Origin of the sequence: Vibrio frigidus (assembly GCF_042465995.1) — a bacterium.
GTDB lineage: Bacteria > Pseudomonadota > Gammaproteobacteria > Enterobacterales > Vibrionaceae > Vibrio.
This window is the reverse complement of the sequence record NZ_JBCDMC010000002.1, coordinates 288,357-346,027: the sequence shown is the minus strand read 5'-3', so window position 1 is coordinate 346,027 and position 57,671 is coordinate 288,357. Positions and strand designations below refer to the sequence as shown.

Annotated in this window: 56 protein-coding genes (2 of these 56 cut by a window edge); 50 read left to right on the top strand and 6 right to left on the bottom strand. The window is 43.2% G+C overall.

The annotated features are described in order from the left end of the window. From AACW90_RS05095 to AACW90_RS04880, 44 genes are all read left to right on the top strand, one after another. Positions 1-228: the final stretch of a flagellar protein FlaG gene (locus tag AACW90_RS05095; RefSeq protein WP_390231732.1), read on the top strand. 231 nt of this gene lie to the left of the window's left edge; only the last 228 of its 459 coding nucleotides appear in the window; the start codon falls outside the window, past its left edge; it ends in the stop codon at positions 226-228. Positions 229-248: 20 nt separating this feature from the next. Next, positions 249-2,270: a flagellar filament capping protein FliD gene (fliD, locus tag AACW90_RS05090; RefSeq protein ID WP_390231729.1), complete on the top strand. Its 2,022-nt coding sequence runs from the start codon at positions 249-251 to the stop codon at positions 2,268-2,270. Between the two features lie 4 nt (positions 2,271-2,274). Beyond that, on the top strand, positions 2,275-2,580 hold the full coding sequence (locus AACW90_RS05085; protein ID WP_390231726.1) for a flagellar protein FliT: 306 nt from the start codon (positions 2,275-2,277) through the stop codon (positions 2,578-2,580). 13 nt (positions 2,581-2,593) lie between these two features. Next, positions 2,594-3,004, top strand: coding sequence for a flagellar export chaperone FliS (gene fliS, locus AACW90_RS05080; RefSeq protein WP_390231723.1), 411 nt, complete (start codon positions 2,594-2,596; stop codon positions 3,002-3,004). Positions 3,005-3,233: 229 nt separating this feature from the next. Next, positions 3,234-4,694 carry a sigma-54 dependent transcriptional regulator gene (locus AACW90_RS05075; RefSeq protein ID WP_390231720.1) on the top strand — a complete coding sequence of 487 codons (1,461 nt, stop codon included), beginning with the start codon at positions 3,234-3,236 and terminating at the stop codon, positions 4,692-4,694. Positions 4,695-4,830: 136 nt separating this feature from the next. Next, complete coding sequence (locus AACW90_RS05070) at positions 4,831-5,868, top strand: sensor histidine kinase (RefSeq protein WP_390231717.1); 1,038 nt, start codon at positions 4,831-4,833, stop codon at positions 5,866-5,868. Then, positions 5,868-7,310, top strand: coding sequence for a sigma-54-dependent transcriptional regulator (locus AACW90_RS05065; protein ID WP_390231714.1), 1,443 nt, complete (start codon positions 5,868-5,870; stop codon positions 7,308-7,310). Before AACW90_RS05070 ends, AACW90_RS05065 begins: the two co-directional genes overlap by 1 nt. Positions 7,311-7,512: 202 nt before the next feature. Continuing rightward, complete coding sequence (gene fliE, locus AACW90_RS05060; protein WP_195703959.1) at positions 7,513-7,824, top strand: flagellar hook-basal body complex protein FliE; 312 nt, start codon at positions 7,513-7,515, stop codon at positions 7,822-7,824. 15 nt (positions 7,825-7,839) lie between these two features. Next, the gene (gene fliF / locus AACW90_RS05055; RefSeq protein WP_390231710.1) at positions 7,840-9,588 is read left to right on the top strand and encodes a flagellar basal-body MS-ring/collar protein FliF; all 1,749 of its coding nucleotides are present in this window, start codon (positions 7,840-7,842) and stop codon (positions 9,586-9,588) included. After that, the gene (gene fliG / locus AACW90_RS05050; protein WP_195703957.1) at positions 9,581-10,639 is read left to right on the top strand and encodes a flagellar motor switch protein FliG; all 1,059 of its coding nucleotides are present in this window, start codon (positions 9,581-9,583) and stop codon (positions 10,637-10,639) included. The genes fliF and fliG overlap by 8 nt, the downstream gene beginning before the upstream one ends. A gap of 26 nt (positions 10,640-10,665) precedes the next feature. Continuing rightward, positions 10,666-11,466: a flagellar assembly protein FliH gene (gene fliH, locus AACW90_RS05045; RefSeq protein ID WP_390231706.1), complete on the top strand. Its 801-nt coding sequence runs from the start codon at positions 10,666-10,668 to the stop codon at positions 11,464-11,466. After that, on the top strand, positions 11,466-12,797 hold the full coding sequence (fliI, locus tag AACW90_RS05040; protein WP_390231703.1) for a flagellar protein export ATPase FliI: 1,332 nt from the start codon (positions 11,466-11,468) through the stop codon (positions 12,795-12,797). The genes fliH and fliI overlap by 1 nt, the downstream gene beginning before the upstream one ends. Then, complete coding sequence (gene fliJ, locus AACW90_RS05035) at positions 12,797-13,240, top strand: flagellar export protein FliJ (protein ID WP_390231700.1); 444 nt, start codon at positions 12,797-12,799, stop codon at positions 13,238-13,240. The genes fliI and fliJ overlap by 1 nt, the downstream gene beginning before the upstream one ends. Positions 13,241-13,394: 154 nt before the next feature. After that, positions 13,395-15,416, top strand: coding sequence for a flagellar hook-length control protein FliK (locus AACW90_RS05030; RefSeq protein WP_390231697.1), 2,022 nt, complete (start codon positions 13,395-13,397; stop codon positions 15,414-15,416). Between the two features lie 67 nt (positions 15,417-15,483). After that, positions 15,484-15,987 (top strand): flagellar basal body-associated protein FliL, encoded by a 504-nt coding sequence (fliL, locus tag AACW90_RS05025; RefSeq protein WP_390231694.1) that lies wholly within the window; start codon positions 15,484-15,486, stop codon positions 15,985-15,987. A gap of 7 nt (positions 15,988-15,994) precedes the next feature. Then, positions 15,995-17,047 carry a flagellar motor switch protein FliM gene (gene fliM / locus AACW90_RS05020; protein WP_275134473.1) on the top strand — a complete coding sequence of 351 codons (1,053 nt, stop codon included), beginning with the start codon at positions 15,995-15,997 and terminating at the stop codon, positions 17,045-17,047. Between the two features lie 33 nt (positions 17,048-17,080). Then, positions 17,081-17,488 (top strand): flagellar motor switch protein FliN, encoded by a 408-nt coding sequence (fliN, locus tag AACW90_RS05015; protein ID WP_195703950.1) that lies wholly within the window; start codon positions 17,081-17,083, stop codon positions 17,486-17,488. Positions 17,489-17,509: 21 nt separating this feature from the next. Continuing rightward, positions 17,510-17,899 carry a flagellar biosynthetic protein FliO gene (gene fliO, locus AACW90_RS05010; protein WP_390231689.1) on the top strand — a complete coding sequence of 130 codons (390 nt, stop codon included), beginning with the start codon at positions 17,510-17,512 and terminating at the stop codon, positions 17,897-17,899. Next, positions 17,886-18,758, top strand: coding sequence for a flagellar type III secretion system pore protein FliP (gene fliP, locus AACW90_RS05005; RefSeq protein ID WP_390231686.1), 873 nt, complete (start codon positions 17,886-17,888; stop codon positions 18,756-18,758). The genes fliO and fliP overlap by 14 nt, the downstream gene beginning before the upstream one ends. A gap of 12 nt (positions 18,759-18,770) precedes the next feature. Further along, entirely contained in the window at positions 18,771-19,040 is a 270-nt protein-coding gene (gene fliQ, locus AACW90_RS05000) for a flagellar biosynthesis protein FliQ (RefSeq protein ID WP_275134470.1), read from the top strand. Positions 19,041-19,048: 8 nt separating this feature from the next. Further along, positions 19,049-19,831, top strand: coding sequence for a flagellar biosynthetic protein FliR (gene fliR, locus AACW90_RS04995; RefSeq protein ID WP_390231682.1), 783 nt, complete (start codon positions 19,049-19,051; stop codon positions 19,829-19,831). A 9-nt stretch (positions 19,832-19,840) separates the two neighbouring features. Then, a complete protein-coding gene (flhB, locus tag AACW90_RS04990) occupies positions 19,841-20,971 on the top strand; it encodes a flagellar biosynthesis protein FlhB (protein ID WP_390231679.1) in 1,131 nt (376 codons plus the stop codon). Between the two features lie 130 nt (positions 20,972-21,101). Beyond that, positions 21,102-23,195 (top strand): flagellar biosynthesis protein FlhA, encoded by a 2,094-nt coding sequence (gene flhA, locus AACW90_RS04985; protein WP_390231676.1) that lies wholly within the window; start codon positions 21,102-21,104, stop codon positions 23,193-23,195. Positions 23,196-23,254: 59 nt separating this feature from the next. After that, the gene (flhF, locus tag AACW90_RS04980; protein WP_390231673.1) at positions 23,255-24,745 is read left to right on the top strand and encodes a flagellar biosynthesis GTPase FlhF; all 1,491 of its coding nucleotides are present in this window, start codon (positions 23,255-23,257) and stop codon (positions 24,743-24,745) included. Positions 24,746-24,758: 13 nt separating this feature from the next. Further along, the gene (locus AACW90_RS04975; protein WP_390231670.1) at positions 24,759-25,646 is read left to right on the top strand and encodes a MinD/ParA family protein; all 888 of its coding nucleotides are present in this window, start codon (positions 24,759-24,761) and stop codon (positions 25,644-25,646) included. Then, complete coding sequence (locus tag AACW90_RS04970) at positions 25,639-26,373, top strand: RNA polymerase sigma factor FliA (protein ID WP_390231667.1); 735 nt, start codon at positions 25,639-25,641, stop codon at positions 26,371-26,373. Before AACW90_RS04975 ends, AACW90_RS04970 begins: the two co-directional genes overlap by 8 nt. Positions 26,374-26,416: 43 nt before the next feature. Beyond that, positions 26,417-26,785, top strand: coding sequence for a chemotaxis response regulator CheY (cheY, locus tag AACW90_RS04965; protein WP_195705097.1), 369 nt, complete (start codon positions 26,417-26,419; stop codon positions 26,783-26,785). Positions 26,786-26,836: 51 nt separating this feature from the next. Then, positions 26,837-27,556: a protein phosphatase CheZ gene (locus AACW90_RS04960; RefSeq protein ID WP_390231664.1), complete on the top strand. Its 720-nt coding sequence runs from the start codon at positions 26,837-26,839 to the stop codon at positions 27,554-27,556. 9 nt (positions 27,557-27,565) lie between these two features. Further along, a complete protein-coding gene (locus AACW90_RS04955) occupies positions 27,566-29,767 on the top strand; it encodes a chemotaxis protein CheA (RefSeq protein WP_390231661.1) in 2,202 nt (733 codons plus the stop codon). Positions 29,768-29,777: 10 nt separating this feature from the next. Further along, positions 29,778-30,917 carry a protein-glutamate methylesterase/protein-glutamine glutaminase gene (locus AACW90_RS04950; protein ID WP_390231658.1) on the top strand — a complete coding sequence of 380 codons (1,140 nt, stop codon included), beginning with the start codon at positions 29,778-29,780 and terminating at the stop codon, positions 30,915-30,917. A gap of 8 nt (positions 30,918-30,925) precedes the next feature. After that, positions 30,926-31,705, top strand: a complete 780-nt coding sequence (locus AACW90_RS04945) for a ParA family protein (RefSeq protein WP_390231655.1) — start codon at positions 30,926-30,928, stop codon at positions 31,703-31,705. Next, a complete protein-coding gene (locus AACW90_RS04940) occupies positions 31,695-32,714 on the top strand; it encodes a chemotaxis protein CheW (RefSeq protein WP_390231651.1) in 1,020 nt (339 codons plus the stop codon). Before AACW90_RS04945 ends, AACW90_RS04940 begins: the two co-directional genes overlap by 11 nt. 38 nt (positions 32,715-32,752) lie before the next feature. Then, positions 32,753-33,247 (top strand): chemotaxis protein CheW, encoded by a 495-nt coding sequence (locus tag AACW90_RS04935; protein ID WP_275134459.1) that lies wholly within the window; start codon positions 32,753-32,755, stop codon positions 33,245-33,247. After that, entirely contained in the window at positions 33,247-33,708 is a 462-nt protein-coding gene (locus tag AACW90_RS04930; protein WP_275134458.1) for a DUF2802 domain-containing protein, read from the top strand. Before AACW90_RS04935 ends, AACW90_RS04930 begins: the two co-directional genes overlap by 1 nt. Positions 33,709-33,957: 249 nt before the next feature. Continuing rightward, positions 33,958-34,575, top strand: coding sequence for a cytochrome c biogenesis heme-transporting ATPase CcmA (ccmA, locus tag AACW90_RS04925; protein WP_195703933.1), 618 nt, complete (start codon positions 33,958-33,960; stop codon positions 34,573-34,575). A 1-nt stretch (position 34,576) separates the two neighbouring features. After that, a complete protein-coding gene (gene ccmB, locus AACW90_RS04920) occupies positions 34,577-35,245 on the top strand; it encodes a heme exporter protein CcmB (protein ID WP_275134456.1) in 669 nt (222 codons plus the stop codon). A 131-nt stretch (positions 35,246-35,376) separates the two neighbouring features. Beyond that, the gene (locus tag AACW90_RS04915; protein WP_275134455.1) at positions 35,377-36,114 is read left to right on the top strand and encodes a heme ABC transporter permease; all 738 of its coding nucleotides are present in this window, start codon (positions 35,377-35,379) and stop codon (positions 36,112-36,114) included. A 5-nt stretch (positions 36,115-36,119) separates the two neighbouring features. Next, positions 36,120-36,326, top strand: a complete 207-nt coding sequence (gene ccmD / locus AACW90_RS04910; RefSeq protein WP_390231643.1) for a heme exporter protein CcmD — start codon at positions 36,120-36,122, stop codon at positions 36,324-36,326. Then, a complete protein-coding gene (gene ccmE, locus AACW90_RS04905; RefSeq protein WP_390231639.1) occupies positions 36,323-36,808 on the top strand; it encodes a cytochrome c maturation protein CcmE in 486 nt (161 codons plus the stop codon). The genes ccmD and ccmE overlap by 4 nt, the downstream gene beginning before the upstream one ends. Continuing rightward, positions 36,809-38,767, top strand: coding sequence for a heme lyase CcmF/NrfE family subunit (locus tag AACW90_RS04900; protein WP_390231636.1), 1,959 nt, complete (start codon positions 36,809-36,811; stop codon positions 38,765-38,767). Between the two features lie 3 nt (positions 38,768-38,770). After that, positions 38,771-39,322 (top strand): DsbE family thiol:disulfide interchange protein, encoded by a 552-nt coding sequence (locus AACW90_RS04895; protein WP_390231633.1) that lies wholly within the window; start codon positions 38,771-38,773, stop codon positions 39,320-39,322. Further along, positions 39,322-39,795 (top strand): cytochrome c-type biogenesis protein, encoded by a 474-nt coding sequence (locus AACW90_RS04890; protein WP_390231630.1) that lies wholly within the window; start codon positions 39,322-39,324, stop codon positions 39,793-39,795. Before AACW90_RS04895 ends, AACW90_RS04890 begins: the two co-directional genes overlap by 1 nt. After that, on the top strand, positions 39,795-41,009 hold the full coding sequence (ccmI, locus tag AACW90_RS04885; RefSeq protein ID WP_390231627.1) for a c-type cytochrome biogenesis protein CcmI: 1,215 nt from the start codon (positions 39,795-39,797) through the stop codon (positions 41,007-41,009). The genes AACW90_RS04890 and ccmI overlap by 1 nt, the downstream gene beginning before the upstream one ends. A 76-nt stretch (positions 41,010-41,085) precedes the next feature. After that, positions 41,086-41,871, top strand: a complete 786-nt coding sequence (locus AACW90_RS04880) for an MlaA family lipoprotein (protein ID WP_390231624.1) — start codon at positions 41,086-41,088, stop codon at positions 41,869-41,871. A gap of 54 nt (positions 41,872-41,925) precedes the next feature. Here the strand turns inward: AACW90_RS04880 and AACW90_RS04875 are convergent, their stop codons facing one another. The 4 genes from AACW90_RS04875 to AACW90_RS04860 all read right to left on the bottom strand — a co-directional run bounded on the left by AACW90_RS04875 (position 41,926) and on the right by AACW90_RS04860 (position 46,414). Continuing rightward, positions 41,926-43,209, bottom strand: a complete 1,284-nt coding sequence (locus AACW90_RS04875; protein ID WP_390231621.1) for an outer membrane protein transport protein — start codon at positions 43,207-43,209, stop codon at positions 41,926-41,928. 315 nt (positions 43,210-43,524) lie between these two features. Next, a complete protein-coding gene (locus tag AACW90_RS04870) occupies positions 43,525-44,814 on the bottom strand; it encodes an outer membrane protein transport protein (protein WP_390231617.1) in 1,290 nt (429 codons plus the stop codon). Between the two features lie 314 nt (positions 44,815-45,128). Then, positions 45,129-45,845, bottom strand: coding sequence for a DUF3379 family protein (locus AACW90_RS04865; protein ID WP_390231614.1), 717 nt, complete (start codon positions 45,843-45,845; stop codon positions 45,129-45,131). Continuing rightward, positions 45,845-46,414, bottom strand: a complete 570-nt coding sequence (locus tag AACW90_RS04860) for a sigma-70 family RNA polymerase sigma factor (RefSeq protein WP_390231611.1) — start codon at positions 46,412-46,414, stop codon at positions 45,845-45,847. The genes AACW90_RS04865 and AACW90_RS04860 overlap by 1 nt, the downstream gene beginning before the upstream one ends. A 646-nt stretch (positions 46,415-47,060) precedes the next feature. Between AACW90_RS04860 and fadI the strand changes: the two genes are divergently transcribed. Together fadI and fadJ are read left to right on the top strand one after the other, a co-directional pair. Further along, a complete protein-coding gene (gene fadI / locus AACW90_RS04855; RefSeq protein WP_390231608.1) occupies positions 47,061-48,368 on the top strand; it encodes an acetyl-CoA C-acyltransferase FadI in 1,308 nt (435 codons plus the stop codon). Further along, positions 48,368-50,476 carry a fatty acid oxidation complex subunit alpha FadJ gene (fadJ, locus tag AACW90_RS04850; RefSeq protein ID WP_390231605.1) on the top strand — a complete coding sequence of 703 codons (2,109 nt, stop codon included), beginning with the start codon at positions 48,368-48,370 and terminating at the stop codon, positions 50,474-50,476. Before fadI ends, fadJ begins: the two co-directional genes overlap by 1 nt. Before the next feature lie 85 nt (positions 50,477-50,561). On the opposite strand, the gene AACW90_RS04845 is transcribed toward fadJ, so the two are convergent. After that, positions 50,562-53,342, bottom strand: a complete 2,781-nt coding sequence (locus tag AACW90_RS04845) for an insulinase family protein (protein WP_390231602.1) — start codon at positions 53,340-53,342, stop codon at positions 50,562-50,564. 349 nt (positions 53,343-53,691) lie between these two features. Between AACW90_RS04845 and sixA the strand changes: the two genes are divergently transcribed. Further along, complete coding sequence (sixA, locus tag AACW90_RS04840; protein WP_390231599.1) at positions 53,692-54,156, top strand: phosphohistidine phosphatase SixA; 465 nt, start codon at positions 53,692-53,694, stop codon at positions 54,154-54,156. Between the two features lie 56 nt (positions 54,157-54,212). On the opposite strand, the gene smrB is transcribed toward sixA, so the two are convergent. Further along, positions 54,213-54,743, bottom strand: coding sequence for an endonuclease SmrB (smrB, locus tag AACW90_RS04835; protein ID WP_390231596.1), 531 nt, complete (start codon positions 54,741-54,743; stop codon positions 54,213-54,215). Between the two features lie 270 nt (positions 54,744-55,013). Here smrB and prmB point away from each other — a divergent pair, with 270 nt between their 5' ends. From prmB to AACW90_RS04820, 3 genes are all read left to right on the top strand, one after another. Further along, positions 55,014-55,949 (top strand): 50S ribosomal protein L3 N(5)-glutamine methyltransferase, encoded by a 936-nt coding sequence (gene prmB / locus AACW90_RS04830; RefSeq protein ID WP_390231593.1) that lies wholly within the window; start codon positions 55,014-55,016, stop codon positions 55,947-55,949. A gap of 179 nt (positions 55,950-56,128) precedes the next feature. Further along, positions 56,129-57,214, top strand: coding sequence for a chorismate synthase (gene aroC / locus AACW90_RS04825; RefSeq protein WP_390231590.1), 1,086 nt, complete (start codon positions 56,129-56,131; stop codon positions 57,212-57,214). A gap of 57 nt (positions 57,215-57,271) precedes the next feature. Next, on the top strand, positions 57,272-57,671 hold the 5' portion of the coding sequence (locus tag AACW90_RS04820) for an elongation factor P hydroxylase (protein ID WP_390231587.1). It continues 131 nt past the right edge of the window; only the first 400 of its 531 coding nucleotides appear in the window; the start codon lies at positions 57,272-57,274; its stop codon lies off the right edge, out of view.

The following is a 57,671-nucleotide window of genomic DNA, read 5'->3' as shown; positions in this document are numbered from 1 at the left end:
AAAGTACAACTTGAAATGATGGTAGAGAAAATGGATGAATTTGTTAACTCTATCAATAAAGGGCTTTCGTTTCGAGTCGATGAGGAGTTAGGAAGAGATGTTGTGACGATTTATGAAGCCAGTACTGGCGACATAATACGACAGATCCCTGACGAAGAGATGTTAATTATACTTAGGCGCTTAGCTGCTGCTTCTTCTTCTGGATTTATTATAGAAGAATCAGTTTAACTGTCTTATAGGTGAGTTGAATGAGTTTAGGCCCTTTGGGTATGTCATCTGGTATGGATATCAATTCCATGGTCAGCAAAATTGTTGATTCCGAGCGCGTGCCTAAGCAAGCTCGGATCGATAATGATCGTGCGCAAATTGGTACCGATATTAGTGCATACGGTCGGCTCAGAGAGTCACTGGATACGATGAAAAGTCTGATGGCAAACTTTCGTCAGGAGAAAGCCTTTGCGGTACGAACCGTAGAGTCTACCGATGATGAAGTTGTGTCTGCCTCAGCGACAACAGAAGCAATTGCTGGCCGATATGCTATCGATGTGCTGCAGCTTGCTCAGAGCCATAAAGTCGCCTCAGAAGCTATTTCTGAGGATACGGAATTTGGCCCGGGTAAGCTGCAAATTGCTTTAGGTGATGATAATTTTACGGTTGATGTAAAAGACCGTTCAAGCATGATAGATGTTGTACGTGGTATCAATGGAGCAGGGAACAACCCTGGAGTCAGAGCCTCAATCATAAATGATGCGAATGGCAAACGTTTAATCGTTGCGTCAGATCGATCGGGTGTAGACAACGACATCAAATTGTCGGTTGAATCAACATCGGGTAATCCACTCAAAAAATTTGAATTTAAAACACTTGAAGAGCGAATCAGTGCGCTTGAAGTGGCAAAAAGTGCAGCGGCAAATGCGCTTGCCGCACCTATCCTCGGGCAAGAGATTGCCAATCAAATTGGCACGGCTTTACAGCAAGACGAAAATGGTCAACTCGAACAAGCAACGGCTAACGAGGTTTCACCAGACGAGGCGAGGGGTCAGGCAGCAGCAGAAGCTTTAGTTACAACACGGGATGCCGACGGAAATATCGTTCCGTCGTTTGTTAAACCAGAAGACTCTATTCCCGGGTGGTCAGAAACCGCTTCGGGAACATTGCTCGACTCCTATGAACCACCAGTGCCTGAACTGGATGACAAAGCACTGAACAAAATGGGTGATGTTCCAGGTTGGAATAATACAGCATCGGGTACCTTGACAGACTCTTACCTCACCCCCGAAGAAGCATTGATCGCAGAGAATCTGAGAATCAGTCAAATGGATGCGGACACTATTGCCGAAAAAGCGGAACAAGATGCAAAACTTGCTGAGCAAAGAACGAAAATTGATGATTCTGTAATAATGGGAACGATGACTGAGGCGCAAGCTTATCAAGCAAAGCTTGACTTGTTGCCACCAGAAGAACGTGCACGACAAGTCAAGATCGATGATACGCAATCGGCGCTACAAGGTGCTCTAGATTCGATGGCAGGTTATGTTGGTATGACTGAGGTCCAATCGGCGCAAGACTCTGTCGTCATGCTTGACGGTATTGCTCAGTTGAGTAGCGAAAACAATGTGATTGAAAATGCTATTGACGGTATTGATATTACCGTTAAAGGGGTAACTGATCCGACGGAAAAGAGAACCGAGATTGGTGTTGAATATGACCGACAAAGTGTGCGAGAAGATATCGAACAGTTTGTTAATGCCTATAATCAGTTTCATCAAATCTCTAGTGATTTGGCGGCAGTTGATCCACAAACGGGTGCCGCTGGACCATTGGCGGGCGACAGCATCGTTCGCTCAGCACAATCACGCCTGAAAACGGCATTTTCGACCGCGGTAGAAAATGCACCGGAAGATCTGAAAACATTGACGGAGTTCGGGATCACGAGCACGAGACAAGGTACACTAGAGATTAATGATAAGATGCTCGATAGGCAACTTAACAAAAATTTTACTAAGCTAGAGGCATTCTTTGGTGGTAATCAAGGGTTTGCAAAGAAAGTAGAAGATGCCATCCAGTCAATGACGGGAGTAACGGGAACCATAAGAACCCGAGAAAACTCATTGCGAGAACAAAATTTTAGATTAAGCGATCAACAAACACAACTCGATCGTAGGATGGTTAGTTTAGAAGACAGAACTAAAAATAAATTTATGGCCATGCAAGATGCTACGACAAAAATGCAAGGGCAACTTTCGGGCATGATGAACGCGTTGGGATAATAAATTGACTCAATTATTAGACAACTTAAAAGCCTTAGATTTCAGCATGATCGCTTTACTCCAAGAAAATGAGATAGATAGCGATGAAATCCTTTCATTGATAAATGAAAGGGAACATATTTTGCAAGAGATTATTTCAACGTTTAAGTCTGCTCCAGATAGTGAGAATTCACAAGATTGGCAAGACGCGATATTGCGGACAAAACAACTTGTCGGATTGGTTCAAACAGAAACCAACCAGTTAGGTGAGCAGCTTAAGAAGTATCGTCACGGTAACAAATCGGTTCAGCGTTACCAACAGTTTTTATAAGAAGAGGAATACCATGCGCGGTTCATTACAAGCATATAAAAAGGTATCTGTAGATAGTCAATTGAGTGCGGCTTCTCCACACAAAGTGATTCAGATGCTGATGGCAGGTGCAATTGAACGCTTGGTGCAGGGCAAAGCCGCGATGGCTCAAGGCAATATCGCCGTTAAAGGTGAGCGCTTGGGTAAGGCACTTGACATTGTTATTAGCCTACGCACCTGTCTTTCTATGGATGAGGGTGGTGACGTCGCCCAAAACTTGGATCAGTTATATGAATTCATGATTACTCAGATCGCATTAGCTAATGTGGAGAGCAATCCTAAAGCTATTGATGACGTGGTTGATATCCTTAGAGAGATAAAATCTGCGTGGGATCAGATACCAAATGAATATCATAACCTGACGGCTGCGGAACTAGGACAGTGATGATTTAATGAATATTAGGTTAAAATACAGTCAATACTGACATTTAGTTTGTTGCCTTATTTCACAGATACCATAAAATAACGCCCATTAGAGCAGAGTTCACTCATCTAGTGGGCTTTTTTTGTTACTGTTCTCACTCAATTGGCTATCGTTAGAAGAAACTTTGTCTAGATTACTCAGCCGATAAGACATCACATTGGAAAATAGATAAAGGCATTTTATTAACGCTATGGATAGATTAGCTAAACTTTTGGTAATTGAAGATGATGAAAAGTTGCAGCTTCAGCTAGCCACAATTCTGGAATTCATCGGAGAGCAAGCTCATATTGTCAAATCGAATCAACTCGATTCTGTCAAATGGTCAACTGAATGGTCTGCTTGTATCTTGGGTTCTATAAACGACAAGAAAGCTGAGATGATCGTTGCTGGAAAGATTCAGAAATCAATCCATATTCCAACCCTTACTCTAGGGAAAAAAATAGATTCAATGTGTGAGTTTCCACATTTTATAGGTGAACTTTTTTCTCCCCTCAATTACACACAACTTACCGATGCTCTTCACCACTGCGCCATATTTTCAGGTAAACAGAGCAGTGAGTTTGCTAGTGGACGTAAAAGTACGCTGTTTAGAAGTTTAGTGGGTGAAAGCGCAGGCATAAAAGAAGTCCGCCATCTGATTGAGCAGGTCGCCATCACAGATGCAAACGTGCTTATTCTTGGCGAGTCTGGAACCGGTAAAGAGGTTGTCGCAAGAAATGTTCATTACCATTCATCAAGACGAAAGGGACCATTTGTGCCGATTAACTGTGGTGCAATCCCCGCTGATCTTTTAGAAAGTGAACTTTTTGGTCATGAAAAAGGCGCATTTACTGGCGCGATTACCGCTAGAAAGGGGCGATTCGAACTGGCAGAAGGCGGTACTATTTTTCTTGACGAAATTGGTGATATGCCAATGTCAATGCAGGTGAAATTGCTGCGTGTTTTGCAAGAGCGATGTTTTGAGCGTGTTGGCGGTAATAGTACCATTAAGGTAAACGTGAGAATTATTGCAGCGACCCATCGAAATTTGGATGAGATGATCAACGACGGTGGCTTTAGAGAGGATCTTTATTACCGTTTAAATGTTTTTCCAATCGAAATGCCCGCATTGCGAGAACGAAGCGAAGATATACCATTGTTGCTGTCTGAACTCATGTCGAGAATGGAAGCGGAAGGAAGTCAAGCAATCAGGTTTGCCCCTAGAGCCGTTGACTCACTTATGGACCATACTTGGCCGGGAAATGTTCGTGAGCTGGCAAATTTGGTTGAACGTATGGTTATCTTGTATCCGAATAAATTGGTTGATGTGACGAACTTACCAACCAAATATCGTTATAGCGATATTCCGGAATTTCAACCAGAGTACAGTTCAAATTCAGAGAGTATTGAAGAACAAGAGCGTGATGTATTGAGCAGCATTTTCTCACCCAATTTTTCATCACAAGAACTTAGTGATGACAACTGCTCCGATGCATACAGTTTGCCTACAGAAGGGCTAAATCTTAAAGAGTACCTCGCTGATCTTGAAGTAGACTTAATCAACCAAGCATTGAATATGCAAGATGGTGTAGTAGCAAGAGCGGCTGATATGTTAGAAATAAGACGAACTACCTTGGTTGAAAAAATGAAAAAGTACAACCTTCAAAGATAACCTGTCAAAAATTCACACTCTTTTGTCAATAAAATGACGCTCCAAGTTTATGTGTAACTTATTGATATATAACATTTAATGGCTTGGCCTGCTAATTGCATGCTAAGCCATTGTTCTATTTATCAGAGATATCGACATGGCATCACTTTCCGTTGGGGAAAATCAAACGCACTTAGGTTCGCTTGAAGAACAGGTGGCAAGGTATAAGCAAGTATTAGATGTTATGCCTGCTGGAGTGATTTTGCTCGATACTCAAGGCGAAGTGAAAGAGGCCAATCCAGAAGCGCAAAAATTACTGGAAGTCCCGTTAGTAGGGCAGAAATGGTATGCGGTTATTCAAAGCGCTTTCTCCCCCAAAGATGATGATGGTCACGAGATCTCATTAAGAAACGGTCGAAAAGTTAGGTTGGCCATTTCAGCCTCATCGACAGGACAGCTTATCCTCATCACTGACTTGACGGAAACTCGTCTATTGCAATCTCGAGTTGGTGATTTACAAAGGTTGTCATCACTTGGTCGAATGGTTGCTTCATTGGCTCATCAAGTTCGTACCCCTCTTTCCAGTGCAATGCTATACGCGTCAAATCTTGGTGCTGCCAACCTTCCCATTCCAACAAGGGAAAGGTTCCAGACAAAATTGATGGACCGTTTACATGACCTAGAAAAACAAGTCAATGACATGCTGTTATTCGCCAAGGGTGGCGATAATAAAGTCGTCAATGCTTTTACGGTGAGTGAACTCGTCTCTGAATTTCAGCCAATGATAGAAACCGCGGTAAAAAATAACCAGATAGATTACTTTCTGGAAGTAGAAAAAGAGGACTTACAGTTACTGGGTAATGCGAATGCGATTGCATCTGCGCTGAGTAATTTGGTCATAAATGCGATACAAATTGCTGGCAAAGAATCGCAGGTAGATGTGTTTCTTAGACCGGTAAATAACGAACTAAAAATATCTGTTCAAGATAGTGGCCCAGGTGTACCTCAAGAACTACAAGCTAAAATTATGGAACCCTTCTTTACCACTCGGTCTCAAGGCACAGGCTTAGGTTTAGCAGTGGTTCAGATGGTTTGTCGCGCTCACAAAGGCCGCTTAGAATTAATATCAGAAGAAGGGGATGGTGCATGCTTCACTATGTACCTTCCCATCGAAACTCACTCTGGAGAAGAATAATGGCTCAAAGCAAAGTGTTAATCGTTGAAGACGATGAGGGTCTACGCGAGGCGTTGGTGGATACTTTAGCCTTAGCTGGTTACGAGTGGATAGAAGCCGATTGTGCTGAAGATGCACTTGTTAAGTTAAAATCTCAAGAGGTTGATATTGTCGTTTCAGATGTGCAAATGGCTGGAATGGGTGGTTTAGCTCTGTTAAGAAATATCAAGCAGCATCGACCTAATCTTCCTGTTCTTCTTATGACCGCTTACGCAAATATTGAAGATGCAGTAGCCGCAATGAAAGAGGGTGCCATTGATTATATGGCCAAACCATTCGCACCAGAAGTGCTCTTAAATATGGTTTCTCGTTATGCACCCGTTAAAAACGATGATAATGGTGACGCGATTGTCGCCGATGAAAAAAGCTTGAAGCTGCTGTTGTTGGCAGATAAGGTCGCAAAAACAGACGCAAACGTGATGATATTAGGCCCAAGTGGCTCAGGTAAAGAAGTGATGTCACGTTACATTCATAATGCTTCAAATAGAAAAAATGGTCCATTTGTCGCGATTAACTGCGCCGCTATTCCAGATAACATGCTAGAAGCCACCTTGTTTGGTTATGAAAAAGGGGCGTTTACCGGCGCGATTCAAGCCTGTCCGGGTAAATTTGAACAAGCTCAAGGTGGCACCATACTACTCGACGAAATCAGCGAGATGGATTTAAGCCTACAAGCGAAACTCTTACGAGTACTGCAAGAGCGAGAAGTGGAACGACTTGGCAGTAGAAAAAGCATCAAGCTTGATGTTCGTGTGCTTGCAACCAGTAACCGAGACTTGAAGCAGTATGTATCGGAAGGTAACTTTCGAGAAGACTTATATTATCGCCTGAACGTCTTTCCAATCTCTTGGCCTCCTCTGACACAACGAAAAGACGACATAGAACCGCTTGCCAAACATTTGGCGGAACGACACTGCCAAAAATTAGGTTCGCCTGTCCCCTCTATTTCAAATAGCGCCATGTCTAAACTATTATGCTATCCGTGGCCGGGTAATGTGCGTGAACTAGACAATGTTATTCAACGTGCACTTATTCTAAGTGAATATGGTGATATTCAAGGTGACCACATACTGCTAGAAGGAGTAGATTGGCACGACGCTAGCAGCCTACAAAGTGTTGTGGAAGCAAGTGGTGTAAATGCACATGGTGTGGCTCCGACGGTTCGTCCTATCGCTGAAGTAAACCCCGAGGTTCCAGTGTCTGCACCTCTTACTAAGAGTATTTTATCTGGAGAAGGGTTAGGCAATGAGCTAAGAGATCAAGAATTTGCCATCATACTTGAGACATTAGTTGAGTGTAATGGTCGACGAAAAGAGATAGCCGAGAAGCTAGGCGTCAGTCCTAGAACCTTGCGTTATAAATTGGCTAAAATGCGTGATGCAGGTATAGAACTTCCTAGCTGATCAACCATTCCCCTTTTGTGTCTGATGCATACTTCTGTGTTGTTGGTTCGTTAATTTTACAGCTTGCTATGGCCTTGAATTTACACAAAGAATGCAAAAGGGTTTATTAGCATTATTGCTTGCACCTAGTTGCTGGCATGCTAATTGCAAATTTAATCTCAGATCAGAATGAAAAGTCAAAAAATTGGCTGGTGGAGATGAAATGAATATTAGTGGAATTCAAGGCGAAATGCAGGCGATGATGCTAGAAGCATCGAATAGTAATCCATTAGCAACAAGTCAGACAGTCAGCGCTGATTTTGGAAAACTACTTAACTCTGCCATTAACAACGTGAACTCTCTGCAAAAAGCATCTAGTGACGTTCAAATGCGTTTCGATAGAGGAGACGAAAATGTGTCTCTATCGGATGTCATGATAGCAAAAAACAAATCAAGCGTTGCTTTTGACGCAACCATCCAAGTTAGAAATAAGCTTGTCGAATCTTATAAACAATTAATGAACATGCCAGTTTAGGTTGGGTGAAAAATAGTGGCTGACGAAAAACAATCAACAGATTTGGCAGTAAGTGATTCAAGTGGTAGCGCATTATTGGCTGGCGCAGGTGGCATGGATAGCTCAATACAAGACCCAGATTTGCATGAAAAAAGTTCCTCAAAGGCCGATTTGGCAATGGGTGATTTAGATCTGCTTCGTCAGGTGGTATTGGTTCTATCCATTTCAATCTGTGTTGCTCTCATTGTCATGCTTTTTTTCTGGGTCAAAGAGCCAGAATTACGTCCTCTCGGGTCATACGAAACCGAAGAATTGATTCCAATTCTTGATTATCTCGATCAGCAAAAGCAAGATTACAAACTGGATGGCAACACCATTTCCATACCAGCAGCTGAATATAGTCAGTTAAAATTGAACTTGGCACGAGCTGGTTTGAATCAGAGCAGTGATGCGGGTGACGACATTCTTCTCAATGATATGGGGTTTGGTGTTTCTCAGCGCCTTGAAAAAGAAAGGTTAAAACTCAGCCGAGAGAGACAATTAGCCGAAGCGATTGAACAGATGCGTCAGATCCGAAAGGCTTCGGTTCTACTTGCATTGCCTCAACAAAGTGTTTTTGTCCGCCACAATCAAGATGCGTCTGCAACAGTATTTGTTACTTTAGCGACAGGCTCTAGCCTAAAGCAAGAAGAGGTCGACTCTATCGTTGATATGGTAGGGAGTGCTGTTCCCGGTATGAAGCCAACACGTGTTACGGTAACGGACCAACATGGACGACTCTTGAGTTCAGGTTCTCAAGACCCTCTAGCGACAGCACGACGTAAAGAACAAGATATAGAAAGAAAACAAGAACAGGCATTAAGAGACAAAATTGATTCTGTTTTAATGCCTATTTTGGGCATTGGAAATTATACCGCTCAAGTGGATGTTCAACTCAATTTTAGTGCTATTGAACAGACACGCAGACAATATGACCCACAAACTCCAGCAACGCGAAGTGAGTACACCCTAGAAGATTACAACAACGGTAGTGTTGTTGCTGGTGTACCGGGGGCATTGAGCAATCAACCGCCAGCGGATGCTTCCATTCCACAAGATGTTGCTCAGATGAAAGACGGGTCTATGCTTGGTCAGGGTTCTGTCCATAAAGAAGCGACGCGTAATTTCGAATTAGATACCACTATCAGCCATGAGAGACGTCAGACGGGGGTCATTGACCGTCAAACAGTTTCGGTTGCGATTAAAAATCGTGCGATTACAAATCCAGATACAGGCGAAGTGACCTATCAGCCATTATCAGAAGGTGAAATCAACGCGATTAAACAAGTGATTATTGGCGCAGTAGGCTTTAGTGAACAACGTGGTGATCTACTGAATGTACTAAGTGTTAAATTTGCTGAACCTGAATTTGCTGAAGTAACAGAATCCGCCATCTGGGATCACCCTAACTTTAATGAGTGGGTCCGTTGGGCAGCAAGTGCTTTGGTTATCATTATTGTTGTTATCGTGTTAATTCGTCCAGCAATGAAGAAATTACTTAATCCACATGATGATGACGAGGCTGTGCAGTATGGCCCTGATGGATTGCCAATCAATGCCGATGGTGAAACCAGCTTAATCGGCAGTGATATTGAAAGTGGTGAAGCGTTTGAATTTGGGTCTGGTATTGATTTACCAAACCTACATAAAGATGAAGATGTGCTCAAAGCCGTTCGAGCACTGGTCGCGAATGAACCTGAGCTAGCGGCTCAGGTCGTTAAAAATTGGTTAATAGCAGATGCCTGATGAAATTGTAAAACGTGAAGAGGGTGGACCTCTAGCGACAACAGAACCCGTTGATATAGCCAATATTCTTGGCGATGAACGAGCGGCAATACTACTACTAAGCTTAAGTGAAGAAGATGCTGCTGGTATCATTCGTCACTTAGAGCCAAAGCAGGTTCAGCGCGTAGGTAGTGCGATGGCACGAGCAAGTGACCTAAATAACGATAAAGTTACGGCCGTACACAGAGCCTTTTTAGAAGATATCCAGAAGTACACCAATATCGGTATGGGTAGTGAAGACTTCATGCGGAAAGCGTTGGTTGCTGCTCTTGGTGAAGACAAAGCGGGTAACCTAGTCGATCAAATCCTGTTGGGAACGGGCTCTAAAGGTCTGGATTCATTGAAATGGATGGACCCACGACAGGTCGCCACCATTATTATTAATGAGCACCCACAGATTCAAACGATCGTTTTGTCTTACTTGGATGCAGATCAGTCCGCCGAAATATTATCTCAGTTCCCTGAGCGAGTCAGGTTAGATCTTATGATGCGTATCGCTAATTTAGAGGAAGTCCAACCATCTGCGTTAGCCGAATTGAACGAAATTATGGAGAAACAGTTTGCTGGTCAAGCTGGCGCTCAAGCTGCGAAAATTGGTGGCCTGAAAGCCGCGGCAGAAATCATGAACTATATGGACAATAGCGTTGAAGGTGTCTTAATCGACCAGATTAGAGACCAAGATGAAGATATGGCAACTCAAATTCAAGATCTGATGTTCGTCTTCGAAAACTTAATCGAAGTGGACGATCAAGGCGTACAAAAACTGTTGCGCGATGTACCGCAAGATGTTCTACAAAAAGCACTAAAAGGTGCCGACGAAGGACTACGCGAGAAGATATTCAAGAACATGTCCAAACGTGCAGCAGAGATGATGCGCGACGACATAGAAGCGATGCCTCCAGTACGGGTTGCGGATGTAGAATCTGCTCAGAAAGAGATCCTGAGCGTGGCAAGAAAGCTGGCCGACAGCGGCGAGATTATGCTGTCTGGCGGTGCCGACGAGTTCTTATAATGGTCATTAAACAAAGCAGGTAATGTATGTCTCTTGAACGGAAAAGAGGATTTTTGCGTCCGGATGAAGACGGCGCATCGGTGAAGCCTGAAAAATGGGGTCTACCAGATTACACCTCAGAGACGCATAAAAACGCTAAAGAGACGGCGTTTAATTACGATCCTGGTTGGATACCCGATTTCGATGAACCAGCAACAGCAATACCCGTTGAATTGACCGAATCTGCCATTGAAGAGATAAAGAAAAGCGCGCATCAAGAAGGCTATCATCAGGGACAAGAAGCGGGATTTAACGCCGGGTATGAGAAAGGCAAAGAACAAGGGGTACAAGAAGGCCAAATAGAAGGTCTAGAACTGGGTAAAGCCGAAGGAATTCAAGAAGGGCAAGAATTTATAAAGCAACAAGTTGACCACTTCATGAATCTGGCAAATCAGTTTGCTCAACCACTAGAGCTGATGAATGCTCAAGTAGAAAAACAGTTGGTTGAAATGGTACTCACATTAACCAAAGAAGTGGTGCGTATTGAAGTGCAAACCAACCCTCAAGTTATCTTAGATACCATTAAAGAATCGGTTGAAGCATTACCGATTTCTGGTCACGCCATAACGTTTAAGCTTAATCCAGAGGATGTCTCTATCGTTCAATCGGCCTACGGTGACGAAGAGCTTAATTGTCGCAATTGGACTTTAGCGAGCGAACCTTCGCTCAATCGAGGTGATGTCCAAATAGAAGCGGGTGAATCTAGTGTAAGTTTTAAAATGGAAGAGCGTATACGTTCTGTTATTCACTCTTTCTGCAGTGCAAATCGCTTCCAGGGAAATGAGTAATGTTAGCGCTTGCTGAACGACTATCTAACTATAAAACTCATGGCTTAACCACGCGAGCCATTGCCTCAGGAAAATTGGTTAGGGTTGTCGGTTTAACTCTAGAGGCTACCGGTTGTCGGGCACCGATAGGCAGTTTGTGTCAGGTAGAAACATTGAATGGCGTAATGGAAGCCGAAGTGGTTGGTTTTTCAGGCGAAAATCTATATTTAATGCCCAGTGAACAGATCGCCGGAATTTTACCTGGTGCAAAAGTGACCCCAATTACAACTGAAGGCGGGTTAGCAGTAGGAATGGAGTTGCTGGGTCGTGTTCTTGACGGTGTTGGCAATCCGATTGATGGGCTAGGCGAGATCTACACAGAGCAGCGCGCTTCATTCACCTCTGAACCGATTAATCCATTGTTACGAAAACCGATCACTGAACCTCTGGATGTAGGATTAAAAGCAATAAACGGCTTATTGACAGTAGGTAAAGGGCAACGCATCGGGCTTTTTGCCGGTTCTGGTGTGGGTAAATCGGTTACGCTAGGAATGATGACCAGAGGAACCACCGCACAGGTTGTGGTGGTTGGGTTGATTGGTGAACGTGGTCGAGAAGTTAAAGAGTTTATCGAAGAAATACTAGGTGAAGATGGTCGGAGGCGTTCAGTTGTCGTTGCTGCTCCAGCCGATTCTTCACCATTGATGCGCCTAAAGGGTTGCCAAACCGCACTCACAATAGCGGAATACTTTCGTGACCAAGGCCTCGATGTGCTCCTCTTAATGGATTCATTGACTCGCTTTGCTCAAGCTCAGAGAGAGATCGCATTATCTGTTGGCGAGCCACCCGCCACAAAAGGTTACCCGCCTTCTGTATTCGCTAAGTTACCAGCTTTGGTTGAAAGAGCCGGTAACGGGAGTCCTGAGCAGGGCTCCATTACCGCATTTTTTACCGTTTTAACTGAAGGTGATGACCTTCAGGACCCTATTGCTGATGCATCACGGGCAATTCTTGATGGGCATATTGTTCTCTCTAGAGAGATGGCCGACGCAGGTCACTATCCCGCCATTGATGTTGAGAAATCAGTAAGTCGTGTTATGCCTCAGATTACCGATGATGAGCATATGCTGATGTCGAAAACGGTTCGCCAAATACTCTCTATTTGCCGTAAGAATCAAGACTTGGTTTCTATTGGTGCATACAAGCCAGGAACCAATCCCGCAATAGATAGCGCGTTTACTATAAAGCCAACTCTAGATCAGTATCTGCAACAGAGTATGAAAGAGTCCGTTCCATACGGAATGTGTGTGCATATGTTACGTAATATTTTACAGTCATCGGATAGTAACTAATGGAAAATGCATTAGATTTTTTGTTAGAACAGGCCAACGAACGCGAGAATAACGCAGTGCTTGCACTCAATAAAGCACGCTCAGAGTTAGATGATTATTACAAACAAGTTGCTCAGATCGAGCGATACCGATTGGATTATTGCCATCAGTTGATTGACCGTGGAAAAAATGGTTTATCGGCGAGTGAATACGGACATCTTAACCGCTTTTTGACTCAGTTGGATAATACACTTAAAAAACAACGTGAGGCAGAAGGACACTTCAAATCTCAAGTCGACAACTGCCAAGACCATTGGCTAGAGACAAGAAAACAGAAGCGCTCGTATGACTGGATGATAGAGAAAAAGCGCAAAGAGAAACAGAAAATAGAAAACTATCTCGAACAGAAACAGATGGACGAGTTTACGACACTGCAATATGCGCGTGGAAAGACCCATTTATAAATCATAAACCAGCCATCTAAGTGGTTCTCTATTGCTTGGTCTGATTTTTGCATTTCTACCCTGTTAAGAGTGACAAGCGGCAATAAGACGTTTTGGCCATAAGTTGGAACCGAGTAACCGTTCCTTTGTAGAAAACGCGTAAGAGACTGTTTATATGAATCAAACCTCCTTATCTGTAAGTGATGTCGGAAAAACTAGCACACGCCTGCAAACGGGCGCAAGCGACGCAATTGCCCCTTCTGATTCTGCCGAATCGGGAAGTTTTTTGAGTGCTTTAGGTGCTATTTTTCAATCTGAAACGGAATCGACCGAAGAAACTAAGGCGCTTAAGACAGACATGTCAGAAGCGGAAGTGAGTATACAAGGTGTCGATGCGCTTATTGATAGTGACGTCGTCGTTGAAGGCGAAGGTGAGGGAGACGAAAGCGCTAAAGCAAAACCTGACTCGGAGAGTTCTCAGTTATCATCCTCTGCTGAGAGTGATGAAGCCGTAAACAAATTGCCGCTTAGCGACACCTCGCCCGATCAAGACAAAGCAGCAAAAACAATGAGCGAAGGCAATGAGCTTCTAGAAAGACTTGACGACTCTAGTCAGGCACTTAAAAATGAAGACGGCAAACTTTTTCCTCAGGAATCTAAAAGTGCGGAAGAAGCCCCCCATAAACTGGAAGAAGATCCTACCTTAAGTCAATTTATAGAGAAGTCGACATCCCAAAACCAAGATTCTGTTCAACTGCAAGATTCAAAAGTGTCAGGTCAATTGCCTGAAGAAAAATTGGTCCAGAGTGAATCATTAGAATCGTCGTCTCAATCTATTCCCTCGCTAGAACGTAACGGTCAAGAAGATGATGTTGAACTAGATCAAGTGGTGTTGATGGGCAAACGCTCTCAACAGAAAGATGAAAATGCTTCTACGGATGAGGCCGTTGGTGTGAGTGGGAATCGAGGTGTACCAAGTGAGTTACAAAAAGAGCTTGTGCTACAAAATGGAAAGGATGCCACTCAACAACTGGAACATGGTGCAACTCAGCAATCCTTAAAGGAACAAGTGGACCCTGTTGAAGGGGTAGCCGCATCTAAAGGAAAGCCAATATTACAATCCACAGAAGAACTGATCTGGGGTAATACTCAAACGGATGTCGAAACAGAAGAGGCACTTGCCACGATAGGCATCGCTTCAGTAGGAACCGTATTGGCGAAAGCAGATAAAGCACAAATCGAGGCTACGATGGCTCAGTTGAATCTGAGCGATGTAGATATAGAAGCGTTATCGCCAGAAGAGTTAGAATATTTAATTCAGGTAACCAATTCCAACGTGCAACCGGAGCCGCTAAAAGCGTCCACAGAGTTAGCCAAGCCAACGGCCGTTGCAACGGCCGCAGCGCAGCAGTTACATACACCACAGTATTTACAACAATATGCTGCTCAAACGCAAAGCTTAGACAAGGCACCATTGCTCGCTCAAACACCAGTGACTGCCGCGGAACTTAATAATGCTCAGTTGCACCAAACACAACCCTTTAATCCGACTCAGGTTATAGTTGCAAATAATGCGAACTCTCAGCAACATATGATGAAAACCGCATTGGCTACTACTGGCGTTGCAGGTGCGATGAAGTCTGGGAGCAAGAGTGACGATAAAGAGAGTGGGCTGTCTCAACAACTCTCTGGACTGGCGGCACAACAAGGATTGCAACAGGCACAGCTTAAGACCGGTATTCAACAAGCGGTACAACAATCGCCATTACAGCTCTCTCGTGAAGTCGCCGGAGAGAAGCTTTCAGATCAAGTACAAATGATGCTGTCAAAAAATCTTAAAAATATTGATATTCGCCTCGACCCACCGGAATTGGGTAGAATGCAGATTAGAATGACGATGAACGGAGATGCAGCTTCGGTTCAATTTACCGTTGCAAACCAGCAAGCCCGAGATATTGTGGAACAAGCGATGCCACGGTTAAGAGAGATGCTTGCTCAACAAGGTTTACAATTGTCTGATTCATCCGTTCATCAACAAAATTCTGGTCAGCAGCAAGGGCAATATGCGTCAAATGAGTCGAATAATCCGAACGGTACGAATGGATTATTGGGAGAGGGCGGCGCAAATGTTGACGAAAGCATCAATCTTGACGTGAATATTAAATCAAAAGATGATGGAATCAGTTTTTACGCTTAATATTTTGGTATCCCCTATGGATTTATCAGTGTATAAGTCTTTGAAAATGGAATAATTTGAGATTGCTATGGCAGATGCGCAACAAGTAAACGGTGGAGATGCACCGAAAGGTAAGAGTAAAATGATGATTATCATCATTGCTGTAGTGGTATTGATTGCCGTTGGTGGAGGTGCTGCGTTCTTTTTTCTAGGTTCCGATAGTGCTGATTCGTCGAATGATCAGCGCACCGCAAGCCAAATGGGACTACCCGAACCCGCATCTTACGTGAATATTCCACAACCTTTTCTGTTTAGTGCACCTGGAAAACAGCGAGATAGGTTGGTACAGATTAAAGTTCAAGTGATGGTACGTGGTATAAAAAATGAAGATCTCGCAAGACATCATTCACCATTAATTGAAAGTACAATTTTAAACACCTTGGCGACAACGACAGTTGAGCAGCTTAGAACGCCGACAGGTCGAACTGAGCTACGTAACCAAGCGACGGAAAATATTCGAGCAACCATGACGGAATTAGTTGGGCAACCTGTTATCGAAAAGGTGCTATTCACTGATTTTGTAATTCAATAGGTTTCAAGTGACAGACTTATTATCCCAAGACGAAATTGATGCGCTGCTGCATGGCGTTGATGATGTAGATGACGCAGAGGACGAACTGGATACGGATGTTGAAGGAACCGTCAGTTTCGACTTTTCTTCACAAGACCGAATCGTTCGTGGTCGAATGCCGACCCTGGAGCTTATCAATGAACGTTTTGCTCGCCACATGCGAGTCAGCTTGTTCAATATGTTACGTAAAACGGCAGAGGTTTCGATCAACGGCGTCCAAATGATGAAGTTTGGTGAATACCAAAACACATTATACGTACCGACGAGTCTTAATATGGTTCGATTTAGACCATTAAAAGGGACGGCGCTGGTTACCATGGAAGCGCGTCTGGTTTTCATTTTGGTAGAGAATTTTTTTGGTGGCGACGGCCGGTTTCACGCTAAGATTGAAGGGCGGGAATTCACACCGACGGAACGAAGAATTATTCAACTGCTTTTAAAGGTCGTCTTTGAGGATTACAAAGAAGCTTGGTCTCCAGTCATGGGCGTTGAATTTGAATACCTCGATTCCGAAGTTAACCCAAGTATGGCGAATATTGTCAGTCCGACAGAAGTTATTGTCGTCAGTTCTTTCCATATCGAAGTAGATGGCGGTGGCGGTGATTTTCATGTCGTGATGCCATACTCAATGGTTGAGCCTATACGTGAATTACTCGATGCGGGTGTTCAGTCAGATAAGATGGAAACGGATATCCGTTGGAGCTCTGCGCTGAGAGATGAGATTATGGATGTACCAGTCAATTTTAGGGTTAATTTGCTTGAAAAAAATATTTCATTGAGAGATCTCATGGAGTTAAGGCCTGGTGACGTTATACCCATCGATATGCCTGAAAATGCGACTATGTTCGTGGAAGAACTGCCTACCTATCGAGTAAAAATGGGGCGTTCAAGCGAAAAACTGGCTGTACAGGTTTCTGAAAAGATAAAACGACCGGATGTTGTTAAGACGGATATTGCTTTCTTAGGAAAAGATATCATGTCAGAAATTGGTAGTGCTTCATCCGATTCGGACGACGATTAGAAAATAAGTAAATAAAATAATAGGTAGATGACAATGGAACCGAGTGACGACCAAAAACTAGCAGACGAATGGGCAGCTGCACTAGGTGAAGACCCCGCAGCGATGGGCGGTTCAAATGAAGCGGAACTCGCTCCGTTAGAAGAGCTTTCTGACCAATCAACGCCAATTTCAGAAGATGAACGTCGTAAACTTGATACGATAATGGATATTCCGGTGACGATTTCTATGGAAGTAGGTCGCTCACAAATTAGTATCCGTAACCTTCTTCAATTGAACCAAGGCTCAGTGGTAGAACTAGACAGAATTGCAGGAGAATCGTTAGACGTAATGGTCAACGGTACTTTGATTGCCCACGGGGAAGTCGTCGTCGTCAATGATAAGTTTGGTATTCGGTTAACCGATGTAATCAGTCAAACTGAACGAATCAAGAAACTTAGATAGTATTGTAATGAAACGAATATTATGACAATAAACAGAACGCTGGTCGGTACGTTATTTTTTCTACCTTTTCCTGTACTGGCGGCTGCACCACAGCTGGATTTGCTTACGACATTTGGCTCTCTTGCTGTCGTTATCGCGCTTATTTTCGCGTTGGCGTGGTTACTAAAAAAAATGCGTTTACCTACAATGGGAAATCAAAAAGGACTTTCCGTTGTCAGGCAAATTTCAGTAGGGACGCGGGAACGTATTGCGGTCATAAAAGTTGGGGAAGAACAGTTTCTTGTTGGTATTACCTCACAAGCCATCAATTTGATTTCTCGATTGGATAAACCCATTGATGATGAGCCGATAGAAACAAGTCAGTTTGCCAATCAATTTAGCCAGTTACTAAAAAAAAATGATAAAAAATAACGTTGTCGCTGCTCTTATAGCAGCGTTTGTGTTTCTTCTATACGCGCCAATATCTGTCGCTCAAGAAGAACTAGAAACGCCCATATCAGCGAATGCTTTGGGTGCTGAGAATATCCTTGTGACTGCGCTTGAGCAAAGTAATGGCGCGTCCAGTACGAGTGCTTCTGGTAGTGTGTCTGGCGGGACGGGTATTCCAGCGTTTACCATGACAACGAATCCTGATGGCAGTGAAGATTATTCTGTTAATCTTCAGATACTGGCGTTGATGACGATGCTCGGTTTCTTGCCGGCTATGGTCATTTTAATGACCTCATTTACCCGAATTGTCGTGGTCATGTCAATCCTTCGGCAAGCGATGGGATTACAGCAAACGCCCTCTAATCAAGTTATCGTTGGCATCGCTATCTTTTTAACCTTTTTCATTATGTCCCCTGTTATCGACGAGGTAAATAAAACGGCGGTTCAACCTTATTTGAACGAACAAATTTCGGCACGAGAGGCATTTGATTCCGCACAGGAACCAATGAGATCTTTCATGCTCAAACAGACTCGACTCAAGGATCTTGAAACGTTCGTTAATATTTCAGGTTCTCAAGCAGAAAACCCGGAAGATGTCTCGTTGGCGGTTCTTATCCCGGCGTTTATTACTTCTGAACTCAAAACCGCTTTCCAGATTGGCTTTATGCTATTTCTGCCATTTTTGATTATTGATTTAGTGGTCGCTTCGATACTGATGGCAATGGGTATGATGATGTTGTCACCCATGATCGTTTCATTGCCATTCAAATTGATGCTCTTTGTCTTAGTCGATGGATGGAACCTGATACTTTCTACCCTAGCGGGCAGTTTTGCGTTATAGCGAGGGTAACCGATGACGCCTGAAATTTTTGTTGAGATATTTCGTAGTGCATTATGGATAGTCATAATGCTTGTGTGCGCGATAATTGTTCCGAGTTTGATGATCGGTCTCATTGTGGCCGTTTTTCAAGCAGCAACCTCTATCAACGAACAGACTTTAAGCTTCCTTCCGCGCTTGATTGTTACATTACTCGCACTGATGTTTGGTGCGCACTGGATGACACAGACTATGATTGAATTTTTCTATGAAATGGTCGAACGATTACCACAAGTGCTGTACTAGGTAACGTGATGGAATTTCCTACGGGTATAATATTAGAGTGGATAGCCAACTATTTTTGGCCCTTTAGCCGTATATCCGCGATGTTTATGGTCATGACGGTTACGGGTGCTCGTTTTGTGTCGACTCGAATTCGATTGTACTTAGCATTAGCGGTAACCCTAGCCGTATCGCCAGCCATACCTGCGGTGACGGATACAATAGCGCTTTTTTCGTTTGAAGGTTTCCTTACCACGCTGGAACAGCTCATCATTGGTGTTGCCATGGGGATGGTGACACAATTTGTTGTGCAAACATTTGTCATGCTGGGACAAATCTTAGGTATGCAGTCAAGTTTGGGCTTCGCGTCAATGGTCGATCCTGCCAATGGCCAGAATACGCCTGTGCTTGGTCAGATCTTTATGTTTCTCGCCATTATGTTTTTTTTAGCAACAGACGGTCATCTTAAGATGATCAACCTAGTTGTAATCAGCTTTAAAACGTTGCCAATTGGTAGTGGGTCACTGACCACGACCGACTTCAGAGAACTTTCTCTTTGGTTAGGAACGATGTTCAAGACGGCGCTGAGTATGTCGTTATCTGGCATTATCGCATTGCTTACTGTGAATCTTTCTTTCGGGGTGATGACGAGAGCAGCACCGCAGCTTAATATATTTTCATTAGGATTCGCCTTTGCTCTTATGGTCGGTCTGTTATTGTGTTGGTACATCATGCTTGGATTATATGGACATTATGAGCTTTACTGGATAGAAGGTGAGCAACAAGTGTGTCGAATAATCCGACTCGATTGTTAAAGGAATTCAATGGCTGATTCAGACGGACAAGAAAGGACCGAAGACGCCACGCCCAAGCGGTTACAACAGGCGCGTGAAAAGGGACAGATTGCACGCTCAAAAGAGCTGGCTTCTGTCTCTGTACTTGTTGTCGGTTCAATATCTTTAATGATATTTGGTAAAACATTAGCGAAGAGCTTGTGGGCCGCGATGTCGCGTTTTTTTACACTAAGTCGTGATGAAATATTCGATGTTAGTAAGTTATTTGATATCGCTTCTGGCGCCATTGGCCAATTAATCCTTCCTCTTTTGATGATTTTGATTACCCTTTTTGTTGCGGCTGTCGTGGGTACAACCGGTATTGGTGGGATAAACTTCTCGGTAGAAGCGGCGATGCCTAAAATGTCTAAGATGAACCCATTAAGTGGTATAAAGCGTATGTTCGGCTTGCAAAGTTGGGTTGAGCTGCTTAAATCCATCTTGAAAGTGGCACTAGTAGCAGGCATGGCGTTCTATCTCATCAATGCTTCTAAGGTCGATCTTTTTCAATTAAGTACCGATGTTTATCCACAAAACATCTACCATTCGTTAGAGACTCTTCTTAACTTCGTTTTGTTAATAAGTTGTACGTTGCTCATTGTCGTCGCTATTGATATTCCTTTTCAGATCTGGCAACACGCGAATCAATTGAAAATGACGAAACAGGAGATTAAAGACGAGTATAAAGAAACGGAGGGGAAACCCGAGGTCAAAGGTCGTATTAGAATGCTTCAAAGAGAAGCGGCACAGCGTCGAATGATGTCTGATGTACCTACCGCCGATGTTATTGTTACCAATCCAGAGCACTTTTCAGTCGCACTTAGGTACAACACGACAACAGATAAGGCCCCTATCGTTGTAGCGAAAGGGATAGATCATATGGCTCTCAAAATCAGAGAGGTAGCACGTGAACATGATATCTACATCATTCCTGCACCACCTTTAGCTCGAGCGCTCTATCATTCAACCGAACTGGAACAGCAGATCCCCGACGGGCTGTTTACTGCGGTAGCCCAAGTCTTAGCCTATGTATTTCAACTGAAACAGTTTAGAAAACGCGGTGGACAAAAACCGTCACTCAAGGGCGAAAATATGCCAATCCCACCGGATTATCGACACTAGATTTCACTACTGACTTAAGTTCTATCCATGGAGTCAGTTTTTTGACTCATTCTCATGGACTAATAATTGCATAGTAACAGCAACATGTTGATTTATTTCCCTTTCAATCAAAATTGAAGTCTTGCTATCTATGAAATTTAACCTGCCATTTTCTGAAAGAATACCCTCTATCCCAATTAGAGCTATTCCGGCCATTGGTGCGCCGATCATCGTTCTTTCTACGTTGGGAATGGTCGTACTTCCAGTGCCGCCATTTTTACTCGATCTGTTTTTCACCTTCAATATTGCGCTGTCTTTGGTGGTTTTACTGGTTACCATTTACACTCGAAGACCCCTAGATTTTGCTGCTTTCCCAACGGTTTTGTTAGTCGCAACCTTACTTCGCTTAGCATTGAACGTGGCCTCTACCCGAGTGGTCTTACTCTATGGGCATGAAGGGGGAGATGCCGCAGGTAGTGTTATCGAAGCATTTGGTAGTGTCGTTATTGGAGGCAACTACGCGGTCGGTCTGATCGTATTCCTTATCTTGATGATCATTAACTTTATGGTTGTTACAAAAGGTGCGGGGCGTATTTCAGAAGTAAGTGCTCGCTTTACCTTGGACGCTCTGCCCGGCAAGCAAATGGCCATTGACGCAGATTTAAATGCGGGCTTGATTGATCAAGAGGCCGCGAGGACTCGTCGTTTTGAAGTGACCAAAGAAGCCGATTTTTACGGTTCGATGGATGGTGCATCAAAATTCGTCAAAGGGGATGCGATAGCCGGTATTTTAATCCTATTTATTAACATCATCGGTGGTCTATTCATCGGTATGTTGCAATTTGATTTGTCTTTCCAAGACGCAATTAAAATCTACACACTGTTAACTATTGGTGATGGTTTGGTTGCTCAAATACCGTCATTATTGCTATCCATTGGTGCTGCTATCATGGTGACTCGTCAAAATACCGATGAGGACATGGGTGAAGTGATGGTTTTCCAGCTATTTGATAATCCAAAAGCCTTAACCATTACCGCTATCATTATGGGTGTGATGGGCGTGGTTCCTGGCATGCCTCATTTCTCATTTTTGTTGTTAAGCTCAATAGCGGGTGGTGCCGTATATTATCAAAAGCGGAAACAGAAAAAAGCAGCAGAAAAGCCTAAATTACCCGTCACTAAAGATCTAGAAAGTACGGCACTAAAAGAACTCTCTTGGGATGATGTGCAACCTGTAGATATCATTGGGTTAGAGGTAGGGTATCGGCTCATTCCTATGGTGGATAAAGAGCAAGGTGGCGAATTACTTGATAGGGTTAAAGGGGTCCGCAAGAAGCTTTCACAAGACTTTGGTTTCCTTGTCCCCGCTGTACATATACGCGATAACCTTGAATTAACACCAAATAGTTACCGGATCACGTTGATGGGCGTTGCGGTCGGTGAAGCCGAGATTCGTCCTGACCAAGAGTTGGCGATAAATCCAGGTCAAGTCTATGGAATGGTTGAGGGTGAACCAACAGTGGACCCAGCCTTTGGGTTGGAGGCGGTTTGGATTAAAGATGATCGCCGAGAACATGCTCAAGCGCTCGGTTATACAGTGGTTGACTCTGCAACGGTACTGGCGACACATCTGAGTCAATTATTAACCAATAATGCCTCACAATTAATAGGTCATGAGGAAGTTCAAAACTTGCTTGAGATGCTTGGACGATCGACACCGAAATTGGTCGAAGGATTTGTACCTGATCAGCTACCATTAGGTATTGTAGTGAAGGTCCTCCAGAATCTGCTTAATGAAGCCATTCCTATCAGAGATGTTCGAACTATCGTTCAAACCATGTCTGAGTATGCGAGTAAGAGTCAAGAACCTGACATACTAACGGCAGCGGTTCGGATTGCACTAAAACGGCTTATAGTGCAAGAAATCAATGGTATAGAGCCGGAATTGCCGGTAATCACCCTTATTCCTGAGTTGGAACAAATATTGCATCAAACTATGCAGGCATCGGGTGGTGAATCCACTGGAATTGAGCCAGGGTTAGCTGAAAGGCTTCAGTCCTCGCTAAGTCAAGCAACACAAGAACAAGAATTGAAAGGTGAGCCTGCGGTATTGCTTACATCAGGTGTGTTAAGAACGACATTGGCGAAGTTTGTTAAGAACACTATTCCTAATCTTAGAGTGCTTTCGTATCAAGAAATTCCAGATGAGAAGCAGATTAGAATAGTACAAGCAGTGGGTAACTAAAACTGCACAGCCTGACCAAACTACATACGAGCTACGCCAATAAACCTTGGACGAATACATTGAAGATAAAACGATTTTTTGCCAAAGATATGAGACTAGCTCTTCTTCAAGTGAAAGAAGAACTTGGGTCTGAAGCTGTCATCATGTCTAACAAAAAGGTGGCTGGTGGCGTAGAGATAGTTGCGGCTATCGATGGAGACCCCGTAGAAAGAACCACAGCTCAAAGTTCTTCCCGTGTTCAGTCGCGTTATGACGGGGGTTCAGCTAAGGTAGATGAGCGTCAGTATAGCCGAGACCTACAAGATGATCGTGTAAGCTTACAGGCCAATACACATGCAGGTTCGACGACGAAACGTTTCGCCAATATGCTTAAGCAATATAGCAATAACGAAGAAGAGAGTGGTAGCAGAACGACAGAGGCTGATTCGCTCTCCGCCTTATTGAAGCGTCAATCCAATCCACAGCAATCTTCTCAGTCTCACCGAGGCACTATCTCCTCTTCATTGGCACAAGATTCAGGTTTGGCGAAGCTTATTTCAGATGATACTAGAAACCCTAGACCGACGCCAAAGCTTGACCCTACTCGATATGACCGTAGTCGAGGTCCGTCGGGAACAGAAGCTGAAACGAATCAAGAACTGAATTTAATGCGTGACGAGATGATGTCCATTCGTCGTCTTTTAGAACATCAGGTCTCAGGGCTTATGTGGCAAGAAGTTGAGCGAAGAGAACCGCTGAGAGCTATGCTCATTAAACGCCTAGAAAGGATGGGATTATCCTCTGATTTAGCGGATCAACTTGCTTGTTATATTTCAGAAGATACACCACCAGCTCAAGCATGGAAAGAGCTGCTGTCTTTGGTTTCTGACCAAATTGTTGTTACAAAGGCAGACATACTCAAACGTGGTGGTGTTGTCGCGCTACTCGGTCCTACTGGCGTAGGGAAGACGACTACAATAGCCAAATTGGCAGCAAGAGCCGCAATGGAATACGGAGCAGACAATGTCGCTTTAGTGACAACCGACACATTTAGAATTGGTGCTCATGAACAGCTTGCTATTTATGGTAGAATTATGGGATGTCCTGTAAAAATAGCTAAAGATTCCGAGGAGTTGGCCGAAGCAATTTATCAGTTACGTAATCGTAGATTGGTATTGGTTGATACGGCCGGAATGGGTCAACGAGATGTACGATTGACAGAACAATTGGATACGTTAATGCAGGATAGCGGTTCAGTGATAAATAGTTATTTAGTGCTACCTGCGACAGCACAACGAAGAGTATTACAAGAGACCATTGATCACTTCAAACGTATACCTCTATCCGGATGTATCCTGACTAAGATCGATGAATCTTTAAGTTTAGGCGAATTTATAAGCGTTATAGTCCAGAACTCACTACCAGTAGCTTATGTGGCTAATGGTCAAAGGGTACCGGAAGACATAGTGATTGCTCAACCAAAGTATCTGGTTGCAAAAGCCAACGAATTACTTGAGAAATCAACTGAAGATGAACCCCACTACTGGACCAGTGAAACTGATGGATTCTAAGTGACGATAGATTATGACAGATAATAATATGCACGACCAAGCGAGCGGCTTGCGCAGACTCACTCAGCCAAGTTTAACTAAAGTAATTTCGGTCACGGGCGGTAAAGGTGGGGTCGGTAAGTCAAATGTCACGTTAAGTTTGGCAATATGTATGGCTCGTCAAGGAAAGAAAGTCATGGTTTTAGATGCTGACCTCGGGTTGGCAAATGTCGATATCATGCTTGGACTAAGAGTGAAGCGTAACTTAGGTCATGTTTTGGCGGGTGAATGTGAGCTAAAAGATGCCATGGTTGAAGGCCCACACGGCATTAAGATCATTCCGGCAACCTCTGGCACACAAAGTATGACGGAATTAAGCCACGCACAACATGCTGGTTTAATTCGTGCTTTTGGTTCTTTAGAAGAAGAAGTCGATGTATTATTGGTGGATACAGCCGCCGGTATTTCCGATATGGTGGTTAGTTTTTCGCGTGCGGCTCAAGATGTCCTCGTTGTTGTTTGTGATGAACCGACTTCCATTACCGATGCCTATGCTCTTATCAAATTACTCAGCCGTGAACATGGCGTACAGAGATTTAAAATTGTTGCAAATATGGTCAGGAGTTATCGAGAAGGCCGAGAATTGTTTGCAAAGTTGACCATGGTCACAGAACGCTTCCTGAATGTTAGCATTGAGCTCGTCGCATGTGTTCCTTTAGATGATAAAGTACGACAATCCGTAAAGAGACAAAGAATTGTTGTTGATGCGTATCCGCGCTCGCCAGCTGCTTTAGCATTGAGCTCATTAGCGAATAAAGCATTAACATGGCCGATACCAAAAACACCTAGTGGGCATTTGGAGTTTTTTGTGGAAAGATTATTGAATAAACCAGAACCGTTAGAGGAATCATTTAGTGAATAAGGCGCTAACCTATGACCAATATGCAAATGTAGATAGCCAAAAATCATTTTTGGAGAAGTACTCGACTTTGGTCAAACGTATCGCGCACCACCTTATGGGACGTCTACCACCTAGTGTCCAAGTTGACGACTTAATTCAAGCAGGAATGATTGGCCTTCTAGAAGCCCAGCAAAACTACGATAATTCAAAAGGTGCAAGTTTCGAAACCTACGCCGGAATACGAATTCGTGGCTCTATGCTAGATGAAGTACGCAAAGGCGATTGGGTCCCTCGTTCGGTCCATCGAAATAATCGAACGATTAGCCAAGCAATAAATGAATTAGAGGCTCAACTTTCTCGAGACCCTGCCGATATAGAAATTGCTAAGCACTTAAATATGACGATAGAGCAGTATCATTCCGCTCTATCAGACATAAGTTGTTCGCGCTTAGTAGGTATAGAGGATTTAGGTGTTTCAGAAGACGTTATCTCTACTCATGAAGATTCTTACTCGAATACGCCGTTTCAAGGTGTTGCCGACGAGCATTTTCGTAATGCTTTGATCGAATCGATCAAAACATTACCTGAAAGAGAAGCATTGGTTCTTTCTCTTTATTATGATGAAGAACTAAACCTAAAAGAAATTGGAGAAGTACTGGGTGTCAGCGAATCTCGCGTCAGTCAAATACATAGCCAATCGATGCAACGTTTACGCGCCAAATTAAGCGAGTGGACACGAGAAGACTAATACACTGAATTGAACCTCAGTGGAGGTAATTTTGAATAAAAACATGAAGATCCTGATTGTTGATGATTTTTCAACAATGCGCCGTATAGTTAAGAACCTTTTACGTGATTTGGGTTTCAATAATACCCAAGAAGCCGATGATGGTTTGACCGCGCTACCAATGCTGAAGAAAGGTGAGTTTGACTTTGTGGTGACTGATTGGAATATGCCAGGCATGCAAGGTATCGATCTGCTTAAGAATATTCGAGCTGATGCGGGACTCAAACATTTGCCCGTTCTGATGATCACTGCAGAAGCGAAACGCGAACAGATTATTGAAGCTGCTCAAGCAGGTGTAAATGGTTATATTGTTAAGCCATTTACCGCCGCTACTCTAAAAGAGAAGCTCGATAAAATCTTTGAGCGTTTATAAGTCGTTATACGCAAATAACCAATAATAAATCGCGTAGAAAGGACTTTCACTATGATTTCATTAGAACAAGCACAACAACTCGTTGCTCTACTTGAAGTTGGTAAGCAAGAAGATGCTAACGATATCGTATTGTCGATATTAAAAAGTAGAGAAAACCCCATTGTAAATGAGGTCGGCTCTCTTGCCCGTGACCTTCACGATGCACTCGATCAGTTTAAGTTTGATCCAAGAATGAGTGTCATAGTAACTGAAGAGATACCGGACGCACGTGACAGGCTCGAATATGTCATTGCGAAGACCGAACTCGCAGCCAATAAAACAATGGATGCCGTTGAACGTTCTCTACCGATTGCAGATAAACTTCATGAAAGCTTGCTTGAAGTCAGGCCAACATGGAATGAACTGATGAAAGGCCGGATTGAACTATCGGAATTTAAATCACTTTGCTTACACATTGATGATTTACTCAGTCAAATAGAGGGCGATAGCACAGAGCTTCGCAGTCAGTTAACTGAAATTTTGATGGCACAAGATTTTCAAGATCTTACGGGACAAATAATAAAGCGCGTTATAACGCTTGTTCGTGAGGTTGAAGAAGGATTAGTCGATATTTTAACCGTATTTGGGGTAGAAGAAATCGACGAAGAGCCTGGCGTTACTAAGAAAGCATCTACCAAGGCAGAAGGACCAATACTAAATCCTCATGAAAGGGAAGATGCGGTTTCATCTCAGGACGATGTCGACGACCTATTGTCGAGTCTTGGATTCTAAGGGTAAACTATGAGCTATGAATTAGACGAAGAAATTCTACAGGATTTTTTAGTAGAAGCGGGTGAGATACTTGAACTGCTTTCAGAGCAGTTAATTGAACTTGAAAATAACCCTAACGATAAAGAACTGTTAAATGCAATTTTTCGCGGCTTCCACACCGTAAAAGGTGGGGCTGGTTTCCTCTCATTAACAGAACTTGTCGACGCGTGTCACGGTGCAGAGAACGTTTTTGATATTTTAAGAAATGGTCAACGTTCTGTCACCGCAGAGTTGATGGATACGATTTTACAGTCGCTTGACGCCGTAAATGTAATGTTTGTTTCTGTGCAGAACGGCGAAGCCCTAATTCCCGCAGATCCTGCAATAATTGATCAACTTCATCGTTTGAGTAAACCTGCTAGTGCGGACGAAGTTGCAATAGAGGTCGTTGAAGAGCCTGTCGTTGAAGTTGCACCAGAACCCGTTATCGAAAGTAACTTCGCTGAAAATAGGTCCAACGGCTCCTTAGATGATATCTCTCAAGATGAATTTGAGAAACTCCTTGATGAGTTACATGGCAAAGGCACTGCCCCCAGTGCGAGCACGAGCAAACCATCCGAGGTGCAAGCACCAATAACGCCTACCTCTATTCCTGAGACTGGTGATATTACCGATGATGAATTCGAAAAACTACTTGATGAGCTACACGGCAAGGGAACCGCGCCAACAAGCAGCGTAGCACCGACACCGACAGCACCAGCAATAAGCAGCTCTTCCATTGAAGAAGATGTTATGTCTGACGTCGAGTTTGAAAAACTCCTCGACCAGTTACACGGCGCAGGTAAAGGCCCTTCTCCTGAAGAGTTAGACGCCGCAACGAAATCTACAAATGTGCCAGCAGCCGTAGCGAAACCTGCTCCTTCTGCTCAACCTACGGTTACGCCAAAAGCATCTGCACCTAAAACTCAGGCGAAACCAAGTGTGACTTCAAAACCAGTCGCTGCGGAAAAATCAGCCCCGAAAGTAAATAAACCAGCCGCTCAAAAACCGCAAGCGGAAGCAACGGTTCGTGTTGATACCTCGACGCTAGATATCATTATGAATATGGTGGGTGAACTGGTATTGGTTCGAAACCGATTGGTGAGCCTAGGGCTAAGCCGCAATGATGAAGAGATGTCTAAAGCGGTTTCGAATTTAGATATTGTTACTGCTGACCTTCAAGGCGCGGTAATGAAAACGCGCATGCAACCTATTAAAAAGGTATTTGGTCGATTTCCTCGTGTTGTACGTGATTTGGCTCGAACACTAAACAAAGATATTGTGCTTGAAATGCGTGGTGAAGACACGGATCTGGATAAAAATCTAGTAGAAGCGTTGGCCGATCCACTGATTCACTTGGTTCGAAATTCCGTAGACCACGGAATTGAAATGCCAGATGATCGTGAAAAATCAGGTAAGTCCAGAACAGGTAAAGTTATTCTATCTGCCTCTCAAGAAGGTGATCATATTGAGCTAGCTATCGTTGATGATGGTGGTGGTATGGACCCTAATAAGCTTCGAGACATTGCGGTTAATCGTGGATTGATGGATACCGAAGCGGCTTCTCGTTTAACCGATAAAGAGTGCTTCAATCTCATTTTTGCCCCAGGATTTTCTTCAAAAGAAAAAATTTCAGACATCTCAGGTCGTGGTGTTGGCATGGATGTGGTTAAAACCGCTATCAATACTTTGAATGGTTCTGTTGATGTTGACTCTGAACTAGGCAAAGGGACCAAGATAACTATCAAGGTGCCTCTAACACTCGCTATTCTACCAACGCTTATGGTTGGTGTTTGTGATCAGCCATTCGCGCTACCACTCGCCAGCGTTAATGAGATATTTAACTTAGATTTAAGTAAGACTAACGTTGTCGATGGTCAGTTAACGATTATCGTTCGAGAGAAGTCGATACCACTCTTCTACTTGCAAAACTGGCTAGTTCCAAAAGCGGGCTCTGTCGATCAACGTGAAGGTCACGGACATGTTGTTATCGTTCAGTTGGGCAGCCAACGAGTCGGCTTTGTTGTGGATAATTTGATTGGCCAAGAAGAAGTAGTCATCAAACCATTAGATAAGTTATTGCAAGGCACTCCTGGCATGGCAGGAGCTACGATTACCAGTGATGGACATATCGCACTGATACTGGATGTACCTAACCTATTGAAGCAGTACGCGATGCGTTCGCGTATGTAAGAAGGATGATATGGCTGTAAAAGTATTAGTTGTTGACGATTCAAGTTTCTTTCGCCGGAGAGTGAGTGAGATTATTAATGCTGATCCACGCTTAGAGGTGGTTGATGTCGCAACGAACGGCAAGGAAGCGATAGAAAAAGTCGCTCAAGTTAAACCCGATGTGATTACAATGGATATCGAAATGCCTATCATGGATGGCATTACAGCGGTACGTGAAATCATGAAGGTAAACCCGACGCCTATCTTAATGTTCTCTTCATTAACACATGACGGTGCGCGTGCGACGCTTGATGCCCTTGATGCAGGTGCATTGGATTTCTTACCGAAAAAATTTGAAGATATTGCGCGAAATCGAGACGAAGCAACTCAGCTGTTACAGCAAAGAGTTGTAGAGATTGCCCGTAAGAAAATGCAGGTTCGCCGCAGAGCAACAACCTCTACCACAACACCCACAAGTTCTGGGTTACGCAGGCCTGCAGTGGGTGGAGCAACGAACGCCACATTAGCTGCGGGGGCAAATCGTGCACCAGTAGCGGACAGAAAGTTTGCAGGGAAATTTCGCGCAAGTGGCAAGAAGTATCAATTGACGGCTATTGGAACGTCAACGGGTGGCCCGGTTGCATTGCAGAAAATATTGACTAAATTACCAAAAAACTATCCGCATCCAATTGTCCTCATTCAACATATGCCCGCCACTTTTACGGCCGCCTTTGCGAGTCGTTTAAACACACTTTGTAACATTGAAGTGAAAGAAGCAGCAGATGGTGACATATTGCGTCCAGGTGTTGCTTATTTAGCACCCGGAGGTATGCAGATGATGATTGAAGGTCGCCCAGGTATGGCCAAATTACGTATCGTAGACGGTGGTGATAGAATGAACTATAAACCTTGCGTAGATGTTACATTTGGTTCAGCAGCTAAGGTTTATAGCGATAAAGTGCTATCTATGATACTAACAGGTATGGGTGCAGACGGTCGTGAAGGTGCACGAATGTTGAAAACAGCGGGTGCAACGATATGGGCTCAAGATGAAGATAGTTGTGTGGTTTACGGTATGCCACAAGCGGTTGCTAAAGCGGCTATCTCAACCGAAGACTTACCATTAGATCGTATCGCTGAGCGCATGCTTGTCGAAGTCGGCCTGGCATAGGGGGTCGTATGATTGTTTGGAGTGTCGCAAACCAAAAAGGTGGCGTAGGTAAAACGACGACGACCATCACTCTTGCTGGCTTACTCGCTAAGAAAGATAAGCGAGTGCTGCTAGTGGATACCGACCCACATGGCTCCTTAACAACCTATCTTGGATACGATTCAGATACCGTAGCGAAAAGCTTATTCGATCTGTTTCAGTTATCGGAGATAAATAAAGAATCAGTTAGGCCATTAATCTTGGCTTCTGATGTAGACAATATTGATATCATTCCCGCTCACATGTCACTTGCGACCCTTGATCGGGTGATGGGTAATCGAAGTGGTATGGGATTGATCCTTAAGCGCGCTTTGCTCGCCTTACATGGTGATTATGATTACGTGCTTATTGATTGCCCGCCTATTCTGGGTGTAATGATGGTCAATGCGTTAGCCGCAAGTGATCGTATCCTTATCCCTGTGCAAACCGAATTTCTAGCGATGAAAGGGCTGGAACGCATGGTTCGTACGTTAACAATTATGCAGAAGTCACGTAACAGAGCGTTTAAAACTACGATTGTGCCGACGATGTATGACAAGCGAACTAGAGCGTCATTAACGACGTTGAATCAGCTTAAAAAAGACTATCCAGATCACGTGTGGAGTTCCGCAGTACCTATTGATACGAAGTTTAGAGACGCAAGTTTAAAACGTTTGCCAGCTTCTCATTTCGCTGAAGGCAGCCGTGGTGTATTTGCATATAAACAACTGTTGATCTACCTAGAGAGGTTGGCGTTAGATGAGCAGTAAACAAGCACATAAGCTGACGGGTGCTGAGGCACTAGATGAATATTTCACGGCACTTCTTGATGAAGAGTGGGATTTTGCAGATCCCCACAGTATTGAATCAACGCCTTTAGTAGCGGTTGACTCCGCCCCCATTTCCGAATTAAATGAGCAGAATCAAGAACCGTTACTCGCGCTTCAACCGCAAACAGATTATAAGTCATCTTATAAGACATTGGGATACAATGAGTTTGAGGTTCCAGATTTAGAAGACGTTCAAAAGCTTCTTGATAAGATGGAGAGGACGGATCTTGCTGCCGAACCAGAGATTGTCAGCTTAATTGAACAGAATACGGTCAGCATCAATCAAGTAAAAGGTGATGTGCTTGTTGCTCCTATGCAAGAGACTGAAGAGGTTCAGGAATGGGCGGTTGAGACTCAGGTGAATCCTGTTTTTGAAGCTGTAGTAGAAGAACCTGAAGTTTATATAGAGCAGGAAATAGACCAAACTGTTGAAGTGGAATCGGAAATTGAAACCGCGTATTCCCCCTCAGTGTTTGATGATTGGAAAAGTACGGAAAGAAGTGTTGATTTTCAGGTACTCTATTTTGATGTGAATGGCGTGCTTTTCGCGGTTCCGTTAGATGAGTTAGGTGGTATTCACAAAACGACGGAAATGAGCCATCTGATAGGTCGACCGAATTGGTATCTGGGTCTTCAAACCAATAAAGACAATCAATATGACGTAGTCGATACGGCAAAATGGGTAATGGCTGACAAGTTAAAAGATGAGTCTCATAAAGAAGCTTATCAATATATCGTAATGCTAGGTGACAGTAGTTGGGGCTTAGCAGCAAGCGAGCTGAAAGGAACCGAATCGCTTAATGTACGGAGTGTACGTTGGCGAGAGCAAGCAGGGAAAAGGCCTTGGCTTGCAGGTATGGTCAAAGAAAAAATGTGTGCTTTGATTCACGTCGAAGCCATGATAACAATGATAACTGCTGGACTAGACGTAAAGTCTTTAAATATTTGATAAAAGGTTTGTCGATAGCGACACAAAGAGGATAAGACATGTCTCAAGTGAATGAAGTAGATTTAAAAAAAGATCAAGCAAATGATGAAGTGCTTCAATGGGTAACATTCCAGCTCGAAGAAGAAACTTATGGCATTAATGTAATGCAGGTTAGAGAAGTACTTCGCTATTCTGAAATTGCTCCAGTACCGGGTGCGCCTGACTATGTATTGGGTATCATTAATCTGCGTGGTAACGTCGTTACGGTTATCGATACGCGTTCAAGATTTGGTTTAATGCAGGGTGAGATCTCTGATAATACTCGTATCATCGTGATCGAATCTGAACGTCAAGTCATCGGTATCTTGGTCGACAGTGTTGCTGAAGTGGTTTACTTGCGCTCATCTGAGATCGATACAACACCAAGTGTCGGTACTGACGAAAGTGCTAAGTTTATCCAAGGTGTGAGTAATCGAGAAGGTAAGCTATTGATTTTAGTCGACCTTAACAAGCTTCTTTCAGATGATGAATGGAACGAGATGGCACATCTGTAATGATTGAACAGTTAGATTCAATGACGCTTTATGTACTGATAGGCGGGAGTCTTTTTTTGGCTCTCGTTCTTGGCGTTATTTTGTTGCGTAATGGCAAGCAGACGCGAGGAAGCCTTGAGCACCATAGGCAGGCAGCCAGAAATCTAGAAAAAGAGATCACAAAAGCGAATAATCAATTGCTTGAGGTTCGCTCTGTTGTGATAGGTCTGGGTCAAAAAGTATCGGAACAACAAGAGCTAATTCAACATTTGTCGGAAAGAATTACGGAATTAGAGCATGTTGATTCTGATAGCCGCTTATATTCTAGAGCAAGTAAAATGGTACAGCTCGGTGCTGGTGTAGATGAATTGATTGAAGAGTGCGAGTTACCCAAAGCAGAAGCTGAGTTGATGATGGCATTACAAAACAAGATTTCTGGAAAGGAAAAAGTCCCCCCTATGAGGCCGAGCAATAAGAAATAGCAAAGCCATAAATAGATCGAATAAAGTTTGTGTTTTGTAAAGTAAAAAAGAGAAGCGTTTCTGCTTCTCTTTTTTGTGTCTTATTGATTAATAAATCGAAAAAATAGTGGGTTGTATAAAGAATTTTGTCATTATGTGACGGTACTGAGTCGTCAAATTCAAAAAAATCAATTTCTTGTTATTTATGCCCTACGTAGGGTGATAAAGCCTATGCTAATATGGCCGTTAAATTTATAAATAGTAGTAATCATGTTAGAAGTCTCAAATCTTACCGCTATTCGTGACGAAAGAGTTCTTTTTGAAGGGCTGTCGTTCAAGATCGGTAAAGGCGAAATTGTTCAAATTGAAGGCCGAAATGGCACAGGGAAAACGACATTACTGAGAATTATTGCAGGGCTCGGCGACTGTGAAGGTGGCGAGATTCGTTGGAACGACAGCATCACAGTAAGCAATCGTGATCTTTTCCATCAGGATTTACTTTTTTTAGGTCATCAGACGGGTGTAAAAAGAGAACTCACCGGGTTTGAAAATCTCTCCTTTTATCAATCGATCCATCAATCGGAAATTGATAGAGATAAAATTTGGTCTGTACTTGCTCAAGTTGGTCTTGCTGGGAGAGAAGATGTGCCTGTCGCACAACTGTCCGCCGGTCAACAACGCAGAGTAGCACTAGCAAGGTTATGGTTAAGTACACAGGTTTTGTGGATTCTAGATGAACCACTTACAGCAATTGATAAACAGGGTGTGAAAGTATTGGAAAACTTGTTTCTCAAACACGCCGAAGAAGGGGGAATAGTGGTGCTTACGACTCACCAAGACATGTTTATTGATTCACCAAAACTTCGCAAAATTAAGTTGGGTGATTAACATGATCCAACCTATGTTAATGATTATCCGCCGAGAGCTACTTATTGCCTTCCGCCGCCAAGCCGATATTTTTAACCCATTGTGGTTTTTTATTATCGTCATTACTCTTTTTCCTTTAAGTATTGGCCCCGAGCCAAATTTATTGGCGAGAATAGCCGCAGGTATTATCTGGGTAGCCGCATTGCTCTCTGCCTTACTCTCCTTGGAGAGGTTGTTTCGAGACGACTTTCAAGACGGCTCTTTAGAACAGATGATGCTTATGCCTATTCCTTTACAACTCGTGGTCATCTCAAAAGTGATTGCTCACTGGTTGTTAACGGGATTGCCACTGATATTGATAAGTCCTCTTTTGGCTGTATTGTTGTCATTAGACTTTTACACGTGGCAAACCGTTGTTCTGACATTGTTAATAGGGACACCGACACTAAGTTTCATTGGCGCTATCGGTGTGGCATTAACCGTTGGGTTACAAAAAGGCGGCGTATTACTGAGCCTTCTTGTTTTACCGCTCTATATTCCTATATTGATATTTGCGACGTCAGCGATCGATGCAGCAAGTTTAGGCATGCCATATAACGGTCAACTGGCTATAATGGCAGCGATGCTTGCAGGTTCAATGACCTTAACCCCATTTGCGATTAGTGCTGCACTTAGAGTTAGTGTGAATTAGCACGATAAACTACCTCTTTATGGGTATTGTTTTGCAGGTGACAGAGAATACGATCACCCCTTGCGCTGTCTTTAGTTTAGCCCAGTATAAAAACATATTATAAAAACACGAATCAAGAGCGAGATATCACCATGTGGAAATGGCTTCATCCCTATTCTAAGCCCGAAGTGACCTATAATTTATGTAATAAATTGTTACCATACTTCGCGGTATTAACAGTACTGTTTTTAGGCGCGGGTACGGTGTGGGGGTTAGCTTTTGCGCCTTCTGATTATCAACAAGGGGATAGTTTTCGAATTATCTATATCCATGTTCCTTCCGCTATCTGGTCTATGGGTGCCTATATGTCGATGGCAATCGCTGCGTTTGTTGGTATCGTATGGCAGCATAGATTATCGAATATGGCGGCGGCGGCAATGGCACCAATAGGTGCTGTATTTACATTCATTGCATTATTCACTGGGGCGGTTTGGGGCAAACCTATGTGGGGTGCTTGGTGGGTATGGGATGCAAGGCTAACATCTGAACTGGTACTACTATTTTTGTACTTAGGTGTGATAGCACTTTATCACGCCTTCGATGACCAAAAAACAGCGGCTAAGGCAGCGGGTATTTTGGCCATTGTCGGTGTTATTAACCTTCCTATTATTCATTTCTCTGTAGAGTGGTGGAATACACTACACCAAGGAGCCAGCATTACTAAATTCGCTAAACCGTCTATTTCAGGCGACATGTTATGGGCACTGCTTTTGAATATATTTGGTTTCTTGTTCTTTTTTGTTACGTTGACTTTAGTACGATTTAAAAATGAGATTTTGTCTAAGGAGAGTCATCGTCCTTGGGTGCAAACGCTCATTTCTGGGAGATAACAGATATGTATTTTGAAAGCTTTAGTGACCTAATAGCTATGGGTGGCTACGGGGCCTATGTATGGGGTGCATTTGGGGTTACGTTTCTATCACTTTTCATCCTTACCGCGAGTAGTTTAATGACGGGCAAAAAAATCATTCGTGAAGTTAAAAGTAAACAGGAACGCCAAGCCCGAATAGAAGCGGCGAAGAATTTGGAGAACACATTATGACCCCAAGACGCAAAAAAAGAATGGGTCTGTTGCTGGCACTGTTTTTAGGTCTTAGTGCTACGATCGGACTTGTGCTGTACGCATTAAATCAAAACATGGATCTTTTCTATACACCAACAGAACTGGTTCATGGCAAGCCAGATGGTTCTAAACCGGAAGTGGGCCAACGACTGCGTATAGGTGGCATGGTTGTAAAAGGGTCGGTTAGCCGAGATCCTGAATCTTTAAAAGTGTCGTTTAAGCTTGCCGATGTTGGTCCTCAGGTGACCATTGAATTTGAAGGAATACTGCCAGATCTTTTCCGTGAAGGACAAGGTATCGTCGCGCAAGGTGTTTTAAAAACAGCGACATCTATTGAAGCTTTTGAAGTGCTAGCAAAGCATGATGAAGACTATATGCCACCAGAAATAGCTGAAGCGATGGAAAAAGTGCACGAGCCAATGGGCTACACGGAAGAGCAGTTAAAAGGGGGCGACAAGTAAATGGTTGCTGAAATTGGTCATTTTGCGCTTATTGTCTCTCTCGGGTTTGCGGTACTTTTAAGTATTCTACCTCTGGTTGGTGCTGCTAAGCAGTCTCATATGTTAATGGCTACCGCTCGACCACTCTCGTGGGGCATGTTTTCATTCTTATTACTTTCATTTTGTATTCTTCTTTGGGCATTTTATACCAACGATTTTACTATCAGCTATGTCGCGAGTAACTCTAACTCCGCGCTTCCTTGGTATTATCGTCTTACTGCGGTATGGGGAGCTCACGAAGGTTCACTACTGCTATGGGTGTTGATTCAAGCTGGTTGGACGGTTGCTGTTGCGTCGTTTAGTCGGGGTATGCCTCCAGAGTCGATCAGTCGTGTGCTTGCGGTGATGGGGATTATTACAATTGGATTTCTTCTGTTTATTATCGTCACGTCGAATCCTTTTTTAAGAACGTTACCTTTCTTTCCTATTGATGGCCGTGACCTTAACCCGCTGCTGCAAGATCCCGGTCTGATTATCCACCCACCTATGTTGTATATGGGTTATGTTGGCTTCTCTGTTGCTTTCTCGTTTGCGATAGCATCGTTAATGACAGGTCGTTTAGATACGGCTTGGGCAAGATGGTCTCGTCCTTGGACAACGGCTGCATGGGTATTTTTGACTTTAGGTATTGCACTGGGTTCATGGTGGGCCTATTACGAACTCGGTTGGGGTGGTTGGTGGTTCTGGGACCCGGTAGAAAACGCATCGTTTATGCCTTGGTTAGCGGGTACAGCTTTAATGCACTCACTGGCGGTAACAGAGAAGCGTGGCACGTTTAAAGCGTGGACCGTTCTATTGGCTATCTCTGCTTTCTCACTCAGTCTGCTCGGAACCTTCCTAGTTCGTTCTGGTATCTTGGTTTCGGTGCATGCATTTGCTTCAGATCCTGCTCGCGGCATGTTTATTCTTGGATTCCTGATCGTTGTTATCGGTGGTTCATTGTTGTTATTTGCGCTGAAAGGCTCTGCCATTCGTGTTCGAAGCAACGTTGCGCTGTTTTCGCGTGAGAATGGGTTACTCGCCAATAATATTTTGTTAATCGCGGCTCTGGTTGTCGTATTAGTGGGCACTTTGCTACCACTTGTTCATAAGCAGATTGGTTTAGGTTCGGTTTCCATAGGCGCACCTTTTTTCAATATGTTATTTACTTGGTTGATGATTCCATTTTCTTTCCTAATTGGCGTCGGTCCACTGATTCGCTGGAAACGAGATGATATCTCCTCGTTGATAAAACCGATGTTGTTCGGTGGCCTTATTTCATTCGTGTTTGCTGGACTGTTTGTATCAATTCTTGGTGACAAGTTTACTGGTATGGCCTATCTAGGCTGGGTAATGGCGCTTTGGATAATCACAATGCACTGTTATGAAATTCATCAACGTGCAACCCATAGACATCGCTTTTTGGTGGGTATCCGTAAGCTTCAAAGAACCCACTGGTCTATGGTCCTTGGACATGTAGGTCTTGCCGTTACGGTTATTGGCATCGCGATGACGCAGAACTATAGTGTTGAACGTGATGTGCGTTTAGCACCAGGTGAAAACTTTGAAATTGAAGGCTATAACTTTTACTTCAAAGGCCTAAGAGACAAAAACGGCCCTAACTATGATGGTTATGTAGCCGATTTCGAAATTACAGAAGATGGTAAGTACGTCAATACGCTACATGCGGAAAAACGTTTCTACACTACGTCTGGATCGATGATGACGGAAGCGGCGTTGGATGTTGGTGTTACGCGCGACCTTTATATCGCAATGGGCGAGCAACTCGGTGACGATGGTTCATGGGCGGTTAGATTGTATTACAAACCGTTTATACGTTGGATCTGGGCGGGGAGCATCTTTATGGCGTTAGGTGGGCTTCTTGCAATGAGTGATAAACGCTATCGTTTCAGAAGCAAGTCTAAGGAAGTGAAGGCCTAAAATATGAATAAGAAAATTCTGTTTATACCATTCGCTATGTTTCTTGTACTTGTGGCTGTTTTCGTGGTGCAACTGTCTCGTAATGCTGAAGGTGAAGACCCGACAAAGCTAGAATCAGTACTGGTTGGTAAACCCGTACCTGAGTTCCGTTTGGAAGACTTGGCCGAGCCCGGCAAGTTGCACGATCAGGCGATCTTTAGAGGTGAACCCCTACTGCTGAACGTTTGGGCCACATGGTGTCCTACCTGTTACGCGGAGCATCAAACGCTAAATGAGCTCGCGGCCAAGGGTGTAAAAATCATTGGTTTAAACTATAAAGATGACCGTGCTAAAGCGACGGGTTGGCTAAATGATTTAGGTAACCCTTATCTTATCAGCCTGTTTGACGGTGACGGAATGCTAGGGCTGGATCTCGGCGTTTACGGCGCACCAGAGACCTACCTAATCGACGCAAAAGGCATTATTCGTTATCGCCACGTCGGTAATGTTACCTTAGGGAACTGGGCAGAAGTACTAGAACCGATGTACATGCAGATGATTGAGGAAGCTAAATAATGAAAAAATTATTTGTGATTTTATTTAGCGCTTTATTAATGTCATTCACCGCATATGCGGCGATTGATGTCTTCGAGTTTGATAATGAGCAGCAAGAAGAGCAGTTTAAAGAATTAAGCCACACGCTACGCTGCCCTAAATGTCAGAATAATACCATTAGTGATTCAAACGCCGAGCTTGCAAAAGACCTTAGAGTAAAAGTGTATGAGATGACAAAAGCTGGCAAATCTAAGGACGAAATTGTCGACTACATGATTGCGCGTTATGGTAATTTTGTAACCTACAAACCACCGTTCACCATCGCGACATCTGTTCTTTGGCTTGGGCCTTTATTTGTTGTTCTACTTGGGTTCAGTATCATTGTATTTAATAGCAAGAAAAAAGCGCAGAAAGTGAACCAACCAAAAGAATGGGATGCAGAAAAAGAAGCCCGCTTAAAAGCAATATTAGAAGAAAAAGGAGATAAACAATAATGGCAATTTTTTGGTTATCTACCGTCGTTTTGACCTTGGCGGGTATTGTTTTTATTGCACTGCCGCTTTTTAGAAAACAACGATTTGATGATGAAGCGCGTCGAGATGAACTTAACAAAGCTTTCTACAAAGATCGATTAGAAGAACTTGAAGTCGAAGCAGAAGCGGGTGTGGTCACCGATCAAGAAGATTTGATTGTCGATTTGAAGCAACTGCTGCTAGAAGACATCCCGGCTGACGAGAACAAAGCAAAGTCATTCTCTATCTCTCCAATGGCCGTGTTTATTCCATCAGCCTTGGTTTTGGTCGTTATTTCTTATGCGGTCTACTCAATTTTTGGCAGTTTAGATAAAGTGTCGCATTGGCAAAGCATTAACGACCAATTGCCCGCTTTGACACAAAAACTTATGTCACCTGAGCAAGAGTCGCTAACTGAAGACGAGCTGAAAGATCTCAAACTTGCCTTGCGTACAAGATTACATTATCAACCAGATGATGCTCAAGGTTGGCTGTTGTTGGGCCGGATAGCGATGGCAGATAGAGACGCGGATACGGCGACAGGGGCGATGAAAAAAGCGCACAAGCTCGACGCAGATGATCCGGATGTGAGATTAGGTTACGCGCAATCACTAATGATGTCAGAAGATGAAAGGCAGCAACAACTTGCGCGCTCAATTCTGATTGGTTTACTACAGGATGATTATGTTGATCTACGTGTTTATTCATTGTTGGCGTTTAACGCTTATCAAAGAGGAGAATACGAAGAATCGATTCGATTCTGGCGTACCATGCAGAAACTCATTGGCCCTGACGACAACCGCTATTCAATGCTTGATAGAAGTATTGAAAATGCGGAAAAAATGTTAGGTAAAGCCGTCACTACAAGCAGTGTTCCGATTACTATTACGGTGGGTCAGGATATACAGTTACCTGAACAGGGATTGCTGATTGTATCGATTCATGATGGAAATGGGTCACCAGTGCCCGTTGCCGCAGCACGTTACCCTATTGGTGCCTTTCCACGAACCGTCGTACTTGATGATGCGAATGTAATGATGCAGGGGCAAAGTATCACTCAACTAGACAGTTTACTTGTCAAAGCGCGAATTGATACTGATGGTAATGTCAGTACCAAAGAAGGTGACTGGTATGGTGAGAGCCAAGTTGTGAAAATGGGTGATCAGGTTGCAATAATGATTGATAAACAGTATTAATATGTCCTTCGTTAATTAGTTGGGGGTTGACGTTGGTCAACCTCTTTTTTTTAAACTTAAGGATAAGTATTTCATTATGTTAGTAACACGCTTGAAAGGTGTGTTGGTTATTTTAATCACCTTATTGGCTGTTGGTTGTTCTTCTACTCCCGAACAAACCGCACAAGACGCAGAAATTAATCAGCAAGTGTTAGGCAGCGAATCTCACCCTAATGACCCCTTAGAAGGCTTTAACCGGGCTATGTGGTCATTTAACTATGATTTCGTTGATCCGTATTTATTTCGGCCAGTCGCGCTCGCATACGTCGGTTACACGCCAACGCCTTTGCGCAAAGGTATCGCTAACTTTTTGTCTAACCTCGACGAGCCTTCAAGCATGATCAATGACCTTATTATGGGTAATGGTGAAGAAGCGGTGAATCATTTTAACCGATTTTGGATCAACTCCACATTCGGTATCTTAGGGTTATTCGATATTGCAGGCGCGGCAGGTATTGTTGAAGACGATAGAGCATTTAGTGACGCCCTCGGCCATTATGGCGTTGGTAACGGTCCCTATTTCATGGTTCCAGCGTACGGTCCAGTGACGACCCGTGAGGTAACCGATTTAGTTGATGGTATGTACTCACCGCTTTCCTATTTAAACATCTGGGGATCTTTGGGCAAATGGGCACTGGAAGGGTTAGAGAGCCGAGCGGCGTTGGTTTCGCAAGAACCGATGTTGGAAGCATCACCAGATCCATACGCGTTTACACGAGATATCTATCTACAGCGTCGTGACTATAAAGCGCAAGTTGAACCGGAAGAGATCAATGAGCAAGAAGAAGACTACCTTGATGACTATCTGGATGAAGAGTTCTAAATAAAAATGCCCCGTTAAAACGGGGCATTTTTTTGTCAGCAATAATTACTGTAATTAGAAGCGGTAGTTAGCCTGAACACCGAGCAACCAAACGTTGCCAGACGTTTCGCCTTCGAACTTCCCTCCAATTGCTTCAGCTTCTCTATCGCCGGTGTAAGAGCCCCGTGGTTCACTAATGGTGGCATCTTTTGCAATAATATAGGTAAACCCAGCATCAAAAGATAACTGCGGTGACCACGTGTAACCAGCCCCTATGCTAAGCCACGTACGATCGGTTTCTGGGATAGTTGCAGAACGGTTTTTATCACTTACCGCAGACGTATCATAAGCAATACCTGTTCTGACTAACCATTCAGAATCTATCTGATATTCTGCGCCAACTGCGAAACGGTAGTTGTCTTCCCAATTTTCATCTTTTACGTTTGATGTACCTGCTGCGCCAAGATCCGCCTCTAGCTTTTCAAAGCTGCTCCAGTCAGTCCAGTTGATACTTGCGGTTATTGTCGTCTGTTCTGAAAGCTGATACATACTGGCTAATTCAGCCGTCGCTGGAAGTGTCAATGCTAACGAACCAGGAGCGGTAGTGCCGGGAACCAAACCAAAACCAACGCCTTTCACTGTGCCTTCAAGGTTGAGTTCGACTTCAGATTTGTAAGCAAATCCGACGCGATGGTGGTCATTAATTTGCCATGCTGCACCAAGCTGCCAAGCCCACTCAGTGGTATCACCTTCCATATACTTTAATGTTTGATTTGGGTAGGCTGCTCCGTGTGCAGGAGATGTCGCACCAAAATGGCCTTCTGCCATCACATATCGTATACCACCACCAATACTCAACGCTCCGGTTAACTCATAACCAATGTTTAGGTTCGCCTCTTGAGTCATTACTTCGGCACTGTCGCCATAATGGCTGGCCGCATAATCATTACCTAGATCGGTACTCATGCCGTAGTTTGTACCAAGAGCAAAACCTAAACCGACTTTTTCATTTAATTTATGCGAAAGATAAAAGTTAGGAATAATGGCGTCATCCGCATAGTCTTTGGTATTGACCTCATAATTGCTTCCATATGAGGAAACATTGCCCGTTACATCAATGTTAGGGTTGGCGTAAATAGCGCCACCAGAAACCTGTGTGCCTTCAAGATAAGTCAGTAAGGCAGGGTTGCGCCACTGAGAACCGGCATTGTCGGCTATTGCTGCCTCGCCGGCATACGCTCGACCAAGTCCTGTTGCGGAATACTCCGCTAACTGAAAGCCGGCGGCTAGCGTGCTGCTGCTGTATGTTGCTATGCTACTCAGAATAGCGATGGAGAGAAGGTTTTTATTTGTTTTCATTAATTTATTCGCTGAATTAGTTAAACCGATATGTCTACAGTGAGGCATTTTACGAATAGAGTATTTACTTTAATAATAAAAATTGCAAAATTGTTACAATTTGAATTAATACTCTATTATTTGGATAAATAGAGAGAATTATCTTGGTATTGTGGTCTGACCATTGCGTTTTTCAGCGTACAAGTGTGGTGTGAAAGGGGCTTATAGCGATATGAGTGTGTATTGGATTGCCTGAGTGATTAATAGTAGAAATAGAAAAAGGGTCGGAAAATCCGACCCTTTTTGACAGGTTAAGTCTAAGTATTTATACAGCGTTTAGAAAGTGCGGCTGTATTGTAAACCAACTAAGATAGCATCCGCGTGTGTGGTGGCTTTTACCGAAGAAATAGTCGTTCCAGCTACTTCTGTCGTTTCGGAAACGTCTACATCAGCACCAACCAAATAAGTGAAACCAAAGTCAATGTTAGATTTCTGATCTAAGTGGTATGTAAAGCCACCGGAAAACCAATTTCGATCGGAATCTGGTACAGAAATTGAGGTAACCTCATCCTGTGCACTAGTATCGTACATATAGCCACCGCGTAGAGTCCAATCTTGGTTCAAATAATATGTACCACCAATAGAGTAGTGCATTCCATTTTGCCATTCGTAGTTATTTATTTCGCCAGATTTTTCGGCTTTCAATACGTCGAAAGAGCTCCAACCTATCCATTGAACACTGTAGTGAACAGCGAATTTTGTATCCTTGATTTTGTGAAACCCGGAGAACTCCAATATGTCAGGCAGTGGCATATAAAGTGTATCATTCTTATTTGTTGCCGTGACAACGTTTCCGGTGTTTGGATCAACACCTACACCAGTGATGTCACCTTTAGCCTCTAGCTCTGGACTATAGTGGTAAGCTAGTCCAAATCTATTGTTTTCATCTAGTTCATAAACCGTGCCTAAATTAAAGCCTACAGCCCAACCATCTGCATCCGCGTCTAATGCTGTGTACGTTTCTACACCAGTAGGTGAAACCACATTATTAGGTAACGTTATGTCTCGTTTAAGTGTGCCTTTACCATAGATTAAGTCTAATCCGGCGCCAAAGCTCCAGTTATCATCTAAGCGATAAGAACCAGCTAGTCCAAGGTTAAAACTTTTGACGTCTGTTGTGCCACCGTACTCTGAAGCGACATAACTGTCGTCGAATTCGGTTTTAGTACCAAAATTGGTATAAGCATTAATACCCCAGGCAAACTTGTCGTTTACTGGAACAATAAGGTGGATGTTTGGAACAAGAGACGTACCGCCCGCATCATCATAATTTGCACTTGAAGTGCCAGAAACTGCGCTGGTATACGTTGCATCTTTCACTTCAATCATAGAAGTAATAGAGACAAACCCAAGTGAAAAAGCAGTTTCATCAAAAAGTGCCATGGTTGCGGGGTTACGAGCCATTGAAGAAGCGTTATCTGCAATAACAGCATCACCGGCAAACGCTCGGCCTAGGCCAGTAGCGGATTGTGCATTTAATTGAAAACCGGCAGCTACTGCTTGTTGAGAAGCAAGCGCTATCGTTGCTGCGATTATCGTTTTTTTAAACAGACGCGTTTTATTCATTAGTAATTCCTTTTGTAAAAAATCGCCTCTTAAAATGGGCGTTATGCCAGAGTGGAGACTCTGTTTCGGTTTTTAATGAGAGCAATTGCTCAGTTTGTTGGCTGATAATAGAGGTTATTATATAGAGTAGAAATCCGACCATTGGCTAATTTGACGGGAAAATACTAAAAATGGCGGGTAACTAACGTGAAATGGTAGCAAAACTCTATATTTTAGAGTTTGTACTCTAAACGCTTGTTTGAAAGTTAATGTTATGTTAATGCATTGTTAATTGGCGAGTGTAGAGGCCCTCATTGCTGAGGGCTTTTATTAGACTAAAGTGTAGGTTTGATGATAGAGGTCAGGTTTGCAGCGATTTTCTGAATGTCTTCACCTTCCTCGCCAACAAGGATGACACTTGAACCTTCAATTGGAACGACGACACCAGACATGCCATCTTTATTAAAATCAATAGCTTGGTCTGTACCAATGTTGGTGACAAACAGTGTTATTCGCCCTTGTTCGCCTTGAAAAACCATATGTAATGCATTTGAGTTTCCAAAACCACAATGATTTAGATAATAAACGTGATAGGGGAATGTTTCTGTAAATTGATAGGCAAACGGTCGCAATTTTGCGTTTATCTGCGTCGAATTTACCCTTTCATCTAGGTTATTTACAAATGGTGATTCATGAATAACATGTTCTACGGCCGTATCTGCCAAACTGGCATGGGCTGAACCGATGAGCAGCGGAGTCCAATTTACTTGGCCGATAATCAACCCAGCGGCAAAAGCAGCGGAAGCGGCCATCGCTAACATCTGTTTAGTGAAACTCTTCTTTTCAGAACGTGTACTGTGATTAAACAAGATGCGGTCAGCAAGATCATCAGGCACATCCACTTTCATGGCTTGTTCTATTTTGTTGTCGAAGCTCAATATGTCATCAGCAAATAATTGATTTGCCTCTGAGTTTTGTATGGCTTCATTTATTTCTTTATTACGGAGCTTGGGCTCTGAAAGTAGCATTCGACGAAATTCTAAATCATCCATTATTCAGCCCCCCTTATATTTGTGACTTTATTGTCTGATTCGTCAATCATGTCTTTAAGTTGGTTTCTGGCTCTAAAGAGCCGAGTCATAACGGTGTTCTTATTAAGATCAAGTATATTACCTATCTCTTCACCACTGAACCCACCAACAACCTGCAGAAAAAGAGGTTCTCGATACTCTGCGTCGAGTTTCATTATCTGCGCCTGTATCCATTCTTGCTGATGATGATGATCATCACTGACCTTTGCTTCATGGCCGTAATCATCTATATCAACCAGCTCCAATCTTTTACGCTCGAAGCGTCTTGCATTTTCTCGCCGAAGAATGGTGATCAGCCAAGATTTTGCTGCTTTTTCATCGAGTAGACTATCCAAGGATTTCCATGCTCGTAAGCACGTTTCTTGAACGAGATCTTCTGCTATCGTCCTATCCTTGCATAGCCAATAAGCGTAGCGGAATAGGTCTTTATGATAAGCGCGCACAAGTGCTTCGTATTTTCTTTGTTTATCCATATCCAAGTTGACCGTGGAAGTTGGCTTTTTCTTTCCAAAAATAGTAGATATCGACACACGAGCCTCCGGTTTGCTCTCTGTCGTTTGTAATTTTCTATATGACAAATCGCTAAAAAATGAGATATAGACTGGTTTATGTTTACGTCGCTTTAACGATCTTTGTTGTTTTTTATTTTGCAGCACTGGGCTGTTGTCTTAATTAACAATAAATTGATCTACTTCAAAACCTCGCCTTCATAACGAGTTATAGTAGCGTCTGTTATCTAGCTAACCCTTGTGGTTAGTGTGTTGAGCAAGATAACACTTCCTTTTGAAGGCTGACTTTACTTTCTCCTAATCAGGAAACTGATTATTTCAATTGGCGTAAGTTAATTGTTTTTTATATGAACATTCCAACCACACCATATCGTGTGGTTTTTTTTTACCTGCTATTCTAGATTAAAGCTTAATCGCATCCGATTAAATATTTATCTAAATCTAAAACTTTTCTTTTACACCCATCATTCTATCCGCCTTTGAAACGCTTTAGTAGTAACAAATAACTGGTTGGTTCTCTTGTTTGTTCCCCATTCAGCTGATTTCTTTGTTCACCGCTCAATGGCTATTTGTTAATACGCTTCACGTTTATTTAAACAGTTGTTTGAATTATTTAACATTTTCGTTACAATGCACTCAGGTCAGACCTCATGGTGAAGGAGAAATAATGAGCCGACAAGATGTCAAAACGCGTTCAGGCGAAAGAATCGCGATAGTCGCGGGACTTCGAACCCCTTTCGCTCGACAAAGTACAGAATTTGCAAAAGTGCCAGCCGTCGATTTGGGCAAGATAGTAGTAAGCGAAATGCTCGCACGTACCGAAATCGACCCAAAGTTGATAGAGCAAGTTGTTTACGGACAGGTAGTACAAATGCCTACCGCCCCTAATATTGCTCGAGAAATTGTCTTGGGTACTGGGATGAATGTTGCTACGGATGCTTACAGTGTAACAAGAGCGTGTGCTACCAGTTTTCAGGCGTCTGTGAACGTGGCCGAAAGTATCATGGCAGGCAGTATTGATATTGGTATCGCTGGTGGAGCTGATTCTTCATCCGTATTACCTATTGGCGTGTCCAAAAAGCTCGCCGCGAGTTTACTTGCGCTTAGTAAAGCAAGAACGTTTAGCCAGAAAATTAATATTGCTCGTCAACTTTCCCTTCGAGATCTTGCCCCTGTACCTCCGGCTGTTGCGGAATATTCGACCGGAATATCGATGGGTCAAACCGCGGAGCAGATGGCGAAGACCTATGGCATATCTCGTGCAGACCAAGATGCACTGGCCCATCGTTCTCATTCATTAGCATCTCAGGCTTGGAAAGATGGCAAAATTCGTGACGAGGTGATGACGGTATTTCCTGAACCATATAAAAAATGGATCGATCAGGATAATAACATCCGTCACGACTCAACCCTCGAAGGTTACGCCAAATTACGCCCTGCATTTGACCGCAAGTTTGGTACCGTAACTGCTGCAAACAGTACTCCATTAACCGATGGTGGGGCAGCAGTAATGCTGATGCGAGAAGGGCGCGCAAAAGAGCTTGGCTTGGAGATTATGGGCTACATTCGCTCCTATGCCTTTTCTGCGATTCAGGTTGAGTACGATATGCTCATGGGGCCTTCTTACGCCACACCGATGGCTTTAGACAAAGCGGGACTCACCTTGGGTGATATTGATGTTATTGAAATGCATGAAGCGTTTGCAGCTCAAACATTAGCGAACGTGAAAATGTTCTCGAGTGATAAATTTGCACAGGATAAGCTGGGTCGTTCAAAGGCGATCGGTGAGATAGACATGGACAAGTTCAATGTCCTCGGCAGCTCGATTGCCTATGGACATCCTTTTGCCGCGACGGGCGCAAGAATGATGGTGCAAACATTGCGAGAGCTAAAAAGAAGAGGCGGTGGATTCGGCCTTAATACAGCATGTGCCGCTGGCGGTCTTGGCGCTGCGATGATTTTGGAGGTTGAATAATGAGCGAGAATAAATCCTTTCAGTTGACGATCGATGATGACAAGATCGCGTGGCTGACCATCGATGTTGCCGACGAGACCATGAACGTGCTCAAATCGGACCTCATAGAAGATATTGAGTTTCTACTGACCGATTTTGAAGCCAACGTCGAAGGTATCCAAGGCGTAGTCATTTGTTCAGGTAAGCCAGATAGTTTTATCGCTGGTGCTGACGTTAAGATGTTAGACGCGTGCCAGTCAGAAAGTGAAGCACAAGCGCTTGCGCAGAAAGGGCAAGCGGTATTCAATCGACTGTCAGCACTTAAATTTCCGGTGGTTTCAGCTATTCATGGTGTTTGTTTAGGTGGTGGTTTAGAGCTATCTTTAGCGTGTGATTATCGCGTGTGTTCCGATGACGACAAAACGCGTCTCGGACTACCAGAAGTTCAACTTGGACTACTACCAGGCTCAGGTGGCACACAACGTTTACCTCGATTGATTGGCTTGCTTCCGTCTTTAGATATTATCTTAACAGGTAAGCAGGTTAGGGCGAAAAAAGCGCTGAAACTTGGGATGGTAGATGCAAGTGTCCCTAACGCTATTTTATTCGATGTCGCAAAAACATACGCTCAAAAAAATAAACGTAAAATAAAAACAGCAGGAAAAGAAAAGCTAATATCCAGAAATAGCTTGGGACGAATGGTCATTTTTGACCAAGCCGCTAAGAAAGCGAAGCAAAAGACACGTGGAAACTATCCAGCTGCCGATGCCATTCTTAATGTGATTAAGTATGGGTTAGAGAAGGGATTGAAAAAGGGCTTAGAATTTGAAGCTCAGGAATTTGCTAAGCTTGTCATGACGAGCGAATCTAAAGCGCTTCGTTCTATTTTCTTCGCTACGACAGAAATGAAAAAAGACAATGGCTCTGATGCCACTCCCCGCAAAGTTGCCAAGGTTGGCGTGTTAGGTGGGGGACTGATGGGCGCGGGTATAAGCCATGTTAGCGTTGCGAAAGCTAAGGTTCCTGTTCGCATTAAAGATGTGTCTAATGATGGTGTGCTTCACGCGTTGAATTACAACTTCAAACTATTTTCAAAACAGCGTAAACGCCGCATCTTATCCAATGCACAACTGCAAGCTAAGATGTTACAGCTTTCAGGTGGAACGGACTTTTTGACCTTTAATCAGGCCGATATGGTAATAGAAGCTGTTTTTGAAGATCTAAATCTAAAGCAACAGATGGTCAGTGATATAGAAGAGAACGCGAAACCTGATACCATTTTTGCAACGAATACCTCTTCTCTACCGATACATAAAATAGCAGAGAAAGCGAAACGACCAGAAAATGTGGTTGGACTTCACTATTTTAGCCCGGCAGATAAAATGCCTCTAGTTGAGGTCATTCCTCACGAAACAACATCAGATGAAACCATTGCAACAGTCGTTGATTTTGCTCGTAAACAAGGCAAAACGCCGATTGTAGTAAAAGACAGAGCCGGATTTTATGTGAATAGAATTTTGGCTCCGTATATGAATGAAGCTGCGCATGTATTAATGAGTGGTGAGCCGATAGAGTCTTTAGATAATGCGCTGCTCGATTTTGGCTTGCCAGTAGGCCCGATTACCTTATTAGACGAGGTTGGTGTCGATGTCGGTGCGAAGATAATGCCTATCTTGGTGGGTGAATTAGGGGCACGATTCCAAGGTCCGGATGTGTTTGATACTCTTTTGAATGACAATCGAAAAGGTCGTAAAAGCGGTAAAGGTTTTTATACCTACAAAGGCAAAAAGAAAGAGGTCGACAAGTCGGTATATAAGCTGCTTAAAGTGACGCCTGAAGCCAAAATGGCAGAAGCAGACATTGCACTACGCTGCGTGTTGCCTATGTTAAATGAGGCAGTACGTTGTTTGGATGACGGGATAATTCGTAGCGCCAGAGATGGCGATATCGGTGCTATTTTTGGTATCGGTTTTTCTCCATTTTTGGGTGGACCATTCCGCTATATGGACCAATTTGGGATTAAAGAATTGGTTAAGAAGATGAATGATTTTGCTCAGAAATATGGTGACCGATTTGCACCTTGTGATGGACTGGTTAACCGTGCGGGTAGCGGCGAAAGTTTTTACTAATTAACGCGTTTCCCTGATAAAAGCGGTGCAAAATCGAATGAATGTAGATTTTGCACCGCTTTTTTAGTTTTTGATAGGCGTGTATTTACCCTAGGTCCAGATCTTTCGTTCTTAACTGAAATTCATCAATACTGTCAATTTCATGACCAATACTCAGAGAGTTGGCTTCTTGGTGTTTATTGCCTTTCGAGTGCAATATGAGTCGTGTTGAGGTTCTGGGTTTTAATATGTTAATCACAAACCGAATCATGTCGACTCTGGACACATCTTTAAGTTCATCTAGGACCTTGTCTCGTTGGTCAAAGGTTAAGTCTTTATTGCCTATGGCAACCCAAAATCGTTGTGCTCGGCTTCTGAGGTTGTTATCTGGCGTTGAAATTTGATTCCAAAGTCCTTTCTTACTGCTCTGCCATTGATATTCATTTAACTCAAGTAGAACCATGTAAAAAGCATTTAGGAAATCATCAATAGCGGAAAGTAGATCTTTCGGCGAGAACTTCGGTGACTGAACATATAACACTAAACCGGGGTGGCGGTTAAGGGGCATGTTTCCCGTACCAACCATGTAACCCATCTGCTGTTTGGTTCTAATGTCATTAAAAAATGCAGCAGACATTAAATGGTTAGCCAAGGTATATATGGCAATGTTTTTTGGCGAAATATCTTGAGACTGATAGTAGACAACGATAGCGGAGTCTTCTTGATCGCAAGAAACACTTCGGTGGAATGTACCAGAGCTTTCACCAAGCATAATAAGAGGTCGAAGGGACTCTTCATATTGTTGATTCTGCATGTGCATGGCCGATTTTACGGTCTCGGCTACTGTAATCGCTTGATCTCGTTTCCAGTCCCCATAAACGAACATTTCGATATGCAGTTCCGCAAGCAGTGCCTCTACAAAATTGGACAGTTCATCAACTTCAATGCTTTCCAATGCCTCAATTAATGCCAAATAAGGTGGATTGTTGGGTTGTAATATTCCTGTCATCGCGTTGAATAGCTGAGAGATAGGACGGTCTTTGGCCGCATTACGCCAGTTGCGTAACATCTGTTTTTTGATCAATTTGAAACGATCAGATTTGAAATCACGTTTGCCAAATTGACCCAGAATCATCTTGAGTAATTCAGGCTGTTTTTGACTGAATCCTGAAATGGAAAGTGTGACGCCACCCTGATGCGCGTAAATGTTGTAGCCCATGCCTGCTATCTCAGCAGGATAGGTTCGTTTCGCTAACGAATCTAAAAACATCTCTACACATAAACGCATTTTGACGATCTTTCTTGAGGTGGACACGGCGTGTGGGCTATCGATAGCAATGTAGATAACGCCTTTAGGTACCCTAAATTCAGTTTCTTGTAAGTGCCACAACCTAAAACCAGGTTGTGCATCAATGAGTGCGGGCTCTTTTGTCTTATTCTCAAGCTTTTGGGGATCTAAGTCATAGCAAATAAACGGATTGATCTCTGGCAAATTTAGTTCTGAGTTTAAGCTTGGTTGAGTCCAACTATTGAGTTGTTGTTGTGATAATTTGGTTACCGAGTAAGGTGTAAAATACCATTTTGCTTCTCGGTCGAAATCGTCTCCTTTGGCTATCAAGGTAACGCGCAAATTATAGGGTGTTAAACAGTCTAGCAAGGTCGTGAGTAGTGATTCGTCATAATGTGACATCTTATAGTCGCCATAGATGACATCTTCCTCTGGGTAATGCTGAAGATTCATGACTAAATGGCTGACCATATCGAGTGGGCGCGTTTTCTCTTGGTATCGAAATGCGGATTCGAGTACCGCCTGTTTTTCATCAAAGCGCCATTTCGCAATGCCATCTTGCTTAATAAGCGCGATAAATTCGAATATGGTTTGGATTATCTCATCGTAGTGTCTTAAGCCTCGACCTGTTAGGTTAACACTGACAGTAAATTCTCTGAAATTACTTCCGCTAACCCCTCCTCCTGCGGCCAACGAGGTGATCCATTTCTTCTCTTTTAGAAAGAGCATTAAACTGCCTTCACCTTCAAACCCTAAGAGGTGTGCAAAGTAAGAAAGGGGTTTGGTGCTGTAGTGCTCTGACATACTTGGAAAGTTGAAGGACAGGATGAGTTTTTTGGATTCTTTTATCGGTTTAACTTTGACAAAGATACCCTTGTCTTGTTCTCGAACTATCTCTTGTGGTAAAGATTTTATGGCGAGGTTCTTATTTTTGATGGGGGAAAATTTTTCTTTAATCCACGTTTCGATTACGTCGAGTTCTGAAGGCGCAACAATGGTCAACGTCATAAGATCCGCTGAATACTGTTGTTCATAAAATGCGACAATCTCGTCACGAATTGACTGACCATCTCTATCACCGAGCGTTTCAGTATTACCAACAGAAAATTTGGCGAACGGATGCGCTGGGTTGATGACTTCTTTGTGAACCTGATATAGACGACGCATGTCATCTTTAAGTTTCATCTGATATTCAGAATCAACCGCTTGCAGTTCTTTGCCCAAAGCTTCGGGGTTGAATAAAGGGGCGATAAAAAATTGGCTAAAACGATTTAATGCCTTTTCCATTAACGCCGGGGAGATATCAAAGAAGAAACAGGTGTGTTCTGTGCCAGTCCAAGCGTTGTTGCTTCCACCATGTTGGCTTATAAAACTTTGAAATCCACCAGTCTTCGGAAATGGTTCAGTGCCGAGAAACAACATGTGCTCTAGGTAATGAGCAAGACCTTCACGTTCGCTAGGATCATCATAATGGCCCACATTGACCGCGAGTGCTGCTGCCGCTTTTGTTGCAGAAAGATCTTCAATGAGAAGTGCGCGTAACCCATTATCTAATGTCACATAGCGGTATTTATTGCTGTCATTTGGGCTTAAATGCACAAGCGGTCTCCAAGTAGAGCGTGTAGGTTAATTATGGTGTGGATATGAATAGGTGCAAACGTCGCACTTACAATTTGTTGTTTATTTGCAATGTTGCAAGCTATTCTAGAAGAGAAGCATGAAAAACGGTTTTTTTTCACACTTCTCACTTAATTTTGATTTGCTTCAACTATAATGCCAGACTTTTTGTGCAAGGTAATTGATATATTTATAATAATTTGCTTTGCTAAACAGTAGACTGTTGTTCTGATTTGGGTTTGCGTTAATCATCCTATTCAAGAAAATTAACCATTACGTTTAAATAACAACACTCTTGAGCCTAGACGAAACTGCAATAAAGGACCAGAAAATGAAAGTATTCATAATGCGCCATGGTGAAGCGGCACACTATGCTGCAAGTGATGCAGAACGAGAGCTAACAAAGCATGGCCGTTCTCAATCTACCGCTGTGGCGATGGCATGTAAAAAACAAGGGTTTGAGGACTTTGATTTGGTGTTGGTTAGCCCTTACATAAGAGCGCAGCAAACTTGGGAAACAATCGCATCATTATTTTCTGCAAAAGAGATTCAAACGTATGAGGAAATTACACCCTATGGTGATTCTGAAGAAGCGTCGTCATATGTTGCTGCGGTAGCACAGGTCAATAAATTAGAGTCCATATTAATGGTGTCTCATCTTCCATTGGTGGGGTACTTAACCGCAGAATTTGTTACAGACTTGGCTCCGCCAATGTTTCCAACATCAGGCTTAGTTTGTGTGGATTTTGACCCTCAGAATCAAAAGGGTGAACTGCTCTGGCATATTCACCCTTAAGAAAGACGGGTCGATTAAAGCCTCGTTAATTAAGAAAAAGTTAAACTAAGGTCAGGTTACCTTTCAGGAACGCTGAGAAGAATTAGTAGGGCACCATTGCCACCAAACTCTAGAGGTGCTTGATGGAATGCCATTACATCAGGATGTTGTGCCAACCAAATGGGGGCTTTCTGCTTAAGGATGTGCTTGCCGATGCCGTGCATCACGCAAGCGCAGTGTACGCTCTCTTTAATGCAATACGCTATCATTGCACCGAGCTCAGCTTTGGCTTCTTGTTGCGTCATGCCATGCATATCTAAATAGACATCAGGCACATAGACTCCGCGACGCAACCGTTTTACTTCATATTTTGAAACATCACTGCGCGCATAGCGCGTTGGCCCGTCGTCTTCCAAGTGTGGGACAAATTCATCAGAAAAGAAAAACTCGTTGTCTTTGGCGTCTCTAAAAGAGCGCTTGGACTCTTTCTGTTTTGTTTCTCTGTTTGGTTTTTGAAGTACGGTATCTTGTGTCAACTTCTTGATGCCCTTTACCTCATTCTGAAATAGGGAGAAGTCATCGTTAACGCTTTCGTCTTTGTTACTCATAATATTTGGATTGATGGTCAATAGCTGAATGTGAGGCAATAGCGGTATTGTAGCGTTAAACGATGCATTCACATAACGGATTTACTGGTTTCATCTTCAATTATTTTTAGTGCTATCGCCTTATAAAAAACAATGCATTATTTCTCTGTGAAAGATTAGGGTAGCTTTACGTTACGGCACGGATATAATTGGCCGCTGAGACCCCAAAGAACAAATACAATGTTATTTGTGTGTGACACTAATTTAAAAGGGGATAATTTGGAGGTAATTTTGGATAAGATTTTTGTGGAAGAAGTGGTATCAGAGCTGTACACCCTTCAAGACATGCTTCGTTGGACAGTAAGCCGCTTTAATGCTGCCGGGATTTTTTATGGTCACGGTACCGATAACTCATGGGATGAAGCGATTCAACTAATCCTACCAACGCTTTATCTTCCTATCGATGTGCCACCACATATTCTAAATTCCAGACTCACTTCAACGGAACGTAGTCGTATTGTTAATCGTGTAGTTAAACGTATTAATGATCGCACCCCAACGGCTTACTTAACCAACAAAGCGTATTTTTGTGGATTAGAGTTTTATGTTGATGAGCGTGTTCTTGTTCCTCGTTCCCCAATTGGTGAATTGATTGAATCTGAATTCCAGCCGTGGCTGTTAGATCAGCCTCATAGAATTATGGATTTATGTACGGGCAGTGGCTGTATTGCGATTGCTTGCGGTTATGCATTTCCTGATGCTGAAATCGATGCTATTGATATCTCTGCTGATGCGCTAGAGGTTGCCGAGAAAAATATTCAAGAGCACGGAATGGAGCAGCAAGTTTTCCCTATTCGTTCAGACCTGTTCCGTGACTTACCTGACTTAGATAAATACGATTTGATCGTGTCTAACCCACCCTATGTCGATGCGGAAGACATGAATAGTCTACCGGATGAATTTACTCATGAACCTGAATTGGGTTTAGCGGCAGGAACGGATGGTTTGAAATTGGTACGCAGAATTTTGGCCAATGCACCCGATTATCTAAATGAAAATGGAGTTTTGATTTGTGAAGTTGGCAACTCAATGGTTCACATGATGGAGCAATACCCTGAGCTTCCTTTCACTTGGATTGAATTTGCAAATGGTGGACACGGTGTCTTTACGTTAACCCGTGAACAACTGGTAGCGTGCGCAGACGAATTTTCTCTCTATAAAGACTAAACCGCCATTCAATTATAAAAACGCCGGTCTCTACTGGCGTTTTTTCTGTCTAAAGGGTTTACATCTACTGCGTATCAAGCGAACATGAAAGTATGATGAATAAGTACTCAACAGCAAATATCAGTCTAACTAGATAGGTAGATTAGCGAAAATATTGAGTTAAGAATTGTGAGGATATTATGGCAGGAAATAGTATTGGTCAGCACTTTCGAGTCACCACATTTGGAGAGAGTCACGGTATAGCGTTAGGCTGTATTGTTGATGGTTGCCCTCCTGGACTTGATATAACCGAAGCTGATTTACAAAAGGATTTGGACCGCCGTAGACCTGGGACCTCTAAGTACACGACGGCACGTCGTGAACCAGATGAAGTGAAAATACTTTCTGGTGTGTTTGAAGGTCAAACCACAGGGACGTCAATTGGACTCTTGATAGAAAATACCGATCAGCGTTCAAAAGATTACTCTGAAATAAAAGATAAATTTCGCCCTGGACATGCTGATTATACCTACCATCAAAAATATGGGGTTCGCGATTATCGTGGTGGTGGCCGTTCATCTGCTCGTGAAACTGCAATGCGAGTGGCGGCGGGTGCAATTGCAAAAAAATACCTTCAAAAAGAATTTGGTGTAGAAGTCCGTGCTTATTTGTCTCAAATGGGTGATGTGTCAATAAATAAAGTTGACTGGGACGAGATAGAAAACAATGCTTTTTTCTGCCCAGATGTAGATAAAGTAGACGATTTAGACCAACTGATACGTGACCTTAAAAAGCAAGGTGATTCGATTGGAGCAAAGCTTCAGGTTGTCGCAACCAATGTCCCTGTTGGTTTAGGTGAACCTATTTTTGATCGACTAGACGCAGATATTGCACATTGTCTAATGAGTATTAATGCCGTAAAAGGTGTTGAAATTGGTGATGGCTTTGATGTCGTTCGTCAAAAAGGAAGTCAGCATAGAGACCCTCTGACGCCTAATGGGTTCAAGTCCAATCATGCTGGTGGCATATTGGGTGGCATTTCTACTGGCCAAAATATCGTTGCTAATATTGCGCTTAAACCGACGTCTAGTATTACCGTTCCGGGGGAAACCATAACGAGAACGGGTGAGTCAACACAACTTATCACAAAAGGTCGTCATGACCCGTGTGTCGGCATTCGAGCAGTACCCATTGCAGAAGCCATGTTGGCGATCGTTTTAATGGATCATTTATTGCGCCACCGCGGACAAAACTTTGGTGTGACAACAGAAACGCCAAAGATTTAATCTTAACGTCGCCACCCATTAGGGTGGCCTCTTTTTATAGCCAGAATTATCATTATCATGCCGCATCATTATCAAGACTTAGTCACTCTATTCAATCAAACCTTTTACCAAGAGTTCAATACCAAGCTTGAGCTTGGTGGGGATGAACCTATCTATCTGCCTGCAGACAAAAAAGTGCCATTCCATCGAATCGTTTTTGCGCGTGGGTTTTATGCCTCTGCACTACACGAAATTGCCCATTGGTGTGTCGCGGGGTCAGAGCGTCGATTACTTGAAGATTTCGGTTATTGGTATGAACCCGATGGGCGGACCGCAGATGTACAGGCTGAGTTTGAAAAAGTAGAGGTGAGGCCACAAGCCTACGAGTGGATTTTGGCAGTTAGTGCTGGGTTCCCATTTAATGTCAGTTGTGACAATCTGCAAGGTGATGTGGAACCGGATAGATTGGCATTTATGA

Bases quoted from the DNA above. Each gene is read 5' to 3' on its own strand.
- fliD (WP_390231729.1), top strand. From the start codon at position 249: ATGAGTTTAGGCCCTTTGGGTATGTCATCTGGTATGGATATCAATTCC.
- fliS (WP_390231723.1), top strand. From the start codon at position 2,594: ATGCGCGGTTCATTACAAGCATATAAAAAGGTATCTGTAGATAGTCAA.
- AACW90_RS05075 (WP_390231720.1), top strand. From the start codon at position 3,234: ATGGATAGATTAGCTAAACTTTTGGTAATTGAAGATGATGAAAAGTTG.
- AACW90_RS05070 (WP_390231717.1), top strand. From the start codon at position 4,831: ATGGCATCACTTTCCGTTGGGGAAAATCAAACGCACTTAGGTTCGCTT.
- AACW90_RS05065 (WP_390231714.1), top strand. From the start codon at position 5,868: ATGGCTCAAAGCAAAGTGTTAATCGTTGAAGACGATGAGGGTCTACGC.
- fliE (WP_195703959.1), top strand. From the start codon at position 7,513: ATGAATATTAGTGGAATTCAAGGCGAAATGCAGGCGATGATGCTAGAA.
- fliG (WP_195703957.1), top strand. From the start codon at position 9,581: ATGCCTGATGAAATTGTAAAACGTGAAGAGGGTGGACCTCTAGCGACA.
- fliH (WP_390231706.1), top strand. From the start codon at position 10,666: ATGTCTCTTGAACGGAAAAGAGGATTTTTGCGTCCGGATGAAGACGGC.
- fliI (WP_390231703.1), top strand. From the start codon at position 11,466: ATGTTAGCGCTTGCTGAACGACTATCTAACTATAAAACTCATGGCTTA.
- fliJ (WP_390231700.1), top strand. From the start codon at position 12,797: ATGGAAAATGCATTAGATTTTTTGTTAGAACAGGCCAACGAACGCGAG.
- AACW90_RS05030 (WP_390231697.1), top strand. From the start codon at position 13,395: ATGAATCAAACCTCCTTATCTGTAAGTGATGTCGGAAAAACTAGCACA.
- fliL (WP_390231694.1), top strand. From the start codon at position 15,484: ATGGCAGATGCGCAACAAGTAAACGGTGGAGATGCACCGAAAGGTAAG.
- fliN (WP_195703950.1), top strand. From the start codon at position 17,081: ATGGAACCGAGTGACGACCAAAAACTAGCAGACGAATGGGCAGCTGCA.
- fliO (WP_390231689.1), top strand. From the start codon at position 17,510: ATGACAATAAACAGAACGCTGGTCGGTACGTTATTTTTTCTACCTTTT.
- fliP (WP_390231686.1), top strand. From the start codon at position 17,886: ATGATAAAAAATAACGTTGTCGCTGCTCTTATAGCAGCGTTTGTGTTT.
- fliQ (WP_275134470.1), top strand. From the start codon at position 18,771: ATGACGCCTGAAATTTTTGTTGAGATATTTCGTAGTGCATTATGGATA.
- fliR (WP_390231682.1), top strand. From the start codon at position 19,049: ATGGAATTTCCTACGGGTATAATATTAGAGTGGATAGCCAACTATTTT.
- flhB (WP_390231679.1), top strand. From the start codon at position 19,841: ATGGCTGATTCAGACGGACAAGAAAGGACCGAAGACGCCACGCCCAAG.
- flhA (WP_390231676.1), top strand. From the start codon at position 21,102: ATGAAATTTAACCTGCCATTTTCTGAAAGAATACCCTCTATCCCAATT.
- AACW90_RS04975 (WP_390231670.1), top strand. From the start codon at position 24,759: ATGACAGATAATAATATGCACGACCAAGCGAGCGGCTTGCGCAGACTC.
- cheY (WP_195705097.1), top strand. From the start codon at position 26,417: ATGAAGATCCTGATTGTTGATGATTTTTCAACAATGCGCCGTATAGTT.
- AACW90_RS04960 (WP_390231664.1), top strand. From the start codon at position 26,837: ATGATTTCATTAGAACAAGCACAACAACTCGTTGCTCTACTTGAAGTT.
- AACW90_RS04955 (WP_390231661.1), top strand. From the start codon at position 27,566: ATGAGCTATGAATTAGACGAAGAAATTCTACAGGATTTTTTAGTAGAA.
- AACW90_RS04950 (WP_390231658.1), top strand. From the start codon at position 29,778: ATGGCTGTAAAAGTATTAGTTGTTGACGATTCAAGTTTCTTTCGCCGG.
- AACW90_RS04945 (WP_390231655.1), top strand. From the start codon at position 30,926: ATGATTGTTTGGAGTGTCGCAAACCAAAAAGGTGGCGTAGGTAAAACG.
- AACW90_RS04940 (WP_390231651.1), top strand. From the start codon at position 31,695: ATGAGCAGTAAACAAGCACATAAGCTGACGGGTGCTGAGGCACTAGAT.
- AACW90_RS04935 (WP_275134459.1), top strand. From the start codon at position 32,753: ATGTCTCAAGTGAATGAAGTAGATTTAAAAAAAGATCAAGCAAATGAT.
- AACW90_RS04930 (WP_275134458.1), top strand. From the start codon at position 33,247: ATGATTGAACAGTTAGATTCAATGACGCTTTATGTACTGATAGGCGGG.
- ccmA (WP_195703933.1), top strand. From the start codon at position 33,958: ATGTTAGAAGTCTCAAATCTTACCGCTATTCGTGACGAAAGAGTTCTT.
- ccmB (WP_275134456.1), top strand. From the start codon at position 34,577: ATGATCCAACCTATGTTAATGATTATCCGCCGAGAGCTACTTATTGCC.
- AACW90_RS04915 (WP_275134455.1), top strand. From the start codon at position 35,377: ATGTGGAAATGGCTTCATCCCTATTCTAAGCCCGAAGTGACCTATAAT.
- ccmD (WP_390231643.1), top strand. From the start codon at position 36,120: ATGTATTTTGAAAGCTTTAGTGACCTAATAGCTATGGGTGGCTACGGG.
- ccmE (WP_390231639.1), top strand. From the start codon at position 36,323: ATGACCCCAAGACGCAAAAAAAGAATGGGTCTGTTGCTGGCACTGTTT.
- AACW90_RS04900 (WP_390231636.1), top strand. From the start codon at position 36,809: ATGGTTGCTGAAATTGGTCATTTTGCGCTTATTGTCTCTCTCGGGTTT.
- AACW90_RS04895 (WP_390231633.1), top strand. From the start codon at position 38,771: ATGAATAAGAAAATTCTGTTTATACCATTCGCTATGTTTCTTGTACTT.
- AACW90_RS04890 (WP_390231630.1), top strand. From the start codon at position 39,322: ATGAAAAAATTATTTGTGATTTTATTTAGCGCTTTATTAATGTCATTC.
- ccmI (WP_390231627.1), top strand. From the start codon at position 39,795: ATGGCAATTTTTTGGTTATCTACCGTCGTTTTGACCTTGGCGGGTATT.
- AACW90_RS04880 (WP_390231624.1), top strand. From the start codon at position 41,086: ATGTTAGTAACACGCTTGAAAGGTGTGTTGGTTATTTTAATCACCTTA.
- AACW90_RS04875 (WP_390231621.1), bottom strand. From the start codon at position 43,209: ATGAAAACAAATAAAAACCTTCTCTCCATCGCTATTCTGAGTAGCATA.
- AACW90_RS04870 (WP_390231617.1), bottom strand. From the start codon at position 44,814: ATGAATAAAACGCGTCTGTTTAAAAAAACGATAATCGCAGCAACGATA.
- AACW90_RS04865 (WP_390231614.1), bottom strand. From the start codon at position 45,845: ATGGATGATTTAGAATTTCGTCGAATGCTACTTTCAGAGCCCAAGCTC.
- fadI (WP_390231608.1), top strand. From the start codon at position 47,061: ATGAGCCGACAAGATGTCAAAACGCGTTCAGGCGAAAGAATCGCGATA.
- fadJ (WP_390231605.1), top strand. From the start codon at position 48,368: ATGAGCGAGAATAAATCCTTTCAGTTGACGATCGATGATGACAAGATC.
- sixA (WP_390231599.1), top strand. From the start codon at position 53,692: ATGAAAGTATTCATAATGCGCCATGGTGAAGCGGCACACTATGCTGCA.
- smrB (WP_390231596.1), bottom strand. From the start codon at position 54,743: ATGAGTAACAAAGACGAAAGCGTTAACGATGACTTCTCCCTATTTCAG.
- aroC (WP_390231590.1), top strand. From the start codon at position 56,129: ATGGCAGGAAATAGTATTGGTCAGCACTTTCGAGTCACCACATTTGGA.